This window comes from Jiella flava, from assembly GCF_017349315.1.
In the GTDB taxonomy this organism is placed as follows: Bacteria; Pseudomonadota; Alphaproteobacteria; order Rhizobiales; family Rhizobiaceae; genus Jiella; species Jiella flava.
Map to the genome: position 1 here is coordinate 1 of NZ_JAFMPP010000005.1, position 56044 is coordinate 56044.

Here is a 56044-nt window from a genome sequence, read left to right on the forward strand (position 1 = left end):
TTCGCAGCAGAGGGAAACCGGGCAAGGTCGCCCTTGTCGCCGTCATCCGCAAGATGATCATCATCCTCAACGCCAGAATGCGCGACTACGCCGCTGCCGGGCTTGACCCCTAACACCGTTGCTTTTTCACCCAGGCCGCGATGGTCGAGTCAGGGGTGCTGGTGCTGCTCGACATCGACTATTTCAAGCGTGTCAACGACACCTATGGGCACCCCATCGGCGATGCCTGTCTGCAGGCGGTGGCGCAGCGACTGCAGGAGCTGGTGCGCAAGGGCGAAATCGTGGCGCGTTTCGGCGGCGAGGAGTTCGCGCTGATCCTCGTCGAGGGAGGAATCGAGGCCGCCCGCCTGTTCGGCGAGCGATTGGCGGAAGGCATCTGCTTTAAAGTTTATGAAATCGGCGGCGGTCAGTTCTCTGAGGTCGTCGTGACACTGTCTGGCGGTGCTGCGATTTTGCATCCAAAGTCGGATCTGCGCGACCTGCTCTCGCGGGCCGATAAGGCGCTCTACGAAGCCAAGCAAGGCGGACGCGCTCGCCTTTATTTCGTCGGTCGCAAGGAGCCGCTGTTCATTGGAACGCGCACGTCGACGCTGATATCCCGCGTCGACGCCGCACTCGTTCCGGACCGGTAATCCATTTCAGAACGGGCTCTCGCCGGTGACGACAAGCGGCGCGAGACGGCTGCGCATGTCGTCCGGCAGCGGCGTCGCCTTGCGGGTTTCCTCGTCGATCAGGACGATCACCGTCTCGGCGCGGGCGCAAAATTGCCCGTTCTGGAAGATGCCCTGGCGCATTTGCAGCGAGCTTCGGCCGATGACGGCCAGGCCCGTGCCGATCTCGACCTCGCCCGGCCAGGTCACCTCGCGGCGAAAGTCGATGGCGATGTGGGCGACGACGAAGGCCGTCCCGGCCGGCCGCGGGGCCTCGCCGCTATGCAGCATCTCCACGCGTCCCGTCTCGAAGAAGGTCGAAAACACGGCATTGTTGACATGGCCCTGGCGATCGGTGTCGCCGTAGCGCAGCTTGTCGCGGGTCCGGAAGGTGAAGTCGTTCAGGGCAGGCTCGCTCACGATCGTCCTCTCGCGGTCCAAGGCAGGCCGCATGGCGCGTGTCTGTCAGGAGAGCGGGTAGAGGCGGGAAACGCTTTCGTCAACGCGTCAGAGTCCCTATATAAAAGCTGTCATTTCGGTCGATTCGTCGCTTTCGGCGACCGGCCCGCGATCAAGGACCATCATGTCAGAACCCCTCGAGACAATCCCCGCAGCCGCTGCCGAATACGGCGCAGATTCGATCAAGGTTCTCAAGGGATTGGACGCGGTCCGCAAGCGGCCCGGCATGTATATCGGCGATACCGACGACGGCTCCGGCCTGCATCACATGGTCTATGAGGTGGTGGACAACGCCATCGACGAAGCGCTGGCCGGCCATGCGACGCACGTCACCGTCACGTTGAACGCCGACGGCTCCTGCACTGTGACCGATAACGGCCGCGGCATTCCGACCGACGTGCATTCAGGTGAGGGAGTCTCGGCGGCTGAGGTCATCATGACCCAGCTGCATGCCGGCGGCAAGTTTGACCAGAACTCTTATAAGGTCTCCGGCGGCCTGCACGGCGTCGGCGTCTCGGTGGTGAACGCGCTGTCGAGCTGGCTGAAGATGAAGATCCGTCGCAAAGGTCAGATCCACGAAATGGCTTTCACCCACGGCGTACCCGATTCGCCGCTGGCGGTGACGGGCGACGCCGGCGATGAGACGGGCACGGCGATCTCCTTCATGCCCTCCTTCGAGACGTTCAAGGGTGTGACAAGCTTCGACTATGCGACGCTGGAGCATCGGCTGCGCGAACTCGCCTTCCTCAATTCCGGTGTGCGCATCATCCTCACCGACAAGCGACCGGCCGACGAGAAGCGGATCGAACTGTTCTACGAGGGCGGGCTCGAGGCCTTCGCCCGCTACATCGACCGGGCGCGCAAGCCGTTGATTTCCGATCCGATCGCCCTGGCCGGGGAGAAGGACGGCATCACGGTCGAAGCGGCGCTGTGGTGGAACGACAGCTACAACGAGACCGTCCTCTGCTTCACCAACAACATTCCCCAGCGCGATGGTGGCACGCATCTCACCGGCTTTCGCGGCGCCTTGACGCGCCAGGTGACGGGCTATGCAGACGCCTCCGGCGCGATGAAGAAGGAGAAGGTGACGCTGACGGCGGACGATTGCCGCGAGGGGCTGACCTGCGTCCTTTCGGTCAAGGTGCCGGATCCGAAATTCTCATCCCAGACCAAGGACAAGCTGGTCTCCTCCGAGGTGCGGCCGGTGGTGGAAGGGCTCGTCAATGAGGCACTCTCCACCTGGCTCGAAGAGCATCCGCAGGAAGCCAGGGTGCTTGTCGCCAAGGTGATTGAGGCGGCCTCGGCCCGCGAGGCGGCCCGCAAGGCGCGCGACCTGACCCGCCGCAAGGGTGCTCTCGACATCACCTCGCTGCCCGGCAAGCTCGCCGACTGCCAGGAGCGCGATCCGGCCAAATCCGAGATCTTCATCGTCGAGGGTGACTCGGCCGGCGGCTCGGCCAAAGGCGCGCGCTCGCGGCAGAATCAGGCGATCCTGCCGCTTCGAGGCAAGATCCTCAATGTCGAGCGCGCACGGTTCGACCGGATGCTCGGCTCGGACCAGATCGGCACGCTGATCACCGCGCTCGGCACGTCGATCGGCAAGGACGAGTTCAACGCCGACAAGCTGCGCTACCACAAGATCATCATCATGACGGACGCCGATGTCGATGGCGCCCATATCCGCACCCTGCTTCTGACGTTCTTCTTCCGCCAAATGTCGGAGCTGATCGAACGCGGCCACGTCTTCATCGCCCAGCCGCCGCTCTACAAGGTGACGCGCGGCAAGCAGAGCCAGTATCTCAAGGACGAGAAGGCGCTCGAAAACTATCTGATCGAGGGCGGCCTCGACGATGCGTCGCTGACGCTGCCGAATGGCGAGGTGCGCGTCGGCCGCGATCTTCGGGCCGTCGTCGACGATGCGCTGGCGGTGCGCCAAGTGCTGTCGGGCCTGCATTCGCGCTACGATCGCTCGGTCGTCGAGCAGGCGGCGATCCTCGGCGCGCTGTCGCCGGAGGTTGCCGACCATCCCCAGAACGGGCCGGACACGGCGCGGCGGATCGCCGAGCGGCTCGACCTCATCGCCGAAGAGACCGAGCGCGGCTGGGCCGGCGAGGCGGCCGATGGCGGCTATCGTTTCGCCCGTACCGTGCGCGGTGTCACCGAGCTGCGCATTCTCGACGCGGCGCTTTTGAACTCCGGCGACGCGCTGCAGCTGATGCGCCAGGCGCCGCGGCTGAAGGACGTCTATGACGGCGGCGTGCCGGTGCTGCGCCGCAAGGAGACCGAGCGGCCGATCTCGGGCCCGCTTGAGCTGTTGATGGCGGTGTTCGAAGTCGGCCGCAAGGGCATCGCCACCCAGCGCTATAAGGGTCTCGGTGAGATGAATCCTGAGCAGCTCTGGGAGACGACGCTCGATCCCGAGGCGCGCACGCTGGTACGGGTCAAGGTTCAGGATGCCACCGATGCCGACCAGCTGTTTTCGAAGCTGATGGGCGACGAGGTCGAGCCGCGGCGCGAATTCATCCAGGACAACGCCCTGCAGGTCGCCAATCTCGACATCTGACGACGCGTGGCTCTTGGTGTGAGGACAAGCCGGGCCGTTGGCTCGCTCCTCTGCGTCAGTGGGGCGGTCCGGCCGGTTCGAGCTGCGGCCGACGCGCTCGCTTCGTGCCGCGCGTCAGCGCGAGAAGCGGTCGCTCCAGGATGAAGTAGGTGATGATCCCGCCGAGCGCGCAGGCGCTGGTGAGGGTGGCGATATAAAGCGCGACAAAAGCACCGTTCACCGGCAGGCCGAGGATCTGCCAGACGATCTGGCAGATCGGAATTGTCAGGATATGCGTCAGATAGATCGAATAGGACGCATTGCCGAGAAGCAGCAGCGGGCGCGAGGCAAAAAGGGGCGCGCCCTTCTTCTCATGCATCGCCGCGCCGAGGACGATTAACGTAGCCGGCAGGCCGGAGAGGATCGGCGAGTGTTCGCCTCGGCTCGCCAAAGCGAGCGCTAGCGCACCGAGGGCAAGCAGCGCCAGCGCTAAGGTTCGGCGAAAGCTCACGGCGGATTGGTAGAGAACCCCGATCAGGACGCCGAAGGCGAATTCGAGGATGATCGGCTGCGTATAGAAGGCGACGACACCTGTCGGCTGCGCGATCAGGCCGGCCAGCACCAGCCCTGTCAGCGCAAGCATCAACATCGTCAGCCGTGCCCACTGCGGCAAAAACAGCGCGGCGGCGAACAGCAGATAGAACGCCATTTCGTAATTCAGCGTCCATCCCACGAACAGCACCGGATTATAGAGATGCAGGGTCGGATGCATCACCGGCAGGAACAGCATCGAGCCGGTGAAATGCAGGGCGTCGAACTGGGTCGCGCGCAAGAGCGAAGGGGCGGTCAGAGCGACGGCCGTCAGTGCCAGGGTGAGCAGCCAGTAGAGCGGGGCGATCCGCTCCACACGCCGCAGGAAAAATCCGCCCGGCGTCTCTGACCGGCGGGCGGTCGTGACCCACATGATGAAGCCGCTGAGAACGAAGAAAATGTCGACGCCGGCCTGGCCGACGCTGAAGGAGGGGAGCACCAAAGCCGCGCCCAGCCGGCCGGGCGAATCGGTGATGTGAAAGGTCACCACCATCATCGCGGCGATCCCACGCAAATATTGGAGATTCACGATCATCGCAGTATCCGGCCTGGTTCGGTGGCTGAACGGCAAGAGCAGGCGCGAATCCTGCAACTCGATGATCTGTAATGCCTGCGGAATATTTGAGGAAAAGTTTATCCCCGAAAGTATATAAGGAATTTAATAAATTTATATTATTGTATTTTTACAAGATTATCGAATCGGCGTGGCGTTGTGGCCGATTATCTCGAAGCAGACGAATGGCGATGATCGCGGTCCGGCGTGTGCAATCTCCCCGTCTCGCTCCGGCCATCGGGGCGCCTGTCTGAGCTGCTGCGGCGAAGGTGGTGTCGACGCGGCGGCCCCCGGCTTCCGTATCGGTATTCTAACCGCGGTCGCGGTTTTTTTACCGGTGCCGGTCAGACTTCGGCCCAAACGCTCCGGGTGAGGACCTCCTGATGAAGATCGCGATCGTCGGCTGCGGCTTTGTCGCCGACTACTATATGCTGACGCTCGCCAATCATCCCGAGCTTGAGCTGATCTGCGCGTTTGATCGCGATCCTGTCGCCAGCCGTCGTTTCGGCGCCTATTTCGGCGTGCGGATGACCGAAAGCTTCGCGGCGCTGCTCGCCGAGCCCGGCCTCGAACTCGTGCTGAACCTCACCAATCCAGGCAGCCACTACGCGATTTCCAAGGCGGCGCTTGCAGCCGGTCATCACGTCTATTCGGAAAAACCCCTCGCGATGACGATCGAGGATGCGGACGATCTTGTCCGTCTTGCCAAGGCGGGCGATCTGATGCTCGCCGCCGCGCCCTGTTCCTATCTCGGCGAGGCGGCCCAGACCCTCGGTGCGGCGATCGCCGACAAGCGCATTGGCGATGTCCGGCTGGTCTATGCCGAGATGGAAGACGGCATGGTGTTTCGCGAGCCTTATGCCGACTGGACCAGCCCGTCCGGCGCGCCTTGGCCGGCCCGCGACGAATTTGCCGTCGGCGCGACGCTGGAGCACGCCGGGTACTATCTCAGCTGGCTGTGCGCCTATTTCGGCCCGGTGGTGGAGATGACGGCTTTCGCCCATCGCTGCTTCGACGACAAGGGCACCGGCCAGCCGCCCGACGCGCTCGCCAACGACCTGTCGATCGCCTGTCTGACCTTTGCCGGCGGCGTCGTCGCCCGCCTCAGCTGCGGTCTCGCCGCGCCGAAGGATCGCTCGCTGCACGTCATCGGGACGGAGGGCATTCTGTCCTTAAGCGAAGCCTGGGACTATGCCTCGCCAATCTATCAGCGCGATCCGATGGGCCATTGGCAATCGCGGCTGCCGATCTTCGGCAAGGTGCTGCGCCGGCTGGAGCGCGGCAAGCCGGGACGGCACTGGTTCGGCCGCCGGCTGGCGATGCCGAAGGTCGACGCGCGGGTGCCGAAAACATCGTCGAAGATGGATTTTTCCCGCGGTCCCGCAGCGATCGCCAAAGCGACCGCCGCCGGCAGTCCCCTTGCATATGGCGCCGACTTCGCGCGCCACATCACCGAAGTCGCCCTCGTCGCCCAAAACGCCGATCGTTACGCGATGCCCTATCGGCCCCGCACGACATTCGCGGTGGGAGGGTAAGAGAGGATTGATTGAATTGGTTCGATTGGTGATCGGATCTGCAGCGGGCCGATCATTCGGTTGCAGACCAGCGTTTCAGTCATGACAGCGGCCGGCCGCGATTTCGAGCCGCTGCTCGGCGCTTTTGCCGAAGGGCCCTCGAACGGATTTTGTCGCGCTCTCTGCCAGCGGCGTTCTGGATCCTCAAGACGGAGCCCGAGGATCCAGTCGATTGCGTCGACGTCGCAGAAAAAAGCCTCAAGCGGCCAACGGCTGTCAAAGAGGGGCGCGCCGTGATTGCAGCACTCGCCATCACAGCCGCTGTCCCATCACCCAAACACCACCGTCCGTGCGCCATTCAGCATCACCCGGCCTTCCAGATGCAGCTTGACGGCGCGGGCAAGCACCCGGCTTTCGATGTCGCGGCCGGTGGCGACGAGATCGTCGGGCGAGAGCGCGTGGGAAACGCGTTCGGTCTCCTGTTCGATGATCGGGCCTTCGTCGAGGTCGGCGGTCACGTAGTGGGCGGTCGCGCCGATCAGCTTGACGCCCCGCTTATGGGCCTGGTGATAGGGCTTGGCGCCCTTGAAGCTCGGCAGGAAGGAGTGGTGGATGTTGATCACCTTGCCCGACAGTCGCGTCGACAGATTGTCTGAGAGGATCTGCATATAGCGGGCGAGCACCACGAGGTCGCAGTCGCTCTCGCGCACCAGCGTGATCAGCTTATCCTCCTGCTCGGCCTTGGTCTCTTGGGTCACCGGCCAGTGATAGAAGGGGATGTCGTTGCGCTCGGCGGTCGGCCGGCTGGCTTCGTGGTTGGAGACGATCGCCACCACCTCGGCGTTCAGCCAGCCGGTGCGGATCTGGTAGAGCAAGTGTAGCAAGGCGTGGTCGAAACTTGAGACCATCGCGATGATCTTCGGCCGGCGGGCCGCGTCGGCGATCTTCAGATGCATGCCGAAGCGAGCGACCAGCGGGGCGAGCTGCCGCTCCAGGCTGTCGCGCGCCGTCTTTGTCTGAAACTCAGCGGCGATGCGCAGGAAGAAGCGGCCGGTGTCGCGATCCCAGAATTGCGCGCTCTCGGCGATGTTGGCGCCGGCCTCGAAGAGTTCCGTCGTCAGCCCGGCGACGATGCCCGGCCGGTCTTCGCAGGAGAGCGTGATGATATGGGTCTTGGACATAAAGGGCCCTTTTGCCGGTCGTGGGGTTCCGCGTGTTGGCGTGTGCCGGCGCGATCGTTGCGACGTTGAAACGCTTGATTGCCAGAAGCCCCTTCGCCTTTCCAGCGCCGAGCGTCGAAAACGGCCTCGGTCTCGCCGTCACGGGTCGGCTGCGCGGGGGAAAACCCTTGTCGTCCGTCTGCTTCTTCGTCAAGCCTGCTTCCCATTGTCATAATCGCGTGGTAGCAGCCCTTGCCATTCCTTTTGACGCGCCGCGACAGCGCCGCGAGCCTTGACCGGAGGCATGGCATGGCCGAGATCATCGAAACCCCGACCGGCGCGACCGCGCTGACCTTCGACGACGTGCTCCTGCAGCCCGGACATTCTGAGGTCATGCCCGGCCAAACGAATATCCGGACCAAGATCACCAAGTCGCTGGAACTCAATCTGCCGATCCTGTCGGCGGCGATGGACACGGTGACCGAGTCGCGGCTCGCCATCGCCATGGCCCAGGCCGGCGGCATCGGCGTTATCCACCGCAACCTCTCGCCATCCGAACAGGCCGAGGAAGTGCGGCAGGTGAAGAAGTTCGAGAGCGGCATGGTGGTCAACCCGGTCACCATCGGACCGGACGCCACCTTGGGCGACGCGCGCTCGCTGATGGCCTCCCATAAGATCTCCGGTATTCCGGTGGTCGAAAATGGCGGCCTCGGCGGCCAGACTCGCGGCCGGCTGGTCGGCATTCTCACCAATCGCGACGTGCGTTTCGCCGATGACGACCGTCAGCCGATCTCCGAACTGATGACCTGCACCGGCCTTGTCACCGTGCGCGAGTCGGTGGCCCAGGAAGAGGCCAAGCGGCTGCTGCATCAGCACCGCATCGAAAAGCTGGTGGTGGTCGATGCCGAGGAGCAGTGCATCGGGCTGATCACCGTCAAGGACATCGAGAAGTCCCAGCTCAACCCCAATGCGGCGAAGGATGGCCAGGGCCGGCTGCTCGCGGCGGCGGCGACCAGTGTCGGCGACGACGGCTTCGAGCGGGCCGAGCGGCTGATCGACGCCGGCGTCGACCTCCTGGTCATCGACACCGCTCACGGCCACTCCCAGCGCGTGCTCGACGCGGTCGCCCGCGCCCGGCGGATTTCCAACAATGTCCAGATCATCGCCGGCAATGTGGCGACGGCCGAGGGCACCAAAGCGCTGATCGATGTCGGCGCCGACGGCGTCAAGGTCGGCATCGGCCCGGGTTCGATCTGCACCACCCGTGTCGTCGCCGGTGTCGGCATGCCGCAACTGTCTGCGATCATGAGCGCCTTCGAGGCGGCTGATCAGGCCGGCATTCCGATCATCGCCGATGGCGGCATCAAATTTTCCGGCGATATCGCCAAGGCGCTGGCCGCCGGCGCGGCGGCGGCGATGGTCGGCTCACTGCTGGCCGGAACCGAGGAGAGTCCCGGCGAGATCTATCTGCATCAGGGCCGCTCCTACAAAGCCTATCGCGGCATGGGCTCGGTCGGCGCGATGGCGCGCGGCTCGGCCGATCGCTACTTCCAGGCCGAGGTGCGCGATACGTTGAAGCTGGTGCCCGAGGGCATCGAGGGCCAGGTCGCCTATAAGGGTCAGGTCGCGGCGGTGCTGCATCAACTGGCCGGCGGGCTGCGCGCAGCAATGGGCTATGTCGGCGCGGTCGATCTCGCCGCGCTGCGCGCCAGGGCCCGCTTTATCCGCATCTCCAATGCCGGCCTGCGCGAGAGCCATCCGCACGACGTGACGATCACCCGCGAGAGCCCCAACTATCCAGGCAATTAGGGCTCTGCCGCAGAGGGGATTAGCGGCGCATCGCCGCGTCGAGAATCGCCAGCGCGGCGATGCTGGCCGAGAGCGGATGCACAGGGCTCTCGGTCAGGCCGGCCTGAAGACACGCGGCGAAATGGTCGGCCTGATATTGCAGGCCGCTGCCGCGATAGGGCGTCGGGATCGGCTTGGCCTTCAGGGACGAAACCATGCGGCGATAATTGGCAAGCCGTAAGAACCGCGCCTTGCCGGTCACCGCTGGCGCCGCGGCGCCAGCGGTGCGGGCGTCAAGCGCTGCGCCCGCGAAATGGCGTTTCAGCATCAAGGCCGGCGGACAGAAGAACGGGCCGACCGCCGCCAACCTGCCATGTTCGCCAGAGACCGTCGCGCCGTTCGGCCCCTCGGTTTCGAAGCCGCAAGACAATTTGGCCAGAACCGCGCCGTGGCGGGCGATCAGCGCCGCCTGCCGCACGCTGCCGCGATCGTTGCGCTCGACGATCGCCTGGACGTCGCTGGCCGGCCCGAAGAGATGCAACGCGAGCGCCACCGGATAGACGCCGAGATCGAGCAGGGCGCCGCCGCTCTCTGGGTCGAAGAGCGCGGTCTCCGATCGATAGGGCCGGGCATAGGAGAGATTGGCCGACAGGCTCTTGGCGCTGCCGACCGCTCCCGCGGCAAGCTCCGCTTTCAATCTGACAATGCCCGGCGTGAACAGCATCCACATCGCTTCCATGGCGAGGCGGTTGTGCGTGCTGGCGGCCTCTTGGATCGCCGCCGCTTCGTTTGGCGTTACCGCCAGCGGCTTTTCGATCAGCACCGGCTTGCCGGCGGCGAGCGCCGTGACCGCGAGAGCCGCGTGGGCGCGATTGACCGTACCGACATAGATCGCGTCGACATCGGCGCGCGCAAGGATCGCCGGCGTCGTGTCGGCGACAAGCGCCATTCGCCCGTCCGGATCGAGCGCCGCGGCAAAGGCATCGGCCCGCGCCTTGTCGCGCGAGCCGATGGCGGCAAGCCGCCCCTTTTCGGCAAAGGCGAGATCGTTGGCGAACCGCCGGGCGATCTGGCCGGTGCCAAGGATGCCCCAGCGGATGGGCAATGTCGTCATCGGGGCGCTCCGGGTTCGAGGCAGTCGGACGGGAGGGCGAAATCCCCTCCTTTGCCTCTCACCCTACCGCGAGCAACTCGCCGAATGGTTACAGCCGACGTGGCCTGAGATTACTTCGCAGTGCTCGCCGGCGTCAGTTTCAGCAGGCGACCGCCAGGGCCGTCCTCGAGGACGAAGAGGGCGCCGTCCGGGCCCTGTTCGACTTCGCGGACGCGCTGGCCCATGTCGAAGCGCTCAACCTCCGTTGCCGTGCCACCCTGGCCGCCGTCCTCGAAGGCGACATGGACGAGGGCCTGGCTGCGCAGGCCGCCGATCAGGCCGTCGCCCTTCCAGTCGGCGAAGAGATCGCCGTCATAGATGACGAATCCGGCCGGTGCGATCACCGGGGTCCAGGAAATTTCCGGCTTGGTATAGGCGTCGCTGGTCGCATGGTCGGGGATCGGGCTGCCGTCGTAATTTTCGCCATTCGAGACGTTCGGCCAGCCGTAATTGGCGCCCTTTTCAATGCGGTTCAGTTCGTCGCCGCCGCGCGGGCCCATCTCATGCGCCCAGAGCTGGCCGCCGCCGTCAAAAGCGAGGCCGAGCATGTTGCGATGGCCGATCGTCCAGAACTGCCTGGCCATCTCGCCGTCACTCTGGAATGGATTGTCGCTCGGCACGGCGCCGTCGTCATGCAGGCGGACGATCTTGCCGAGATTGCTGTCCATCGCCTGCGCCGGGGTCTTTTTCTGCCGTTCGCCCGAGGTGACGAACATCATGCCGTCGGGGCCAAAGGCGATGCGGTGGGAGTAATGCCCCATGCCGGAGACCTTCGGCACCTGGCGCCAGATCACCGCGACATTTTCCAGCCGCGGGCGCTCGCCGTCGTCAACGGCCAGGCGGGCGCGTGCGACGGCCGCCCCCTGGCCGCCTTCGCCCTCTTCGGCAAAGGTCAGATAGACGAGACGGTTCTCCGCAAAGTTCGGATGCAGCACCACGTCGCCGAGGCCGCCCTGGCCGCCATAGGCGACGGCCGGGGTGCCGGCGACCGGGGTCTTCTCCTGACCGTCGGCCGCGACATGCAGGAGCGTGCCGGACTTTTCCGTCACCAGCATCGAGCCGTCTGGAAGGAAGGTCATTGCCCAGGGCTCGTTGAATTCGGCGACGGGCGCAACCGCGATCGTCGTCCCCTTCGAGCTTTCGACCGTCGTTTCAGCCTCGGCGGGCAGGGCGAAGGCGAGGGCACTCAAGAGGGGGGCGGCGGCGAGCGATGACATGCGAAACATGGATGGTTCTCCCAAGCGTGGTGCAATGCGATGGCAAGCCTGTCTTGAGATCAGGCTCACCGGCATGCCGGTTGGTGACGATATGGGCGTTCTGGCTGCGGTTGAGAGACCCGCAACGCTCAAACCGGCTTCACCCTGTCGTGACCGGCCATGGCCGGCATTCCTGTCTCGCCTGTCCGTCCGAGGCTCTGGCTGAGCCTGGCAGTATCGTGGAACAGCAATACCTCCAGTGACCGGGTCGTGCCGCGCAATTCGGCGATCCGCCGTTCGCCGCCCACCGCTTCGCCGATTTCCGCCAGCGCCGCCATCTCGGCCGAGACGGCCAGCGCGGCCTCATGGGTCTTGGCGAAATCCTGCAGCCGCGACGCGGTGTTGATCGTCCGACCGAGGGCGGTTCGGGTAAGGCGGGGAGTGGTGCCGCCGCCGATCTGGCCGAAGATCGCCGGGCCGCCATGGACGCCGATTGCAACCCGCAGCGGGCTTTCCCACTCCCGAGCGTTTTCGGCGTTCATCGCCTCGACGGTCTGCAGGATGGCGCAGGCGGCCTGAAGGGCGTCGCGAGCCGAGTCCTCGATCTTGCCGGGCTTGGAAAACAGCGCCATCACGCCGTCGCCCATGAACTTGTCGATCTCGCCGCCATGGGCCTCGATCTGCCGCGCCACGCGGTCGAAATAGGCATTGAGCAGATGGACGACGTCATAGGGCAGCCATCGTTCGGAGATGCCGGTGAAGCCGCGCAGATCGGCAAAAAGTGCCACGACCTCGCGCTCGACGCCGAAGCGGTAGGGATCATCGGCGGGGGCGGTGGCGTAGATCTCGCCGGCACCGACCAGGCGGCGTACCACAATGTCTCGGCTCGGGCGGTACTGGCAGGCGAGGCGAACGTTCGGTGGCGCCTTGATCTTGGCCAGCAACTGTCGTTCTGCGACATTCGGGGGATCGGCGGCCGCGTCGTGTCCTTTGAGCACCAGGACGCGGCAGGTGGAGCACCGCGCCCGGCCGTTGCAGGCCGATGCATGCGGGATTTCCGCGGCGCGGCTGGCATCGAGGACGGTGCCGCCCCTGCGCGCCACAACCGCCTGCTTGCCGCCGTCACCAGCCTCATAGACGATGACCAGCCGCCGCCGGCCGCGTCTGAGCAGCGGGCGTGCGACATGGAACAGCGCCAGCATCGCCAGGCCGGCGAGGACGACATTGCGGGTGGTGTTGGCTGCGGCGAGAATCTCTGGCGGAATGCCGGGCGCGCCGCCGGCTGCGACGACGGCCCGCCCGCCGGTGATGAAACCGGTAAAGGCGAAGATCACCATTGCCGTCGCCAAAGCGGCAAAGCCGGTGACGGACTTGGCGTAGAAGGGCTTGGCCCGCAGCCATTGGTGGATGCCGATGCAGCCATGCATCCAGACCAAAGCGAGCAGCACGGTCTGCAGCAGGATCCCGCCCGGCCAGAGCTGTGACAAAAGCTGCCGGTAGCCGACCCGCACGCCCCAGAACGCTTCCGCCCCGCGGGTGTCGACAATGTGCGGCAGCAACAGGATCGGGATGGCGAGACCGGTGATCGCCTGGACGATCTGGGCGATGGGCAGGCGCCAGTTATAGCGGGTGACGATGGCGTTCAGACCCAGCACGACATGTACCAGTAGAGCACCATAAAGCAGCACCGTGCCGACAGGATTGTCCCAGACCAGGATTTTGAGTCGGGCGCCCGCCCCGAGTGCGTCGAGCGAGATGTTGCCAAGCGCGTGATTGATGAGATGGGTTGCCGAATAGGCGAAGAGAATGACGCCGGAGACGAGCCGCCAGCGCAATGGATTGCGCAGCGGGGCGGGAATTTTTCGCCGCAACGCGCGGCGGATGGTGCCGGGGGATCGGCGCTGACTGATGAACGGGCCCATCGCGATTCTTTCCGCCCCAATGCTTGCCGCCGCAAGGTTTTGCCTTTGACGGGAGGCCCCATCTTCCCGTGGGTCACAAACCCAGCCCACCCGATCGGCGGCCTGTGCATGTCGATTCCGCAGCGCAGCTTCCTGCCGATCGCCCGGCATCGGTCGAAAGGGAAGGAAAGGAACGGCGCGGACGTTCCCTATGCTCCCAGCGGACTTGCCTTGTCCATCGATCGACAGAGGATTTCGGCGAACGCTGCGTAATCATTCCGGCGAACGGCGGTCGGGCGGAAGGTCAGCACCAGGCGCCGCGAGGGGGCTGGGGCAGTCATCCGCATAATCGCGATTCCGTCGCCCTTGGCCTCGTCGGCAACGGCCATGTCGGGGATCAGTGTTGCGCCGAGTCCGCCGGCGACCATGCGAAGAATTGTCGTCAGGCTCGTCGCTCCGAGCCTCGCCAATTCGTGATCACCGGCGATGCGGCAGATGTCGAGCGCCTGTGTCCGCAGACAGTGCCCTTCCTCAAGGAGAATCATGCGTTGGCGCGAGAGTTCGTGCAGCGGCACGGGATCGGGCAGCGTCGCTGCGAGATTAGCCGGGACCGCGAGGTGGAAGGGATCGTCGAACAGCGTGATCGTCTCGACATCCGGCGCTTCCAGCGGCTCGGCCAACACCGCGCAATCGATTTCGCCGTTCTTCAGATCCTCGATCAAGCGTTCGGTGATGCTTTCACGCACCTGGCATTCGAGACCGGGAACCTCGGCGGCCAGGACCGGCAGCAGCCGTGGCAGGAGATAGGGGGCGACAGTCGCGATCATGCCGACCCGCAGGCGGCTGCCAAGGACACTGGCCTTGCGGTCGGCGAGACTTTCCAGATCGCGCACTTCGGTCAGGATCCGCCGCACCCGGTCGGCGACAAGCTCGCCGTCGGCAGTGAGAAACACGCCGGCCGGCCCGCGGGTGAACAGCGCGGTGCCCATCAGATCTTCGAGTTGCGCAATCTGACCGGAGAGCGCCGGCTGACTGATGTTCAGGCGCCTCGCCGCGCGACCAAAATGATGTGTCTCGGCAAGGGTCTGAAAATAGCGGATCTGTCGGAGTGTGAGCATCGCGATAAGTTATGCTGATCGTGTGGCGGAAGAAATACGATTGGAGATGATTGCGCCATTCCTACATAACGTTTTGGAAGAATTCCAAGGCCCGTGCATCAACACGGGCTGCCATTCGAAGACGAGGGAGGCCTTTCATGGCTGATCGCAACACTCTTCGCACCTCCGCCGGTGCCCCCTGGCCGAATAACCAGGATTCGCTGACCGCGGGCGAACGCGGCCCGCTGCTCTTGCAGGATTATCAGCTGATCGAGAAGCTCGCGCATCAAAACCGCGAGCGCATTCCAGAGCGAACGGTTCACGCCAAGGGCTGGGGTGCTCATGGCAAGCTGGTGATCACCGAAGACATCTCAAAATACACCAAGGCCAAGTGCTTGCAGAAGGGTGTCGAGACGCCGATGCTGGCGCGCTTTTCGACGGTCGCCGGCGAACAGGGCGCGGCCGATCACGAGCGGGACGTGCGCGGTTTCGCGCTGAAGTTCTACACCGAGGACGGCAACTGGGACATGGTCGGCAACAACACGCCGGTCTTCTTCGTCCGCGATCCGTACAAGTTCCCGGACTTCATCCATACTCAGAAGCGTCATCCCAAGACCAACATGCGCTCGCCGACCGCCATGTTCGACTTCTGGTCGCTGTCGCCCGAGGCGCTGCATCAGGTGACGATCCTGATGTCCGACCGCGGCCTGCCGCAGTCACCGATGCACATGAACGGCTATGGTTCCCATACCTACTCGCTGTGGACCGATGCCGGCGAGCGATATTGGGTCAAGTTCCACTACAAGACCCAGCAGGGCCACGACTTCTTCACCAATGATGAAGCCGAACAGATCATCGGCAAGACCCGCGAGGGCTACCAGGAGCGGCTGTTCAACGCGATCGAGGACGGGCAGTATCCGCGTTGGAAGTTCCAGATCCAGGTGATGGCCGAGACTGACGCCGAGACCTGCGACTTCAATCCGTTCGATCTCACCAAGGTCTGGCCGCATGACCAGTTCCCGATGATCGACGTTGGCTATTTCGAGCTGAACCGGAACCCGGACAACTACTTCGCCGAGATCGAGAACGCCGCCTTCTCGCCGTCGAACATCGTGCCGGGCATCTCGTTCTCGCCGGACAGAATGCTGCAGGCTCGCGTCTTTTCCTACGCCGACGCCCATCGCTACCGGCTCGGCACCCACTACGAGACGATCCCGGTGAACCGCCCGGTCATGGAGGTCCATAACTACCACAAGGACGGCACGATGAACGTGTTCGGCGGCGTGCGCACCGGCAACGAGAACGCCTATTACGAGCCGAATTCCTATGGCGATCAGGGCGCGGCCCTCGAAGACCGCTCAGCTCAAGAGCCGCCGCTGAAGATCTCCGGCGATGCCGCCCGCTATGATCACACCCGGTATGACGACTACGCCCAGGTTCGCGCGCTCGTCACCAAGGTGATGAATGAGGAGCAGCGCCAGCGCCTCTACAAGAATATGGGTGGCGCCATGGCCGGCATCCCCTCCGAGATCGCCGAGCGTTGGTTTGGCCATCTCAAGCAGGTCGACCCGGCTTACGAGGCGGGCGTGCGGGCGGCATGGAATGACGCGAACGCCTCGGCCGAGTATCAGGCCAACTCCCACCCGGTGACCGGCAACACGCCGCAGCAGACCGAAGGCAACGCCGCCGGTGACCGCCCGCAGGCGGCCGAATGACCGTCGGAACGCTCGGTCGAGCGGCCGACCAAGCGTTGGGCGTTTTCGCGAGATGAAATGACAAAGGGCCGGAGCGTCACGCTCCGGCCCTTTGTGCGTGTGCTCTTTGCGGCACCGTTACAGTATCGACGCGACAATCGGAATCGATTTTCGGGCCGATGCTGTAGAACGCCCTGCGACCGATCGGACAGGCCCTCCCAGGGCTGCATGGCTGCGATGCGAGCGCCCCGATTGCTGCGGCGCACAAGACGTCTTACGTCAGCACCGCAAGCAGGAGAGATGCCATGAAATTCACCACGAAACTCCGCTCGATCCTTGGTGGCGAGAGCCGCGAGTCCCGCGAACGCAACTATCTCGAACAATCGGTCTCTTTGATCGATCTTGAGCGGCGGCAGCGCGAGATCGATCGCGGCTTGTTCTCCGCAATGGGTCGATTCCCGTTCTGATCGATCCGGGTCGGCCCTCGGAAATTACTTCGTTCCATACATCCGGTCGCCGGCATCACCGAGGCCGGGAACGATGTAGCCCTTTTCGTTCAATTGGTTATCGATCGCGGCGGTGAACACCGGGACGTCCGGATGACTTGAACAGAAGCGTTCGAGGCCCTCCGGCGCCGCGAGCAGGCACAAGAAGCGAATGTTGCGCGCACCGCGCTCCTTCAGCTTGTCGATTGCGGCGATGGCCGAGTTGGCCGTCGCCAGCATTGGATCGACGACGATGATGAGGCGGTCGGCGAGGTTTTCCGGCGCCTTGAAATAATATTCCACCGGCTGCAGCGTGTCGTGATCGCGATACAGGCCGATATGGGCGACGCGCGCTGCCGGAACCAGATCGAGCATACCTTCCAAGAGGCCGTTGCCGGCGCGCAGGATCGAGGCGAAGACCAGCTTCTTCCCCTCGAGCGTCGGCGAGTCGATCGTCGCGAGCGGGGTCTCGATCTGCTTTGTCGTCAAGTCGAGATTGCGCGTGACCTCGTAGCACAACAGCGTCGAAATCTCGCGGAGCAGGCGGCGGAAGCTCGCCGTCGAGGTTTCCTTGTCGCGCATGATCGTCAGCTTGTGCTGCACCAGCGGGTGGTCGATGACGGTAACGCCGTCCATGAGGTCTCGCTTTTTTTGTCGTTCGCGTTGCGTTTGCGGGCGACCGCCGCCGCCCCAGGCTCACGCCTTGACGTCGGGTCTACAGCATCGATCCCCAAACCAAAATCGCTTTTCAAAGGCGGCGCAAGACAAAACGGCGCGGTGGCGCCCGCCGCCTTGGGCATATCCGTGAGCAATCCGCTACGGCCTCGTTGCCGGCGCGCCACCCGCGATCGCCGCGACTTGCAGGCGGTCCAGCAGTTGGCGGCGCACATCCTCTTCGATGAAAGCCGCTTCCAGCGCCGTGCGCGTGAAGGCGAGGCGGTGCGCGGCGTCGAGCCCGATCTTGGCGGCAAGCGCGAATTCGCGGCGAAGATCGGTCTGAAAGAAGGGTGGGTCGTCCGAACCGAGGGTGACCCGGACGCCGGCTTCGAACAGTCGTTTCAACGGGTGTTCGGCGAGGCTGGGAAAGACGCCGAGTGCCAGATTCGAGCCAGGGCAGATTTCAAGGACAATGCCCGCATCAACGATCTGCCGGACGAGATCTTGATCCTCGATCGCGCGAACGCCGTGGCCGATGCGCGAAGGTTTCAGCGCCGCGATGGCGCTGCGCACGCTTTCGGCTCCGCATAATTCGCCGGCATGGGCGGTAAGCCCGAGCCCGGCGTCGCGGGCAATGTCGAAGGCGCGGATAAAGTCGCGCGGGTCTCCCTGCCGCTCGTCGCCGGCCAATCCGAATCCGGTGATAAGGGGGACAGTCGCTTCGGCGGCAAACCGGGCGGCCGCTTCGACGGCTTCAGCACCGAGATGGCGGACACCGACGACGATCATGCGGGCTTCGATGCCGGTCTCTGCGCGCGCCCGGGCGATGCCGTCCGCAATCCCCGCGGCATAGCGTTCGGGCGCGATGCCGCTTGCGGTCGCATGATCGGGGGAGATGAAGAGTTCCGCATAAAGCGCGCCGTCGGCGGCGATGCCGGTGAGATAGGCATGGGCGAGATCGGCATAATCAGCTTCGGTTCGAAATACCGTCGATGCAAGATCATAGGCGGTGATGAAGCTGGAAAAATCGTGCCAGACATACGCGCCGTTGCGCAAGATCGCCGAGACGTCGACCCCGTATCGGCTGGCGAGCTCTTGAACGAGCGCGGGCGGAGCGGCGCCCTCGATATGGCAATGCAGCTCGGCGAGGGGAAAGCGTGGCGGCGTTTCCGAGTTTGATGAAACCCTCAAAGGAAGCTTCTGCCGTGTTCGCCGGGGGAAAGACCGAGATGGGCGGCGACACTCTCTCCGATATCGGCAAAACTCTCGCGCCGGCCGATCGGTTTCGGCTCGACATCGGGGCCGAAGGCGAGCACCGGAACGACCTCGCGGGTATGGTCGGTGCCGGCAAAGGTCGGATCGCAGCCATGGTCGGCGGTGGCGATCGCGAGGTCACCGCGGCGCATTCGCTGCTCCAGTTCCGGCAGGCGGGCATCGAAGGCTTCCAGGGCGGCGGCGTAGCCGACGACGTTTCGACGATGGCCATAGATCATGTCGAAGTCGATAAAATTGGCGAAGATCAAATCGCCGTCCTTGGCGCCGTCGAGAGCTTCGAGCATGCGATCGAACAGCGCCATATTCCCATCGCCCTTCAGCGATTGCGAGATGCCGCGATGGGCGAAGATGTCGGCGATCTTGCCGATGGCATGGACGCTGCGGCCGCTTGCTACGGCGCGTTCAAGCAAGGTCGGCTGGGGGGGAGGAACGGAATAGTCGCGCCGATTGGCCGTCCGAGTGAAGCTTTCGGCACTTTCGCCAATGAAGGGTCGAGCGATCACCCGGCCGATATTCAGCGGATCGAGATGGCGGCGGGCGATGGCGCAAAGGGCGAACAGCCGATCGAGGCCGAAACGCTCTTCATGCGCGGCGATCTGTAGAACGCTGTCGGACGAGGTGTAGAAGATCGGCTTGCCGGTCGCGATACTGGCTTCGCCGAGTTCGCGGATGATCTCGGTGCCCGAGGCATGCTTGTCACCGAGGATTCCAGGAAGGTCGGCTTCGTCGACGATCTGCCGGATCAACTCGGCCGGGAAAGCGGGAATCGTTTGGGGAAAATAGCCCCAGTCGAAGAGCACCGGCACGCCGGCGATCTCCCAGTGGCCGGACGGCGTGTCCTTGCCATGGGAGATTTCCATCGCTGAGCCCCAGATGGCCTGCGGGCGCAGCACCGACCCGCCGCGCCCCGCGGCGGCAAACAGGCCGAGCCGTTCGAGATTGGGAAGGGCAAGCGGACCCCGGCGCAATCCCGGCTTGTCGGCTTCGCCCGCTTGGCAGGCCGCCGCGATGTGGCCGAAGGTATCGGCCCCCTCGTCGCCGAATGCCGCGGCATCCGGCGCGGCGCCGATCCCGAAGGAATCGAGGACCATGATGATCGCCCGCGCCATGTCGCTCCTTTCGTCCGCGTCGACGCAAGAGAGCGCACCGACATCCTTGCGGTCAATATGTGGGAATGCGCCTGTCGATCGACAGACCGCGAGCGCCGGTCAGCAGCCGCTGCAGGTCACGTGGTCGGAGAGGCGCGGAGTGATATAGCTGGTCTCGCCCATGACGATCGGGCCGACTAGGCCAAAACCGCTGAAGGTCTCGTAGGAGTAATAGGCTTCCGCGACGATGAAATAGGTTGACGTTCGGCCGGCGAAGGCGCTGGGCAGGGTGTAGACGTCGCCGGCATGAAGCTCGGTGGTTCCGACCAAGGTGTTGCGCGAGCGCGTCCAGTCCACCGTCGCCTTGCCGTTCGCGTCGATCTTCACCTGCGTGACACGCAGGAAGATCTTCGATGCGTCATAGGGCTGCATCAAGGAGGCGGTGACGTTGAGCAGGCCGTTCAGTTCGGATGGGGTGACCGCCGTGACCTGACCGACAAGGTCGCCGATGGTGCTGGCCGCATTGTGGATCTTGCGATTGATCGACAGTGCGATGGTGGTATCGGAGCCCGCCATATAGAGAAGCGCGATGAAGGGGACGACCAGGGCGAATTCGACCGCGGCGGCACCGCGACGATCGCGGGCAAGGCAAAGCAGGCGCGCGGCGGCGCTTTCAACGGCGAAAAGGACCGTTTCGCAGAGCCGTGCCATCAATAGGGCTCCGTGATGAAGGCAGCGCTGCCGACGATGATGAAGCTGTGATCCTTGGTGTCGGTGATCAGATCGCGCAGGAAATCGATGTCGATTGGCCATTTGTAATAGGCCTTGAGCGCGGTGATTTTTCCGCCGGACGGCGTCGAATAGGAAAAGCCGCTGGAATCGATGTCGCCATCCTTCATCGGCACACTCGTCGGCACGTCTCCGAACGACGTATAGGTCTTCAGATCGATCTGAAGCTTCGAGCAGTCGAACAGGAAATTGACCTCGTCGCAAAGCTTTTGCTTGAATGCCGCTTCGTTCATCTCCGCCTCGGTGATCTGGCCGGTGCGGACCTCGCGGCCGATTTTCGCGACGGCGCGATCCATCACCAGCTCTGCCATGAAGGTCGTCGCGGTCTCGAGCAGGATGAGCATCAGAACGAAGAAGGGAAAGGCAAGAATGGCGAATTCGATCGTCGTTACGCCATGTCTGTCGCGCAGAAAGGGCAGGATGCCCCGGCGCTTCGGCCTGGAAGAGGCGGCGCTCGTCGGTCCAGCGTCTGCGTGCATCGGCAGCCCTTGTACGGCATCGAGATCAAAGCCGGAGAGTATCACAGCTGGGCCTTAGAAAACCGTTACGTTTGACATCCAAAATGGGCGTGTTCGACAGATCGCAACAGTTGCGTGGCGAACCGCCGCGCGATCCATGCGATGCTTCTGCGACGGCGATGTGACAGACATTCGCCGCGCCTGTCGCCTGCCGGCCCCGGGGGCCTCAGTTTTTGGCGGCTTGTTCGGCGATGTTTTGGCGCTGGGTCTGCTGCTGGATCGCCACGCCGAAGTTTTCCATATCGTCGCCCACAGTGGCCGTCGGCACGCACTCGGGCGTGCAGGCATAGGTCGCGCGGCTCGCCTGGCGGTAAACCCGCACCGTATCCTTTTCGAAGGTACCGACCGAGACCCTCTCGTCGACGATTGGATTGCCCTTTTGATCGAGAATGACGATGTTGGTGATGCCGCTTGCCTTGCCGGTCATCACAAGGCGGTTGCTGGACAGAACCTGCACGTCGACAATCGACGGATTGCCGACGATGACCGTGTTGGCCGGCCGATCGAGTTGGATCACCTTGGCCTGATCCATGTCGACCATGATCATCCGCTCATCGGCCTTTGCTGCGCCCAGGCCGACCGAAATCAGGATCGCGGCGCAGAAAAAGGAAGAGATCAGACGGCAGGGCAACATTGCGCGAATCCGGATCCGTGGAGAATGGCGTTCGAGTTGTTCGCCAATGTCACCCATTAGGTTGAATGAAGGGTTAACCAGAATCCGGCATCATCCTGTGAAGCCGCAGCATTGATCGCAATTGCAGATTTTGCATGCATTTGATGCTTGGATTTTGATCGAAGTACCTTAGAAGTTGGTGAGGGGGATCTATGTTTCTGCGCCTTTTTTGATCAGATTTTCATTATCTTACGCTTAGGAGCGTGTAAATTAAATAAAAATCAACCAAGCTTCTTAATTGCATTGCAATATGACGGCGCTAAATTGGGTAGACCCGAGCGATGGTACAGTCGACGGGAGCGCTATCTGGAATCCAAGGAGTCCTCATGTCCAAGCTTATCGCTCGATTCGCCAAGAACGAGTCCGGTGCCACCGCCATCGAGTACGGCCTGATCGCCGGCATTATGGCAGTCGCTTTGATCGCTGCTTTTGCGGTTCTTTCGCCGCAGCTGCTGAAGACGTTCACTGACATCGCGAACAAGATGAAGGTTACGAGCTAACGTCTTAGTGGCCGCATCTTCGGGTGCGGCGCTCCAGCATCGGCCCGACAATCGGAATCGATTTTCGGCAACGCACGATGCGTTGATCCAAAGGCTTAGAGCGACCTTTCTGCGTCCGACAGGACGCAGGGCGCTCGAATGTCTGCTTACGTTGCGGGTGACGGTCTTGCGACCGCCGCCCGCGTCGTGTTGATAATTTAGGCAGAATTGCGCCAGTCGACAGAATTGCCCAAGCCGGATTGCGGCAGAATGTTAGGACTTTTGATCCATCTTTGTCGGGACGGTCTTTGGGGCCAACCACGACGGCCATGATCGGGAGGCTTTCATGATGGTGACCACCGCGCTGCTCCTGACGGTTTTTCCTTTCGCCATGATTTTCAGTGCGATGACCGATCTTCTGGAAATGAAGATCGAGAATTGGGCGATGGTTGTTCTTGCCTTGGCTTTCCTGCCGGCAGCTTTTCTGGTCGGCCTGTCCTGGCAGGTTTTGGGGTTGCATATTCTTGTCGGCTTCATGTGTCTTTCGGCAACATTCGGGATGTTTGCTGCCGGCTGGATGGGCGGCGGCGACGCAAAGTTGATTGCCGCAACCGCCCTCTGGTTCGGCCCTAGCATGATGGTCGTCGAATATCTGTTGATGGGCGCGCTGTTTGGCGGTGTGCTGACCCTGCTCATCCTGACGCTGCGCGGCAAACTGCTTCCCGCTACGGGGTTTGCCTTCGTCGATCGATTGATGGAGCAAAAGACCGGCATTCCTTACGGTGTGGCGCTCGGCGTCGCTGGTTTGTACGTCTACTCCCACAGCTTCTGGATGACGGCTGCGGTCGGTTGACTTGCTTGACGCCGCGGATGGGGGATTGCTGTAATGGCAATTATCGGCGGCTCATCAGGCGGATGGCCTCGCCGACGATCCCGCGGCGGAACAACAGCACGCAGAGAACGAAAATGACGCCGATGATCACCGTCACCGGGACATTGGACGTCGCAAAATAGTTCTGCATCGTCACCACCAGAGCCGCGCCGACCGAGGGACCGAAGATCGTGCCCATTCCGCCGAGCAGCGTCATCAGCACCACTTCGCCGGACATCTGCCAGGCCACGTCGGTGAGAGTGGCGATCTGCAGGACGATCGCCTTCATCGCGCCGGCAAGCCCTGCGATCGTCGCGGACATCACGAAGGCCGCGAGCTTGTAGCGCTCGACCCGGTAGCCGAGCGAGATCGCCCGGTTCTCGTTTTCGCGAATCGCCTGCAGCACGTGGCCGAAGGGCGAGTGGACGATCCGCCAGACGGCGAAGAAGCCAAGGAGGAAGATCGCCAGCACGAAATAATAGATGTTGAGCGGCTGGTTGAGGTCGATCAGCCCGAGAAGATGGCCGCGTGGCACGTTCTGGATGCCGTCTTCGCCGTGGGTGAAGGGTGCCTGCAGGAAAATGAAAAAGACCATTTGTGACAGGGCAAGGGTAACCATGGCGAAATAGATGCCCTGGCGGCGAATCGCGAGAAGGCCGATCAACAGCCCCATCACGCCGGCTCCGGCCGCGGCCAGAAGGATCGCCGAAAGCGGCTCGAAGCCCCAGACCTTGACGGCATGGGCGGCGAAATAGGCCGCGCCGCCGAAGAACGCCGCATGGCCGAAGGACAACAGCCCGACATAGCCGAGCAGCAGGTTGAAGGCGGTGGCAAACAGCGCGAAGCACAGCACCGTCATGATGAAAACGGGATAGACGAAGAACGGTGCGGCACACAGTCCGGCGACGGCGATAAGCGCGATGACGACACCGATGGCGGACCGGCTGCGCTGACGGGCGTGGGGATGGGCCGTCGCCGGCCGCTCGCCGCTCGCCGTCACGCCGGATCCTGAGAGACTTGTCATCGTCAAACCTCCTTGCCGAACAGGCCGGCCGGGCGAAGCATCAGCACCACGGCCATGATGACGAAGACGACGATATTCGAGGCTTCGGGATAGAAGACTTTGGTGAGGCCCTCGAGAATACCGAGCACATAGCCGGTGATGATGGCCCCGCCGATCGAGCCCATGCCGCCGATGACGACGACGGCAAAGACGATGATGATCAGATTCGAGCCCATCAGCGGCGAGACCTGGTAAACCGGCGCGGCGAGTACGCCGGCGAGGCCGGCAAGCCCCGCGCCGAGAGCGTAGGTGAGGGTGAGGAGCAGTGGCACGTTGACGCCGAAGGCCTGGACGAGCTGCGGATTTTCGGTCGCCGCCCGCAGATAGGCGCCAAGCCGGGTTTTCTCGATCAGCAGCCAGACGGCGAGGCAGATGACGATCGAGGCGACAACGACAAAGCCGCGATAGTTCGGCAGGAACATGAAGCCGAGATTGGTGCCGCCGGCAAGAATCTGCGGGCCCGAATAGGGCTGTCCGGCCGCGCCGAAATACCAGCGGAAGCTGCCTTCGAGAATCAGCGCCAGACCGAAGGTGAAGAGCAGGCCGTAGAGATGGTCGAGATCGTAAAGCCGCGACAGCATGGTGCGCTCGATGAGAGCCGAGATCGCGGCGACGATCAGCGGCGCGATCACCAGCGCCGGCCAGAAGCCGATGCCGGTATAGGCCAGCAGCAGATAGGCGGCGAAGGCGCCGAGCATGTACTGCGCGCCATGGGCGAAGTTGATGACGCGCAAGAGCCCGAAGATCACCGCCAAACCGAGCGAGAGAAGCGCGTAGAACGAGCCGTTGATGAATCCGATCAGCAACTGGCCGAGGAGTGCGGGGAGCGGAATGCCGAAGATCATCGTCATCGTGCCGGCTCCTCAAACGCCCACGACGTCGTGGAGGCGGTCCATCTTGGCATGGAGTTCGCTGGTCGGGAAGCTTTCCAGGATGTGCCCGTCCTCCATCAGATAGAAGCGATCGGCGACCTTGCGGGCGAAGCGGAAATTCTGTTCGACGAGCAACAGCGTCATGCCCTTCTTCTTCAGCTCGATCAGCACGTCGCCGATCCGCTGGATAATCACCGGCGCCAGGCCCTCGGTCGGCTCGTCGAGCAGGATGATCTTGACGCCGGTCCTGAGGATTCGCGCGATCGCCAGCATCTGCTGTTCGCCGCCCGACAATTTCGTGCCCGGCGAATTGCGCCGCTCGGCGAGATTGGGAAACAGCGAGTAGATCTCCTCGACGCTCATGCCGCCCGCGGCGACGCGCGGCGGCAGCATCAGGTTTTCCGCGACCGACAGCGAGGCGAAGATGCCGCGCTCTTCCGGCACGTAGCCGATGCCGGCATGGGCGGTGCGATGCACCGGCACTTTCGACATGTCCTTGCCGGCGATGCGGATCTCCCCTTCGCGCCGCGGCAGAAGGTTCATGATCGCACGCAAGGTCGAGGTCTTGCCGGCGCCGTTACGGCCGATCAGGGTGATCGTCTCACCCTCCATCAGGTCGAGCGAGACACCGTGCAGCACATGGCTTTCGCCGTACCAGCCATTGAGATCGCGCAGTTTGAGAAGCGGCTCGGCGCCGGTCGTCCTACTCATCCTCGCTCCCCATATAGGCTTCGCGTACCCGGGCATCGCTGCTGACGCTGGCATAGTCGCCTTCGGCGAGGATTTCGCCGCGCGCGAGCACCGTCACCTGGTCGCAAAGATCGGCGACGACGTTGAGATTGTGTTCGACCATCACCACGGTGCGGCCCTTGGCAATGCGCCGGATGAGGTCGGAGATGCGGCCGATGTCCTCGACGCCCATGCCCGCCATCGGTTCGTCGAACAGGAGAACCGGCGGGTCGAGCGCCAAGGTCGTCGCGATCTCGAGGGCGCGCTTGCGGCCATAGGGCAGCTCCGCGGCGTCGTGACCGGCAAAGGCGGTGAGGCCGACCGCCTCGATCAGTTGATGGGCCTCGTCGTTCAGCCGGTCGAGCATGCGGTTGGAGCGCCAGAACTGGGTGCCGAGATGGGCCTTGCGCTGCAGTGCCACCCGCACATTGTCGAGGACGGTCAGATGCGGAAAGACGGCGGAGATCTGGAATGAACGCACCAGGCCCATGCGGGCGACGTCGGCGGGTCTGACGCCGGTGATGTCGCGGCCTTGGAAGACGATGGTTCCCGCCGTCGGCGTCAGGAACTTGGTCAACAGATTGAAGACGGTGGTCTTGCCGGCGCCGTTCGGCCCGATCAAGGCGTGGATCGTGCCCTCGTGAATGTCGAGATCGACCTTGTTCACGGCTTTGAAGCCGAAGAACTCTTTGGTCAGTCCCTTGGCGGATAAGATGGCGTCGGCAGCCGCGTTCATAGACTGGTGTGCCTTCTTGGGTTCGGCGGCAGATTAGACTGCCGCCGGGCGAGCGGGGATCGGAAAGCTTTCTGCCTGACCATGCCGGCGCCGCCAGGACGGGGCGCCGGCTCGGTGTCCGGGCATCACTTGCCGAACGCGGACACGTCGCAGCCGGAGTCCTTCACGGACAGGAAGGCGTCCTTGCCGGGCACGGTGGCGACTTCGTTGTAATAGTCCCACTTGCCCTTCATCTCGTCCGGCTTCTTCACCTGGAAGAGATACATGTCGTAGACCATGCGGCCGTTGGCCTGCACATGGCCATTCTTGGCGAAGAGATCGTGCACCGGCATCTCGTGCAGCTGCTTGGCGACCGCCTTGGTCTCGTCGGTCCCGGCGGCCTTCACCGCCTTCAGATATTGCAGCACCGCCGAATACGTCCCGGCCTGGATCATGTTCGGCATGCGGCCGGTCCGCTCCATGAAGCGCTTGCCGAATTCGCGGTTCTTGTCGTTCTGGTCCCAGTACCAGCCTTCGGTCAGGTTCAGGCCCTGGGCCGCTTCGGCGCCCAGGCCATGCACTTCGGCGAGGGTGAAGAGCAGGGCGGCGAGCTTCTGTCCGCCCTGGACGATGCCGAATTCGGAGGCCTGCTTGATGGCGTTGGCCGTATCGAGGCCAGCATTGGCGAGGCCGATGACCTTGGCGCCGGACGACTGGGCCTGCAGCAGGAACGAGGAAAAGTCGGTGGTCGCCAGCGGGTGGCGAACCTCGCCAAGCACCTTGCCGCCATTGGCCTTGACGAAGTCCGCCGTCTGCTGTTCGAGCGAATAGCCAAAGGCGTAGTCGGCGGTCAGGAAGAACCAGCTGTCGCCGCCCGCCTTGACCAGCGCACCGCCGGTGCCGACCGCGAGCGCATGGGTGTCATAGGCCCAGTGGAAGCCGTAGGGACTGCACTGCTTGCCGGTCAACTCCGTCGTCGCCGCGCCGGTGACGATGTCGATTTTGCCCTTTTCCTTCGATAGACCCTGCACCGCCAGCGCGACGGACGAGGTCGTCAGCTCCATGATCGCATCGACCTGTTTGGTGTCGTACCACTCGCGGGCTATGTTGACGGCGATGTCGGGCTTGTTCTGATGGTCGGCGTCGATGATCTCGATCGGCTTGTCGAGCACCTTGCCGCCGAAATCCTCGACGGCCATCTTGGCGGCTTCGACCGACCACTTGCCGCCGAAGTCGGCATAGACGCCGGACTGGTCGTTCAGGATGCCGATCTTGACGACGCCATCTGACACCTCTTGGGCAACTGCCGCTGCCGGGGCCATCACGCCGGCAACGAGGATCGCCGCAAGCACGGTCTTATCGATGCGCATGGATATTCCTCCCAATTGTAAAGCCGAAGAACCGTTTGCTCCCAAGTTCTCCAGATTACCTTGAATGAAGGCCAGCGCCCCCGGGTCTGTCAACAGTACCAGTGGCGTTCGGTCCGGATAATCGGGAGTTTTCCAACTTTAGTCTGAGGAGGCGTCGGTGTGCTGCCGAATGATCTTTGCCGGCAGCGCGTTCGTCTGGCGCGATCGGGCAGCTTTTCTGGCAATTCGAGCATCGGCCCGAAGATCGGAATCGATTTTCGGCAAAGCACGATGCTCGAATCAATGAGTGAGAGCGCCCTGCGCATGGTCGGGCGCAGGGCGCTCTAAGATGCGACGACGTGGGTGTCGCTGCCGGTCTTTGCGGCGCTTTGAGACTTGACCCGTCGCGGATTGCTCTGCAGTCCGTTGGCTTTTGTGATCCATCGGTCGTCGCCGGCGAGCCAGCGCGACAGCCGCGCGACGACAATGTGCCGATTGAGATCGTAGCGGGGGTCGCCGCTGCGGCGAAACCGGATCTGGCGCCGCAACTCGCCGGCCACCCGGTGGCTCGCGTGGCGGCGCTCGTCAGGATCGAGGCGGCTCGGATCGTCGGCCTTTGCCGCCGCCACGAGGCTCGGCCCGGCTGCGCCGAAGCGCCGCAGCGCGGCTTGCAGCTCCAGGCGCTCGGTCAGGATGCGGTCGGCGCGACGGCGCTCTTCCATTTCGCGGCGGATCTTCGCCGTGAACGCGGCCAGGAGCGGCGGGAGATCGATTTGGTTCGACATGACGAATTCCGTTTCGCAAACACCTGCGAACCATTCGCCGACCCATGCCGGGTGGGGATAACTTCCTTGCCGAGGCGGGGTCGTCAGTCGCAAAAATCGAGTGGATGGAGACGATTCATTCGATCATCCCCTTGCAATCGAGGCCAAAATAGGAACATATTCATATATCAATTTGAGTTCCTTACAAAGCGATGACAGATAAGGAGTCAGGCGCGATGTCATTTGAGCTTTCCGACCCCGCCCGAAATGCGGTTGAGAGCCGGTTGCGTATGCCGTCGGCGCTCCGCGGCGGCCCGGGGGCGAGGCGGGCCCGGCCGCCCGCCAATTTGGAGCCTGAGGCAGAGCCCTTTATGGCTGGCGGGCTGATCGCCGGCCTCCGACGCGACATGGCCGGCGAAGCCTGCGGCTTGGTGCAGGAGGTCGTCAGCATCGTTTTCGACGTGCCGCTTGCAGAGATCCGGCGGGCCAATCGCTGCCAGAGCCGGATCTGCGACGCGCGCCATGTCGCAATGTATCTTGCCAACACCACCTTCGGCATTTCGCTGTCACGTGTTGCTCGCGCCTTCGGTCGTGAGCGCACCACGGTCGCTCATGCGGTGCGCCGGGTGGAGGACAAACGCGACGACCAAAGTTTCGATGCGCGGCTGGAGCGGCTCGAGGCGCTCTTGGCCGCGATCGGCCGCGCAATCGAGGTTGGCCGAACCGGCCGCGCCGCGGTCGGAGGCGGTCGCTGATGGCGCAGGTGGATTTTAACGCTGAGGAAACGCCGCTCACCCGGTTGGCGACACGCCGCGGCGCGGGGGGCGAGCCGTTCCTGTCGACCGCCGAGGCGATGGCGGGTGAGAAGATCCGGGTGGATTTCACCCGTGGCCAGATGGCGCCGGCGATCGGCCAGCGCTGGGACGGCATGCCACGCGCGCCGCGTCGGGGTGCGCTCGCCCATGAGCTTTCGGACACCGCGATCGATGCGCGCAGGCGGGTAGCGCAAGCCTGTGACGCGATCGGCCCGGAACTGTCGGGTCTGGTTCTCGACGTCTGTTGCTTTTTGAAAGGGCTGGAGACGGTCGAGAAGGAGCGGCGCTGGCCGGCCCGCTCGGCCAAGCTCCTGCTAAAAACCGGTCTGGCGATGCTGGCGCGCCATTACGGTTTCGACGGCGCGGTCTCGTCGCAGAAGGAGCGGCGCATGCGCCATTGGCGGGCGCCAGACACGGCGAAGGCATGAGGAGGGCGTCGATGTCAGGCCGCGGCGGCTCGGGCGTCGGTCTTGATCCGGGCCACCATCGAGCGCAGGCCGTTGGAGCGCTGCGGCGTCAGATGCTCCTGCAAGCCGAGTTGCGCGAACAGCGCCTCGGCGTCGGTGGCTTCGATCTCAGCCGGGGTGCGACCGGAAAACAGGGCCAAGGCGACGGCGACGAGACCTTTGACGATATGGGCGTCGGAATCGCCGCGAAAGCTCAGATGCGGAGGATGGGCGCCGTCACTCTCGCTGACCAGCCAGACCTGGCTGACGCAGCCGCGCACCTTGGTGGCCTCGCTCATCTCCTCAGGGGCGAGCGGCGGCAGTGCTCGGCCGAGCTCGATCAGATAGCGATAACGGTCCTCCCAATCGTCGAGAAGCTCGAAATCCGAGGTGATCTCGTCGATGCTCTGCATGGCCGCTCCCAAGGGACGAGGTTGGATTTTTGTTGCGCGACAAGGCCATGAGGGTCTGGCCCCTTTCGTCTCGCCGGCGTCGGGCAGGGGCCCGTGCGCCGCTCCGTTCGTCTCATATAGAGGGCTTGGCCTGCACTGTCAGTAGCGCGGAGCAGGCTGCGGGATCGGGATGTTGCTGGCGAAGCGCCGCTCCACCCGCGTCTCGGCATGGCGGGCATTCGGCAGCGGCCGGCCTGCGGCGGTGGGCAGGTTGTGGATTCGGGCCGCGGTCGGCGAGAGGCGCTCGGCCGCAAGCATCGTCGACGGCGCGCCTGGATTGGAGGGAAGGGCAATGGCCGGGATCGCCGCCGTCGTCATCGTGTCGGGATGCAGCTTGGCAATCCGCTGCTCGGGCTTGGTCTCCACTGCCGCGGCCGCGGCCGGGGCCGGCGAAGCCGCCGGCACGGCCGGGTTGGCCTCGCGCCGGCGGTTCATGGCGTCGTCGGCGAAATTATAGGCAAGCGCCATGCCGTCCTTGATCCGGTCGCCGGCAAAGCGGGCGACGTCCCTGCCGGCCGCGCAGGCCGAGGGGGCGCGAGCGCAGAAGTTCGACAGATCGGAAACCGCCGCCTGGGCGCCGTAGAGCAGCGCGAAGAGATTGACCGGATGATCGTCCTCGCCTCGACCGCCCGGCACGAACATGGCGATCAGGCCGAGAAAGAACGCACATTTGATGACGAAGCGGATCATCGCCTCTTACCCCGTTGGAATGTTCGCTGCCGCTTGCCGGTCTTGGCGCCGGGGGCGGTCTCGATGCAGCCATCATGCCAGGGGGATCGAAAGGGCACGTTGAAACTACGATGAAAATTTTAGCGAAATCCGATTGATTCGTCGTGATCGCAGCGTGGTGGCAACCCAGCGCGGCGGATCGGCCGAGGGTCACCATTCGTTAACCATAAAACCACCGTTTGACCCGTTCGAGCCCGTCGTTTTCTGGGGACTGCAAGCTTCAGGCAGGCCTTCCGGCAGGTTGTTTTATGGCTTCTTTAATGCGCGGGCGGCATGATCGGTTCCGTCGGTTGGAAGCGCCACGTATGACGCGGGTGACAAGGCCGGCCGATCCGGAATTTGCCAAGGTGAGACCAAGAATGCGGCAAGCGTCGAAGCGACCCAAGGACACGATCTGGCGTGTTCCAACGGCCGCAGTCCGCTTCCTGAAGCTGCGGCTCGACGAGTACGTGGCCCCGTCGGTCGCACCGGTGAGCGAGCGTCGCTTCCAGGCGGGCTTGCTACGCGTTCTTCTGCTGTCTTCGTTTCTCGTCGCTCTGTGCTTCCCGGTGCTTCTTGCCACCACGACCGGCTCCCCTTTGACCGCGCTGCCGCTCATCCTCGCGGCCCTCGCTTTGTCCTCGGCTGCCTGGCTGTCGCTGTCTGGCCGCGCCGATATGGTGCTCATGCTGTGGGGAACGATGGCGGCGGCTTTGTTCGGCTGGGCCGCGCTTCGCGGGGCCGTGACGCCAGAATTGTCGCTTTGCGTTCTGGCGATCCTGCCGATCGAAGCCTTGATCGCCAAGCGGGCGCGGTTAGCGGCCGGACTGTCGGTCGCCGCAGTCGGTTTCGGGGCGGTGGTGATCGCCGCGATGGCCAGGGCTGCCGTGGTCCCGCTTTCGGACTTGATGCTCTGCCTGATCGTCGCGCTCTACGGCATTCGCCTTGCCGGCCAAGCCGCACGGGCGGGCGCTGAGCGCTTAAAGCAAGGAGCGGTCCAGCCGCTCGATCCGCGCTTCGCCCGGCGTCAGGCGGCGGAAGAATTTCGCGCGGTGATCTTCGAAATCTCTCAGCGCGGCCGGATCGACCACGCGTCGAGCGCGGCGCGCGCGCTCCTGGCGGCCACTGCGTCGGGCCCCTCCGGCGGCACACTGACCGGTCGCTTGTTCGGCGAAATTTGCCACGTCGCCGATCGTCTCGCGGTGATGCAGGCGATCGATGTGGCCCGCGCCGGCGGCGTGCCGGCGACGATCGAGGCGCGCCTCGCCGCGGCTGACGGCGGCTTCAAGCGCTTTGGTCTGGAATTTGCCCATCAAGGCTCGAAGGATGACTTCGAGGATTACGACGTCTTCGTCTTCGCGCGCGAGATCGTCGTTCCGGACGCGCCGGACGAGACGGCGATCCGCGCCGACCTCGAAGCGGCGCGGGAGGCATCGGCCGCCAAGAGCCGGTTCCTGGCCACCGTCAGCCACGAGCTGCGCACGCCGCTGAACGCGATCATCGGCTTTTCCGACGTGCTCGATCAGGAGTATTTCGGCCGCTTCGAAAGCGACAAGCAGAAGGAATATGTCGGACTGATCCGCCATTCCGGCAAGCACCTTCTGTCGCTGGTGAACACGCTGCTCGACGTCTCCAAGATCGAGGCCGGCCGCTACGATCTCGAGCTGGAAATCTTCGATCTGTCGACATTGATGGTCGAGATCGGCGACCTGATGCGCGAGGAGGCGCGGCGCAAAGACCTCCGCATCGATGTCAGGGCCGCGCCTGGCCTCGATCTCGTCGCCGACCGCCGCGCCTGCCATCAAATCCTGCTGAATCTCGTCGCCAATGCGGTGAAGTTCACCGATGCCGGGGTCGTCACGATCGAAAGCCGGCTCCACAATGGTCTGTGCGAATTGCTGGTCAGCGATACCGGAATCGGCATTGCCGAAGCCGATCTCGAGCGTCTCGGCATGCCGTTTGTCCAGCTCTCTTCGGGCGTCTCGCGCCGTTATGAAGGCACCGGCCTTGGCCTGTCTCTGGTCAAAGGTCTGGCTGAACTCCACGGCGGCAGAATGACGGTCGAAAGCCAGCCTGGCATCGGCACGATGGTCACCATCGCCCTGCCGGTCGCTGGACCTGCGATTGCCGCCGGCCCATCCGCTTCCATCCCAGAAAACATCGTCGCGTTGAGTGATGCCCGCAGCAAAACGAACTCCCAAGCGCAAACCCGCGAAGAACGCCGCTCGGCGTGAATCCGGTCTGCTCGCAGGTGTGGCGGCGCTCGCGGTGCGAGGCGCCCATAGCTTTGCGCGCCTCGTCGCGAGCCGCCCCGCGACGTCCGTCGGCAGTGCGGCCTTCATCGTGCTGTTCGCCGCCGTTTCGGTCAACGGTCTCTATGAGCAGCATGGGCGTCATCCCAATCCGATGCTGATCACCCGCACCGCGGCCCTCAAAACTGTGCGGGCGCCGGCGCCGAGCGATCGTCCCGAGCCGGAATCGCCAGCGGCCGCATCGGCTTCGCAAACGGCCAAGGCGCCTGTCGCGGCGCCGCTGCGCCAATCCGCGCAGAGGGACAAAGCCGACAAGATTCCGGCGCCGGCGCCGCGCCCGCTGGAAACGCCCGATCCCGAGCAGACCGCCTCGATCGAGGCGGTGCAGGGAGGGCGGGTCGTCCCGGCGCCGCGCCCGCCGGTCGACCCTGCCGAGCAGGCCGTCGATCATCGTCTGGCCGCCCTCAGCCCGATCGAGCGGGTCAAGCGGATCCAGGCGGCGTTGACCGCCGCTCAGGTCGCGCAACTCGAGCCCGACGGCATTGTCGGCGAGAAGACCCGCACCGCGATCCGCACCTTCCAGGCGCTCGAGGGCATGGATGTGAATGGCGAACCGAACTTGCAGTTGCTGAGGCGCATGGCGCGGATCGGCCTCGTGCACTGATCCCGGCGATGCCGGCGGCGACATTGCCGTAAAGGCTTGCCGCCGGATGGCTTTCGCTTTTCAGGGCGATGCTCTACTGCGGCTCTCATGCGGATCACCAGCGAACTCTTCGTTGCCCAATTGTCGCGCCGGCTCTTTGCTGCGGGCGAATTCGCGGCTGTGCTGAGGCGGGGGGCGGACGCCGCAGGGGCGATTTTCGTCATCGCCCGGCCGCGTAGCGGCGCAGTGCGTCTGTTCGGGCCGGCGGTGCAGAGCCTGTCCAGCGAGAGCGCCTCGCGTCTCTTTATGGAAGAATCGGCGGGCGACGACGCGGCGATTGATCAGCGGTTTGAGCGCGAGGCCCGTTTCGACCCTGATTTCTGGGTGATCGAGATCGAGACCGATCGGCCTGAAGACTTCATTGACATCGTCGACGGCTGACCGCGGCATCATCGGCCCAGACCGGCTATCGGCTCTGTGATCGCAGGGCGCCCGCACCGCCTGCGACCGTGGCGTGGGAGAGACGGATACGGGCTGGATCGTCGCAAAACCCGGCGAAAGCCGCGGACGTTCGGAGGCTCGCTGGTCCATGACGCTTGGGGGCGGCAAGTTCCACGATAGTTTCAAATGATGAAATCGCCAGACCGCCGGAGCAAGTGACGACAGGAACCGAAGCCCGTGTACGAGCGCGCCGTCAAACGTCTGGAAGACCCCGAATTGATCAGTGCCCTCGTCACAGCGCTTTTGAAAGCCGGATATGACCGCGATACGATCGAGAACGCGCTGATCCGTCAGGCGCCGGTGGATCTCGATGTTCTGGCCGATTGCTACGAGCGGCTGGCTGCTGCCGGTGCGGCGTTGCACGAGGCCGCCGGCGAGCCGCCGGTGATCCGCAGCAGTCGCGCGGCCTGACGATCACCCCGCGGATCACACCGCTCCGCGCCTTTGCCTGATTCGACCACATCTAGCGCGCCGTGCGCTCAATAGGACGCGCACAGGACGCGCACTCTGATTGAGTCGACGCATCGTGCTTTCCAAGAATCGATTCCGATTTTCGGGCCGATGCTCAGAGCGATGCGCCATCCGACGCATCGCTTTTGTTCGCCAGGGGACGGCCGCTTAACTGGCGCGGCTTTCACCGGCGTCCTCGATCGCGTCCTTCAGCACCGGCGTCGCCATGCCGGCCATCACCGCGTGAATGTCGACGCTGCCGACCGTCTTGCCGCTCTTGTCGGTGACCTCGGCCCGATCGACACCTTCTTCGGTCATACGTCGCGCCACCTCTTCGAGCACGGTGTTTTCGGGCACCGAGATCGCCTCACTGGACGGGTTCGCAGTTGCCGCCGGCTGCGTGCTGTCCATGATCGTGCCGGCCTCGATCACCCGTCCGCGATTGACCTCTCGTACGAAGGACGAGATGTAATCGTCGGCTGGGTCGAGGACGATCTCTTGGCCGGTGCCCTGCTGGACGATCTCGCCGTCGCGCAAGATTGCGATCCGGTCGCCGAGGCGTAGCGCCTCGTCGAGATCGTGGGTGATGAAGACGATGGTCTTCGACAGCTCCTTTTGAAGATCGAGCAGCACCGATTGCATGTCGGTGCGGATCAGCGGATCGAGGGCCGAAAAGGCCTCGTCCATGAGCAGGATGTCGGCGTCCGTCGCCAGCGCCCGGGCAAGGCCGACGCGCTGCTGCATGCCGCCGGAGAGTTGGGCCGGATAGTTGTCCTCGTAGCCGGCAAGGCCCACCCGCTCGATCCAGCGTGAGGCACCCTGGCGCTGCTCGGCCTTGGACTTGCCCATCACATGCAGGCCATAGGCGACATTGTCGACCACCGTCTTGTGCGGCAGCAGGGCGAAGCGCTGGAAGACCATGGAGATTTTGTGCCGGCGAAAATCCCGCAGCTGGCGCTCTGACATTTTGAGGACGTCCTCGCCCTCGACGATGACTTCGCCGGCGGAGGGTTCGATCAGCCGGTTGAGATGGCGGATCAGCGTCGACTTGCCGGAGCCCGACAGGCCCATCACCACCTGAATGCCGCCGGCCGGCATGTCGATGTTGATGTCCTTCAGGCCGAGCACATGGCCATGCTCGGCGAGAAGATCGCTTTTCGACAGGCCTTGTTTGACCTTCTCGACCATCGCCCGGTCGTTGCCGCCGAAGATCTTGTAGAGGTGGCGGATCTGGATTGCGGTCTCAGCCATGGGAAGCCTCCCGGTGGCGCTGCAGCCGTTTGCCATAGGCCTGGCTGGTTCGGTCGAAGATGATGGCGATGGCAACGATCGCCATACCGTTGAGGACACCTTGGGTGAAGTACTGGTTGGTGATCGCCTGCAGCACCGGCTGTCCCAATCCGCGCACGCCGATCAGCGAGGCGACGACGACCATCGCGAGGGCCATCATGATGGTCTGGTTGATGCCGGCCATGATGGTTGGCAGCGACAGCGGCAGCTGCACTTCGATCAGCTTCTGCCAGCCGGAGGAGCCGAAGGCGTTGGCGGCTTCGAGCACCTCCTTGTCGACCAGGCGAATGCCGAGATTGGTCAGCCGGATGATCGGCGGCATGGCATAGATGACGACGACGATGAGGCCCGGAATGATGCCGATGCCGAGCAGCATGACGATCGGGATGAGATAGACGAAGGAGGGCATGGTCTGCATCACGTCGAGGATCGGATTGATCGCGGCCTGCAGCTTGTCGGAGCGCGACATGGCGATGCCGATCGGCATGCCGATCAGGATCGACAAAAAGGTACAGACGGTGATGATCGACAAGGTGCTCATCGTGTCCTCCCACATGCCGAACATGCCGATCAGAACGAGCGCGACGAGGGTGCCGATGGTGATCTTGATCGAACGGCTGGCGAACCAGACGATGGCGACGATGACGGCCAACACGATCCACCAGGGTGTATGAATCAGAAGGTTTTCAAACCAGAGCAGGAAATCCAGCAGCGGGCGGAAGAAGCTTTCGATCGAATCTCCCCAGGCGCGGGAGAAGGCGCGGTAATGCTGGTCGATGTTGCGCGACAAAAGCCGTAGATCGCGACCGGCGATTTGAGGAAATTCGAGCATCCAGCTCGGGAGGCCTTTGAACACGGATTCCAAATGTCAGGTTTCCTTGTTTTTGCGGAGCTTGTCTGCTCCGTCCGGATTGTTGGTGACGCTGCGCGAGGCGCGATCGGTCGCAAAAAGACCCCGGACGATCTGCACCGTCCGGGGCCAAGTCAGGTTTATGGCAAAAGAGTCGACGTTGGGGTCGCAGTCCCGGCCTCAGCCAGATCGCGGCGCCGACCGCCATTGTTCGCGGAAGGCATGACCTCCTGCGGCAATCCGTGCAAGACTGGCCGTTTCGCCAAGCCCGTCACCTCAAAGCGCGCCCTTGATCTTCTTGGCGGCCTCCGGCGAGACCCACTTGGTCCAAATGTCGGCGTTGTTCTCCAGGAAATGATAGGCGGTGTCCTCGCCGGTCGCCTGATTGTCTTCCTTCCAGGCCAGAAGCTTGTTGACCGTCTCATTGTGCCAGGAGCGGGTGTCGAAATATTCCTTCACGCCATTCGTCATCTTTTCGATCTTCGGCGTGACGATCGTGTAGACCTCGGACTTGGTCCAGGCATTCTTCTTCGGATCCGCGCAGTCGGCGACGGTGGTGCAGCTCTGCCATTCCTTGGCGTCGTATTTCACGCCGAAGTCGAGCTTGACCATCGGATATTTGCCGAGAATGGCGGTCGGCGCCCAGTAATAGCCGAACCACGGCTCCTTCTTCTCGTAAGCGTTGGCGATCGAGCCGTCGAGGCCGGCGGCCGAGCCGGTATCGACCAGGACGAAGCCCTTTTCGCCGGCCTTATAAGCCTTGAAGAGATTGGCCGAGGTGATCTGGCAGCCCCAGCCCGCAGGGCAGTTGTAGAAGGCTCCCTTGGACGGATCTTCCTTCGAGGGGAACAATTCCGGATGGCTGAAGGCGTCCTCGACGGTTTTGATCTCGGGATGCGCCTCGGCCATGTATTTCGGAATCCAGAAGCCTTCCTCGCCGCCGTCCTTGAGGACCTCGGAGGCGAAGAACACACGCTTCTCGTCGGCGGCCTTGTCGATCTGCTCGCGGAACTGATTGACCCACATCTCCGGCGCAACGTCGGGTTCCTGCTTTTCCGTCATCGACGAGAAGGTCGGCATCGTATCGCCGGGAACCAGCGTGACGTCGCAGCCGTAACCCTCCTTGAGGACGATCTTGTCGATATTGGCCATGACCTCGGCCGAAGCCCAGTTCATGTTCGAAATCGTGACGTTGCAGCTGTCCTGCGCCTGAGCGGCCGGTGCCAGGCCAAGCAACGCGGTTGCGATGACAGACGATGCCAGGAAATGTTTCATGGGTTCTCCCTGAGATAACGACCAAGACGAGAATTGCAGGAATTACCGTAAAGATCGTCGAGAAGATGCATGGATGATTACGAGATCATTCATCGCTGATTTGCCCGGCCGATCAATCGCCGTGGCGTGACGGTGACAAGGCTAGACTTTGTGGCGCCGCATGCCAACCGGCCACATTCAGAAATTCTTCAAAAAATTCGGATTTTCTGACGCATGCGCTGTTTTGCCCGATCTGGACTGGGCAGTGCGCCGCAGATCAAGATGGTTGCAAATCGGCGGCGCACCGTCATACTGCACTGCACAATACTCTTGGATGGGCACGACTGATCGAATCCCACAGGGAGACTGCGCGTGCACAATGACAACTCGCTTCAGGTTTTGGCGCTGGATGCTGCAAAGTCAGCCCGCGACCGGGCATCGACTCCGGAGGCGGCGCCATCGACGCTCGATGCGGTCATGACCATGCTTTACGAGGTGCCTCTGGTCCTGGCGCTCCGCATTCCCAAGCTGATGAGCGAGACCGGGACGTTTTCGCCGCTTGAGCGGACCGAAACCCGTCAGGCGATCGTTGAAAAATCCGGGGCTGCGTTCGAGGGCGCGGTAGCCGCTCAGGTCGCTGCGATCGCGGCTCTTTTGACCTTGCAGGCGGAAACCATGAGCGGGCGTTTGATGCCCTGGCATGTCTTCGGCGCGGTCGATGCGGTCGTTGCCGCGGGGCTGGCGCCGAGCGTCGAGCGTCTCCGGGCCAATGACGATCGCCTTTCTCGCGAGCGTTGAGACCGCTGGGGCAAGATGGTTTGAGGCTTTCGGTCAGGCACCGCTTTCGTGTGTCGGGCGCGGGCATTTCGGATCGAACGTCATCCCACGGACTATTTCTGCCGTGGTAAAGAGAACGGTAACAGACTTCGGATAAACCTTGTTTCGACACCGGATGTCGCCGGCCTCGAAGAAGGTCTTGCGTGTCGAGGCGCTACATCCGGTGTTCGTTCTGACTATTGTTGTTGCGTTTACGTGTTTCGTTGCAGAGCGAGGGCGATAGGCTTCGATTCTTTCTTTCGATTTGAAAGGCTTGATTCGCGCGCTGTAGTCATTTTCGCTTTTTTAAAGGCCGTTCTGGAGCCGAATCTTAGCGCGCCGTGGTTTGATCGGACGCATCAGGCATGAGGCTGTCGCGAGCCTTCTGGCCACAAAGCGACAGACCCTGCACGCGCTTTGCATGTCGACCGCCCGGCTTGTCATCGCCCAGCCAAGGCCGGCGCAATTTGCCGGACAAAATCGCACCGAGATGCAACGGTGCGGCGCGAATCGATCCAGATCGCCCATTATGCGCTGTTCAAACTGAACGCTATCGTCTAGTTCGAATCGTGAAGCATCAATTGGAGGCCTGTCTGCAGGGTCTCGAGTGGCACGATGCGACGTCTCACGGAGCGGGCGCGGCCTGCGTGGGATGTGGGGCAAGGCGGCGCGCGAAGGCGGCAACGCTTTCGATCGGAGGGTTCATGACGCGATCTGACCGGGCTGCGGCGCAAGCCGCGCCGGCCCGACCCGCGCGCGCCAAGGGCGGCCGACCGACGCGCGAGGAGGCAGCGCGCCGGCATCAGGCGATTCTCGACACCGCGACCCGATTGTTTCTCGACAAGGGCTTTGAGGGGACTTCGCTCGAGACTGTCGCCGATCTCGCGGGCGTCAGCAAGGCGACGGTCTACGCTCAATATACCGACAAACGCAGCTTGTTCAGTGAAGTCCTGCGGCAGCGGATCGCCGCGTGGTTGGAGCCTTTGTCGCAATTTGCCGAAGCCGAATCCGAAGATTCGGGCTGCCGCAAAAGCCTTGCCGACAAGCTCGACGACGTCAGTCGCTACATGATCGACAACCTCCGCACGCCCGAAACGATCTCCCTCCAGCGCAGCCTGATCGCGACGGCGCCGGACTTTCCCGAATTGGCAGAGCTTGCCGAAAAGGAAGGCTGGCGACGTGCGGTCCGGGCGGTGGCGACGCTGCTCGAGCAGCACGCGGCGCGCGGTGAGATCAGGGTGGCCGATCCCGAGCAGGCGGCCGATCTGTTTCTGTCGATGATCACGGCGCCCTACACCAGCTTGCCGCTGCTGCCGGCGCCGGATGTCGATGGAGAGGTCGAGCGCCGGCGCCGCGCCGCCCTTGTGCTGTTTCTCGCTGCCATTCGCCAGCACCGGGACGAGCCACGGCGCGATTGGCGATCCGCGCCAGCGTCTGCCGCGCCTTCAGCTCCATCGTCGCGTTGACATGGTCGCCGCGCGTTGCCGGGAGGCCGCCGGGCTGGAGCCCAGTGCCCGTAGGGGTCAGCGCGCCGTGCATCCGACAGGACGCACAAAGGACGCGCACTCTGATTGAGCCGATGCGTGAGCCGCTGATGATGGCGACGCTTGTGCCGAAGCGCTCGAGCATCGCCAGATCATGCTCCGGCCCATTTTGCGGGCCGACCCTCAAAGGCTGCCCGCAAAGCCGCGTTCGCGGTGCGGCTTGACGCGCCATTCCCCTGGCCTGTCTAGCCGGAGCCGTTCGGCCCAGGCGGCCAGAGCCCGAAGGCCACGGATCAGAGCCCGGTCATCTCCGCCGTGATGTCGACCGGCCTTTCTTCCTTGAGGGAGAGATTGGCCGCTTCGGCAAGGGCGAGCGCGTTGACGCCGTCCTGGACGCTCGCCGGTACCGGCTTGCCGTCGATCACCGCGTCGGCAAAGGCTGCCCACTCGATCTGATAGGCCCGCATGTAGCGCTCCAGGAAGAAGTGCATCGGCTTGGCCGTGGCAATGCCCTCGGCGGTCCATTTGGCGAGCTTGTTCTCGGTTTCGTTGCGCACCTCCAGCATGCCCTTCGAGCCGAGCAGCTCGAGCCGCTGATCGTAGCCGTAGGCGGCGCGGCGCGAGTTGCGGATGGTGGCGATGCGGCCATCCGCATAGCACAGCGTGACGACGGCGGTGTCGACGTCGCCGGCCTCTCCAATCGCCGGATCGACCAGGCAGGAGCCGGTGGCGATTAGGCTCTTCGGCAGGCCGAAGAAGAAGCTGCAAAGGTCGAGATCATGGATCATCATGTCCCGATAAAGACCGCCGGAGACCTTGACGTAGGACAGCGGCGGCGGGCCGGGATCGAAGGAGGTGATGGCGAGCAGCTCGCCCTTGCCGATCTCGCCGGCGTCGAGGGCCTGTTTGACGGCGGCAAAGTTTGGATCGAAGCGGCGGTTGAAACCCATCATCACCGGCTTGGCCGATCCGCTGGCGATGGCGCGGACTTTCAGGGCCCGCTCCAGCGAAAGATCGATGGGCTTTTCGCAGAAGATCGCCTTGCCGGCCGCAACGCCCTGTTCGATCAGCTCGGCGTGGGTGTTGGTGGAAGAGGCGATCAGGATCGCGTCGATCGCCGGATCGGCGAGGATCTCCTCCGGCGAGCGCACGGCGATGCCGTGGTCCTTGGCGAGCGCCTCGGCCGCCTCGGCGACGACGTCGGTGACGCAGGTCAGTTCGCTGCGCGGGTCGGCGCGGATCGAAGCGGCGTGGACCTTGCCGATGCGGCCGGCGCCGAAGAGTGCAACTTTCATGTCTTTCCTCCTTATCCTGGTCTGGCGGACGGGTGTGATGATGTCAGAGTTCAACGCGGCGGCCTTCGCGGGCCGAAACGTCAATGGCGTGGATCACGGCTTCGAAGGCGAGGGCGTCGGAGAAGCTCGGATAGGCCGGTGTGCCGGCCGCGATCGCCCGCACAAAGTTTGCGGCCTCGATGGTCTTCAAGTCGCCGAAGCCGAGCTGATGGCCGGGCGCGGGGCAAAAGGCGCCGTAGGGCGGATGTTCAGGGCCGGTGAGGATGGTGCGAAAGCCCTGCTGGCCGCGCGGTCCATCGTTGAGATAGAGTTGCAGCTCGTTCATCCTCTCCTGCGAAAAGGCGATCATGCCCTTGGTGCCGTGCACCTCGACGTCGAGCTTATTCTTACGGCCCCAGGCCGAGCGCGAGGAGACCAGCGTGCCCTGCGCGCCGTTGACAAATCGCAGGATCGCCGAGGCGGCATCCTCGTTCTCGACCTCGCCCCGGCCGTCACTGCCATCGGCTAGCGGCCGCGTCGCATGGATGATCTGGGTGTCGGCGATCAGGCTTTTGACCGGTCCCATCAGCCCGCAGGCCAGGGACACCAGATGGCAGCCGAGATCGCCGAGCGTGCCGAGGCCGGCATCGGCGCGCCTCGCCCGCCAAGTCCAGGCGAGATCGGGATCAGCCTGATAGTCCTCGTCGACGGCGCCGCGAAAATGCACCGGCCGGCCGATGACGCCGTCGCAAATCAGCCGCGTGGCGTGGGTGAAGGCCGGATTGTGGATGTAATTGTAGCCGACGATGGTGTGAACGCCCTTCGCCGTGGCGGCGCGTTCCATCGCCTCGGCCTCGGCGAGCCCCAGCGCCATCGGCTTTTCGCAATGCACATGCTTGCCGGCGGCGATCGCCGCAAGCGCCATCTCCTGATGCAGAGCGTTCGGCGTGGTGATCGCGACGATGTCGACGCCCGGATCTGCAACCAAGGCCCGCCAGTCGTCGGTGGCGCGAGAAAAACCGAACTGTCGGGCCATCGCCGCGGCGCGATCGGCGGGTGTATCGCAAAGACAGGCCAGGCGGATCTCCGGCAGGTCGCCGAACACCGCGCCGGCCGCGCGATAGGCCAGGGCATGAGCCTTGCCCATGAATCCGGTGCCGATAAGGCCGAGACCGACCGACATCTATCCTCCCAAATTTGGAATATCTATTCCATCCCTGGGATGCGCCTGTATAGTGGTTCTGTCAAGATGGGGAATGCGATGGCGTCGATGGTGAATGTTCAGGCGGGCGCGCCGGGCAGTGTGTCGGAATTGCTCGATCGGCTCGACGGTCTCGGCGGATCATTGCCGAAGCGGCTCGGCCAATGTGCCGAATTTTTGCGCCACAACATCCATCTCGTCGCCGTCTCCACCGTGGCGGATTTGGCCGCCGGCGCCGGGGTGCAGCCGTCAGCCTTCATGCGCTTTTGCCAAGCGCTCGGCTTTTCCGGTTTTTCCGAGATGCAGGCCCTGTTTCGGGCCGAATATACCCAGTTTCGCCCCGATTATGAGGAGCGCCTGTCACAGCTGCGCGAGCGTGGTTCGCAGGGGCCGGAGTGGCTTGCTGCAAGTTTCGCCGAGGCTGGGCACAAGTCCCTGGTTTCGTTAATGAATAGCCTGGACGGCGAGCGGCTTCGCCGCGCCGCGGCGGTGCTGACGGAGGCGGGGACGATCCATCTTGTCGGGCTGCGCCGGGCCTTCGCCATCGTCAGCTATATGGGCTACCTGCTCGACAAGATGCGGGTGCCGACGGTCATTCATCGCACGGCCGGCCAGATCGAGAGCGACCACGCGATGCGCCCTGGCGACGCGCTGTTTGCCGTCAGTTTCGCGCCGTTTTCCCAGGAGACGCTCGAACTCGCGGCGCGGGCGGGTGCGCGCGGCATTCCGGTCGTGGCGCTCAGCGACACGGCGGATTGTCCGATGCGCGACTGTGCCCGCGAGCTGTTGGTCGCCCGCGAAGTCGATGTCGGCGCCTTCCGGGTGCCGACAGCCGCGCTGACGCTTGCTACCGCCCTGGCGGTCGCCATCGGCGGCAGTCGTGAAAACAGCGATTGACATTCCGGGTCAGAGCAAGAAAAATAGAATAAATCTTCTAAAATGGCTCGGGAGGGTCCGGGAAGATCGCAAGGGTTCGGCCGTTCGTCGCCGGACGCGGCGGTTTCGGTTGCAAAGCGCATCGGATCATCCGAGTGATCGGATCATCGGCGGGAGGAGAGTGCATGAGCATCCTGAGGACATTCGCGGCCGCAGCTGTCGCCCGGACTGTCGCGGCCGTTGGTGATCGTTTCATCGTCCTCAATCGTGACACGATCCTCGGCGCTGCCACGCGTGGCGACATCATCGGCAACAAGCGGCGAGACATGTTGGCCGAAGGACGGGGGATGGCTGAACTCAAGGGCTCGCTCGGAGGCACTGTTTGATGACCAAGGATCTCGACCTCATCACCATCGGCCGATCCTCCGTCGACCTTTACGGCGGGCAGGTCGGCGGGCGGCTCGAGGACATGCGCAGCTTCGACAAATATGTCGGCGGCTCACCCACCAATATGGCGACCGGGACGGCGCGGCTCGGGCTGAAATCGGCGTTGATCACCCGGGTCGGCGACGAGCATATGGGCCGCTTTCTGATCGAGGAACTCGCCCGCGAGGGGGTCGACACCACCGGTGTCGTCACCGATCCGGAGCGGCTCACCGCCTTGGTGCTGCTCGGCATTCGCGACGACACCCAATTCCCGCTGATCTTCTATCGCGAGAACTGCGCCGATATGGCGTTGTGCGAGGACGATATCGACGAGGCCTTCATCGCCCGGGCTCGGGCCGTGGTTGCGACCGGCACCCATCTGAGCCATCCGCAGACCGAGGCCGCCGTCCTCAAGGCGATCCGCCTGGCGCGAAGCCACGGCGCACGCACCGCGCTCGACATCGACTATCGGCCGAATCTCTGGGGACTTGCCGGCCATGGCGCTGGCGAGGAGCGCTTCATCGCGTCTGCCAAGGTGACGGAAAAGCTGCAGTCGACGCTGCCCTTGTTCGATCTCATCGTCGGCACCGAGGAGGAGTTTCACATCGCCGGAGGCACCACCGATACCGTTGCGGCGCTGAAGGCGGTGCGCCAGGTTTCGGCCGCGACGCTCATCTGCAAACGCGGGGCGGCGGGCGCCGTCGCCTTCCCTGGCGATATTCCGGACCGCCTCGACGACGGTGAGGCCGGGCCGGGCTTTCCGATCGAGGTGTTCAACGTGCTTGGCGCCGGTGACGGCTTCATGTCCGGCCTCTTGAAAGGTTGGCTTGACGGCGAAAGCTGGCCGCGCGCGCTGGAATACGCCAATGCCTGCGGCGCCTTCGCCGTGTCGCGTCATGGCTGCACGCCGTCCTATCCGTCGCTCGCCGAACTGCAATTCTTCCTGAAGCGCGGCATCCAGGACAAAGCGCTGCGCAAGGATGCCGAGCTGGAGCAGATCCACTGGTCGACCAACCGCAAGGGCGACTGGCAGACCATGCGGGTCTTCGCCTTCGATCATCGGATGCAGCTCGAAGACCTTGACGGCGCGACGCCGGACAAGATCGGCGTCTTCAAGCAGCTGTGTCTCGATGCGGTCTTGGCGGTGCAGGGCGGGCGTTCCGGTTACGGCCTGCTTTGCGACGGCCGGCTCGGCCGTCAGGCGCTCTACCGTGCCGCGGGCCGGGGATTGTGGATCGGCCGGCCGGTCGAATGGCCGGGCTCGCGGCCGCTGCAATTTGAGCCGGAGATCGGCGCCGATTGCGGCGGATTGGCCGAATGGCCGGCCGAGCATGTGGTGAAATGCCTGTGTTTCTGTCATCCGGACGATGCGCCGGCGCTTTGGGCCGAGCAGGAACGTTCGGTGCGCCGGCTGTTCGAGTCCTGTCGGCGCAATCGTGTGGAATTTCTGCTTGAAGTCATTGCCTCGAAGGCGGGGCCCGTCGATGACGACACCACGGCCAAGGTGATCCGCCGCTTCTACGATCTCGGGATCTATCCGGATTGGTGGAAGCTGGAGCCGATGGTCAGCGAAGCGGCCTGGGAGAAGGCGTGCGCGGCGATCGCCGAAAACGATCCAAATGTGCGCGGCATCGTGCTGCTCGGCCTCGACGCGCCGGAAGAGGCCTTGAGGGAAAGCTTTGCGGCGGCGGCGCGCTTCCCCTTGGTGAAGGGATTTGCCGTCGGGCGTACGATCTTCGGTGCGGCGGCGAAGGCCTATATGACCGGCGATCTGACGCCAGAGGCGGCGGTCGCACAGATGGCGGAACGATACGGCCGCCTCTGCGCGCTATGGGACACCGCCCGCAGCGGCGCCGCAGACGGTGCGGCTCAAAATCGGGCCGGGGAGACGGCAGTATGATGACGATCAGACTCACCGCCGCACAGGCGATGGTGAAATATCTGGCCAACCAGATGACCGAGGACGGCATGCCCTTCCTCGCCGGGGTCTGGGCGATCTTCGGCCACGGCAATGTCGCCGGCATCGGCGAGGCGCTGCATGCCGAGCGCGAGGCGATCACCACTTATCGCGGCCACAACGAGCAGACGATGGCCCATGCGGCGATTGCCTTCGCCAAACAGTCCGGCCGGCGTCGGGCGATGGCGGTGACCTCGTCGATCGGCCCCGGCGCGACCAATATGGTGACGGCGGCGGCGCTCGCTCATGTCAATCGCCTGCCGCTGCTGCTCATTCCGGGCGACGTCTTTGCCGGTCGCGGGCCCGATCCGGTGTTGCAGCAGATCGAAGCCTTCACCGATGGCACGGTCTCGGCGAATGACTGCTTTCGGCCGGTCACCCGCTATTTCGACCGCATCACGCGGCCGGAACAGCTGTTGACGGCGTTGCCGCGGGCCTTCCGGGTGATGACGGATCCGGCCGATTGCGGGCCGGTCTGCCTTGCCTTTTGCCAAGACGTTCAGGCCGAGGCCTATGATTATCCGGTGAGCTTCTTTGCGCCAAACGTCTGGCGCAGCCGCCGACCGCATCCCGATCCGGTCGAGCTTGCGGCGGTCGTCCATCTCCTCAAGGCAGCCAAGAAGCCGGTGATCGTCGCGGGCGGCGGCGTTCATTATTCCGGTGCGACGGCGGCACTCGAGGCGTTCGCCAGCAAGCACGCGATCCCGGTTGTCGAAAGCCAAGCCGGCAAGTCGGCGCTGGCCTGGGATCACGCCATGAATTTCGGCCCCGTCGGTGTCACCGGGGCGTCGTCGGCCAATATCGTCGCCGCCGAGGCCGATCTTGTGCTCGGCGTCGGCACGAGGTTTCAGGATTTTACCACCGGCTCGTGGAACCTCTTCCAAAACCCCGACCGCAAGCTCGTCTCGCTGAATGTCGCGGCCTATGACGCCATGAAGCACGGCGCCGAGCCGCTCTGCTGCGATGCCTTAGTCGGCCTCGAAATGCTCTCTCAGGTGCTCGGCGATCATCGTTTCAAGGCGCCGGCCGCCGCGTTGAAAGCCGAGTGGTTCGCGGCCGTCGATCCGTTGACCGCGGCGCCGGCGGGCAACGAATTGCCGAGCGACCAGCAGGTCATCGGCGCGGTGCAGCGGGCGAGCGGCCGGGATACGGTGGTGATGTGCGCGGCCGGCACCATGCCGGGCGAATTGCACAAGCTCTGGAAGGCGCCGCGCGCCGGCGCTTATCATATGGAATACGGCTATTCCTGCATGGGCTACGAGATCGCCGGTGCCCTCGGTATCAAGATGGCGGACCCCGATCGCGACGTTGTCTGCATGATCGGTGACGGGTCCTACATGATGGCGAATTCGGAACTCGCCACCGCCGTCATGCTCGGCCAGAAGATCACCGTCGTTTTGACCGACAATCGCGGTTATGGTTGCATCAATCGCCTGCAGATGGCTTGCGGTGGCGCGGAGTTCAACAATCTCCTCGACCACACCGAACACGTGAACGCCGCCCATATCGACTTTGCCGCCCATGCCGCCGCGATGGGTACGGCAGCGGTCCATGTCGCCTCGATCGCCGAATTGGAGGCGGCGCTGGAGCGGGCGAGGGCGGCGACGGGACCGTTCGTTGTCGTCATCGACACCGACCCTTATCCGTCGACCGAGCCAGGCGGACATTGGTGGGACGTCGCGGTGCCGGAAGTCTCGACGCGGGACGAAGTGCTGGCTGCCCGCAAAGCCTATGACGACCAGCTCAAGCTTCGGGCGGGCGGCTGATCCGCCCGGCGCCTTATTGCATCCCATCGTTTTCAAAGCTTTGGACGAACCATCCATGATCCGCTTCGGCACCAATCCTATCGCCTGGGCCAATGACGACGACCAGTCTCTCGGCGCTGACATTCCGACCGCACGCATTCTCGATGAAGCCGGGCGGCAGATCGGCTTTGACGGCATCGAGAATGGTCATCGCTGGCCGCAGGACGATCCCGCTGCGCTGAAGGCGCTGCTTTCCTCCTACGGCCTGGCCTTCATCTCGGGTTGGCACTCGCTCAATCTGCTCGCCCACTCGGTGGAAGCCGAAAAGGCCGCGATCGATCCCCATCTCGACAAGCTCCAGTACAACGACTGCAAGGTCTGCATCGTCTGCGAGACGTCGAATTCCGTGCAGGGGCTGGATGTTCCCTTGTCGGAGCGGCCGGTGCTGTCGGCCGGCGCGATGCAAGCGTTTGGCGAAAAGGTCGAGGCGATCGCCGCGCACTGCGCGTCCCGTGGGATCGACCTTGTCTATCACCACCACATGGGAACGGTGGTGCAAAGCCCGCAGGATATCGACGCCTTCATGGCGGCGACGGGGCCGGCCACCAAGCTGCTCTTCGACGCCGGCCACTGCTTTTTCGGCGGCGGCGATCCGGCCGCGGTGCTTGGCCGCCACATCGGCCGGGTGAAGCATTTCCACGCCAAGAACGTTCGCCCCGCGGTGCGTGCCAAGGTGGAGGGCGAGGGCCTCTCCTTCATGGACGGGGTGCGGGCCAGCGTCTTCACCGTGCCGGGCGATCAGGACGGGGCCGTGGATTTCGGCCCGCTGCTCAAGATCCTTGCCGATCATGCCTATGATGGCTGGATCGTCATCGAGGCGGAGCAGGACCCGGCGGTTCGCAATCCGCTACTCTACCAGACTCTTGGGCTGGCGACGCTGCGGCGTCTCGCCCGCGAAACCGGACTGACCAAAGGATGATGTGATGCCGCATCTGTTGCGCAAGCCTACCGGCACCAGCGGGAAGATCCACGCGATCACTCCCGAGACCGCCAAGGGGCCGCTGTCGCCCGACTGGGCTTATGTCGGCTTTTCGCTGTATCGGCTGGCGCCGGGTGAGAGCGCTCGGGAAGCGACGGGCGATCGTGAGGTCATCCTCGTCCTCGTCGAAGGCAAGGCGAGGCTGAGCGCTGGCGGCGAGGATTTCGGCGAGATGGGCGAGCGCCTGGACGTCTTCGAAAAGACGCCGCCCCACTGCCTGTATGTGCCGAATGACAGCGACTGGTCGGCCACCGCGACGACGGCCTGTACCTTGGCGGTCTGCACCGCGCCAGGCGCCGGCGGCCATCCTGCGGCGCGGATCGGGCCAACGGGCATTACGCTGACCGATCGCGGCAAGGGCACCAATCTGCGCCATATCAACGCCATCGCCATGGAAGAGCGGGACGTCGCCGACGCTCTTCTCGTCACCGAGGTCTTCACCCCCGCCGGCCATTGGTCATCCTATCCGCCGCACCGGCACGATGAAGACGCGTTTCCGGCGATGACCTATCTCGAAGAGACATATTACCATCGGCTCAACCCGGCGCAGGGTTACGGTCATCAGCGGGTCTTCACCGAAGACGGCAGCCTCGACGAGACGATGAGCGTGTCCAATCATGACGTCGTGCTGGTGCCGAAGGGCCATCACCCCTGCGCTGCGCCCTATGGTTATGAGATGTATTATCTCAACGTGATGGCCGGGCCGATGCGCAAATGGCGCTTCCAGAATCACCCCGATCACGACTGGATCGCCAAGCGCGATGCTGGCTGAGACCGCCATACGACAGCGACCGATGGGATAGGAACGCCGGGCGATGGATCATCGCCCGGCGTTTTGCGCTGCGATGGGGCGCGATCTGTGGCGGGTGGAGGCGAATGTTGCGGAGGAAGGGTGTTAAAGTATCGGCCCGAAAATCGGAATCGATTTTCGGCACAGCACGATGCGTCGATTCAAAGGGTCAGAGCGACCTTTCTGCGTCCGATCGGACGCAGGGCGCTCTAAGGCGAGCGCGCTGCAAAAAATGGCGTCATTCGAGGTCGTTTTAAGCAGGACGAAGACCCGGCATGGCGATAGGCGGCGTTGAAGCGGAGATGACCCATGCAAAAGAATAGGGTCCTGTGTGTTTCGGCATCTCAGTGCCTATCCCTTTTTTTAAAATACCTATCCATCGACCCCCTTCCGATCCTTGCCTTTCTCTCCTCATGATGCAGTCATCGATGGGAAGGAACCCTCATATGACCCGCCAATCGCGCGTCCACGTTCGTGTCGTATCGCCAATCACCACCCGCGGATTTCGGGACGTCGGCGTTTTGAAGACGCTTGAATATGACGGCCTGACGGTCAGCGGATCGCAGATCGACGTCGGTCCGGGGTCGATTGAATCGGAATTTGAGATCGCCCTGTCCGCGCCGGACACGATTGCCCGCATCATCGAAGCCGAGCGCGAGGGGGTCGATGCGGTTGTCATCGACTGCATGGCCGACCCGGCGCTGCGCGCGGCCAGGGAGGCGGTTCGCATTCCGGTTCTTGGCCCCTGCCAGGCGGGGATGCATGTCGCCGCGATGCTCGGCCACCGCTTCTCGGTGCTGACCGTGATGCGGCGTCTGCGGGCGCAGTTCGAGAACGCCGCCGCCCTCTACGGTGTCACCAGCCGCCTTGCCTCGGTGCGTCATCTCGAGATCCCGGTTCTGGAACTTGAAAGCGACATGGCCGCGACCCTCGACGTTCTGGCGCGGGAAGCGCGCATCGCGATCGAGGCGGATGGCGCCGAGGCTGTCGTGTTCGGTTGCACCGGCCTGCTTGGCTGCGCCTCGGCGCTTCGCGAGCGGCTGCTCGCGGAGGGTTTTGACATTCCGGTGATCGATCCGATCCCCAACGCGATCAACATTGCCGCCGCCCTGGTCCGTGGCGGATTGTCCCACAGCGCGCTCAGCTATCCCAAGCCGCCGCGCAAGAACCTGCCAGGCTATGATCGGCTGAACGACTTGCTGTTCCCGGGCAACTGAGGGGGCGCGCGAGGATGGCCGCAGCGATGAGCAAATCTGACGCCCTGGTGCTTGATCCGGCCCGGTCGATTGGCCGAAGGCCGGTCCGGCGCCCGATGCCGAAGCTCTGGCTCTTGGTGTTGCCGGCGAGCCTGTTCTTCCTCATCTTCTTCATTTTGCCCGTCGCCTCGCTGCTCGGCATGTCGTTCAACAAGACGATACCGGGCGTGCTTGGCTTCAGCAGCGCCCTGACCCTCGACAACTACGTTCGGATTTTCACGCGCTCACTCTATTTCGACGCGATCTTCCGCTCGGTCGGGATCGGTGTCCTCGTCTCGCTTGTCTGCCTGTTGCTCGGCTATCCGCTGGCTTACGTCATCGCCCGCACCAAGGTGCCGGCGCGCGTGACGGTGCTGACCATTCTCGTCCTGTCCTCAATGCAGCTCGACATGGTGATCCGGCTGTACGGCCTGATGGTTCTGCTTGGCGACAACGGTCTGATCAATCAGATGCTTTTGGCGTCTGGGCTTGTCTCCGCACCGTTGCACTTGATGTATAACACCTTTGGCGTCGTCGTCGGCCTCGTCCAGGTGACGCTGCCCTTCATGATCATGTCGCTGATCGGGGTGATCCGGCAGATCCCGCCGTCTTTCGAGGAAGCTGCCCGCTCGCTCGGCGCTTCGCGGGCGGCGGCGTTCCGGCATGTTGCGCTGCCCTTGTCGATGCCGGGGATCCTGTCGGGATCGCTTCTGGTCTTCGCCATGTCGATCTCCTCTTATGTGGTGCCGGCGCTGATGGGCGGCTGGAAGGTGTTGGTCCTGCCGATCCACGTCTATCAGCAGATCGCCGAGGCCGGGCGCTGGCAGTTCGGCGCCGCTATCGCCGCGGTCTTGTTCCTGACAAGTCTGCTCGCGGTCATCGTCTACGACCGGGCCGCCGCCTATATCGCCGGAGGACGCAGCTGATGCGTGATAGCAACGACGCGATCGCCTGGCCCTTCTATGTCGGCTCCGCGCTTGCGCTGATCGTCCTCGTCGTGCCGGTGCTGATCGTCATCCTCACCGGGCTGAATGCCGGCGACTACATGACGTTCCCGCCGCAGGGCCTGTCGCTGCGCTGGATCAAGTCTTTCCTAACCTCGCCGACCTTCGTGCCGGCCTATCTGTTTTCCTTTGGCCTTGCCGCCGCCACCATGGCGATCGCGACGGTCATCGGCACCATGGCGGCAATTTGGATCCAGCGGCGCGGCGGGCGGTTGGCGAAGATCTTGCGGGGGCTGTTCATCCTGCCGCTGGTGCTGCCGGGCGTGGTCATCGGCCTGGCGCTCTACGTCTTCTTGATCAGCACCGGTCTGCCGCTGGCGCGCACCTTCTACGGTCTCCTGGTCGGCCATGTGATCGTCACGACGCCGCTGGTGATCGCCACGGTGACGGCTGCTCTCGTCGATTTCGACCGTTCGCTGGAAGATGCGGCGCGCTCGCTCGGGGCAACGGCGTGGCAGGCCTTCTTTCGCATCACCCTGCCGCTGATTTCCGGTGGCATCGGCGCCGGAGCGCTGTTCGCCTTCATCGTCTCCTTCGGCCAGTTCGAAGTGTCGCTGTTCTTGTCGACGCCGGATCTGCAGCCGCTGCCGATCGCGATCTACACGTCGCTGCGCTACCGATTTGAGCCGACGGCCGCCGCCGCGGGCATCTTCGCCATCGCGCTCGTCGTCACCTCCACTGTCATTTCCGCCCGTCTCGTCAATTTCCGCCGGCTGTTCGGCGGGCGCTGACCAGAGCCTTCATCAATCCGATCGACCAGAAACAGGAACACCGACATGACAGACCGCAAGGATCGCATGCCCTTCGTCGCCAATCGCCGGCAGATCCTCAAGGCCAGCGCTGGCCTTGGTTTGGCCGCCACCGGCGTCAGCCTGTTCAACATCAATCACGCCTTTTCCAAGGACGTGAGCTATGATGGTCAGCCCTTCGATGCCGGTGGTGCGACCATCACCATCGCGGAATGGGGCGGTTTCTGGCAGGAGACCATGCGCAAACACCTGCTCGACAAGTTCGAGAAGGATTTCAACTGCAAGGTCCAGTACGACAGTTCCTTCCCCTGGTTCCCGAAATTCGTGGCCTCCGGGCCGAAGAACCCGCCTTACGCGGTCACCAACTGGAATCTGCCGGAAATGTTCAAGACGGCGAAAGCCGGCGATTATTTCATGCCGCAGGACGAGCTGATCGCCAACGTGCCCAACGCCAAGGGGCTGTGGCCCTTCGCCAAGCAGAACAGCATCGGTTTGACCTGGGCCTTCTCACGCTATTGCTACGTCTATCGCACCGACACGGGCCTTCAGCCCCCGGCCTCTTTCCAGGATTTCTGGGACAAGCGCTATGCCGGCAAGCGCGGCACCTATGTCACCACCAACACGCTGCAGATGGTCTTCTTCCTCACCGCCTGCGGTGCCTATGGCAAGGACTTTTACGACTACGACGCCGGTTACGACGCGATGAAGAAGGCGATGCCGATGAAGGTCTCGGACTTCACCGGCAACATGCAGGCGCTGGTCGAGCGCGGCGAGGTCGAGATCGCGGTTCAGAACGATGGCGAGGTCTATCTGCAGAAGACCAAGGGGATCCCGGTTGACGTCTATCTGTGGGACAATCCGCGCCCGGCGCTGACCCAGACCAAGACCGTCAGCCGCTATCTCGATCCGGTGCAGAAGAAGCTGGCGCTGGCGCTGGTCGACCGCACCATGGATCCGGCCTTCCAGACCGCGGTCGGCGAGGTGTTCTTCTATCGCCCGACGGCGCGCGACGCGAAGTTGCCGAAGGGGCTTATCGATCAGGGTGTGAAGAACGACGCCGATGCGCTGAAGGATCTATGGATCCCGGATTGGAACCGCTATCTCGAGGATGAGGACGACATCGTCGAGACCGTCAACGGCATCTTTGCTTCTTGATGGAAACGGGCGGCGACGTGGCCGCCCATCCGGCAATGCGCGGGCGGCGTCTGGTCGCCGCCCCGACCTCTCAGCCCTCTTGCGGCAAGGTGCTTCGATGACAGAGATCCGCCTCGACACGCTGACCAAGCGCTACGGAACCAGCACCGCCGTCGACGGCATCGACCTGACGATCGGCGAGGGAGAATTCTTCTCGCTCCTCGGGCCGTCCGGCTGCGGCAAATCGACGACGTTGCGGATGATCGCCGGCTTCGTGACGCCGAGCGCAGGGCGGATTCTGCTTGGCGACGACGACGTCACCGCACTGCCGCCGGAAGCGCGCGACATCGGCATCGTCTTCCAGAACTACGCGATTTTCCCGCATATGAACGTCGCGGCGAATATCGCCTTCGGCTTGAAGATGCGGAAGGTCGGCAAGGCCGAGATCGACAAGCGGGTGCGCGAGGTGCTCGCTCAGGTCGGCCTCGAAGGCTATGAGAACCGCTATTCGAGGGAGCTTTCGGGCGGTGAGCAGCAGCGTGTCGCGCTCGCCCGCGTTCTAGTCACCCGGCCGCGCATCCTGCTGCTCGATGAGCCGCTGTCGGCCCTCGACAAGAACATGCGCGAGGAAATGAAGTTCTGGATCAAGGATCTGCAGAAGAGCCTCGGCATCACCACCGTCTACGTGACCCACGACCAGGACGAAGCCCTGACGATGTCGGACCGGATCGGCGTGATGGAGCGCTCGCGGCTGGTCCAGGTCGGCACGCCAGAGGAAATTTACGAGCGGCCGGCGACGCTGTTCGTCACGGGCTTTATCGGCCATTCCAATCTGATCGACGTGACGGCGCGCCCGGAGACGGAAGGGCATTGCCGTGTCCACTTCGCCGGCGCCGATTTCAGCGCCCGGGTACGCGGCGCGCTCGACAAGGAAACGCCGGCGCAGCTCGCGGTGCGGCCCGAAAACGTCATTGTCGATGCTGAGACTTTGCCGGACGGCGTCGTCGCCTTTCCGGCGAAGGTCGTGTCGGAGACCTATCAGGGGCCGATCGTGCGCTATCGGATCGATATTCAGGGCACCACGATCACCGCCGAGCGGCAGAACCAGGCGCATCGGCCGCGGCTCGCCGTCGGCGACGCGGTTCTCGCTGGCTGGGACCCGGCGCGTTGCGAAACATTGCTGCGCTGATCGGGCGCGCATCACAACCACACGAACGAAATGCTGGAGGATCCCATGCGGATCGGGATTGACGTAGGGGGCACCAATACGGATGCCGCTTTGATGGACGGCATGCGTGTTGTCGCCTCGTGCAAGTCGCCGACGACCGGAGACGTCTCGTCCGGCATTGTCGCCGCGCTGAAAAAGGTGCTCGGCGACAGCCAGGTCGAGCCGGCGCAGATCGAAGCGGTGATGATTGGCACCACGCATTTCACCAATGCGGTGGTCGAGCGGCGGCGTCTTCTTGAGGTCGCCGCCGTGCGGCTCGGCCTGCCGGCGACCCGCGCTTTGCCGCCGATGACCGATTGGCCCGACGATCTCGCCGATACGCTCGGCCGGCACCGCTACATGGTGCGTGGCGGCCACGAGTTCGACGGCCGCGAGATTTCGCCGCTCGACGAAGCCGAAATTCTGCGCATTGCCGGCGAGATGAAGGCCAAGGGGTTGAAGAGCGCGGCCATCACTTCGGTGTTCTCGCCGGTCATGCCGGGGATGGAAGAGCGGGCGGCGGAGATCCTGCGCAACGAGATCCCGGACATCGCCCTGTCGCTCAGCCATGAGATCGGCCGTGTCGGCTTCTTGGAGCGCGAAAACGCCTCGATCATGAACGCCTGCCTGGCGGAGCTTTCCAAACGAGTCATCGCCTCCTTCCGGCAGGCGCTGCGCGACATGAACATCACCGCACCGTTCTATATCAGCCAGAACGATGGAACGCTGATGACGCCGGACCATGTTGAGCGCTATCCGGTCCTCACCTTCGCCTCCGGCCCGACCAATTCGATGCGCGGCGCGGCGCTGCTTGCCGGTGA

Annotated in this window: 54 protein-coding genes and 1 pseudogene (1 of these 55 cut by a window edge); 29 read left to right on the forward strand and 26 right to left on the reverse strand. The window is 63.8% G+C overall.

Annotation, left to right across the window (positions count from 1 at the left end; genetic code table 11):
* Positions 1–113: pseudogene (locus J1C48_RS07295) on the forward strand (IS110 family transposase); the annotation flags it as partial.
* Between the two features lie 27 nt (positions 114–140).
* Positions 141–632 (forward strand): GGDEF domain-containing protein, encoded by a 492-nt coding sequence (locus J1C48_RS07300; RefSeq protein ID WP_207257173.1) that lies wholly within the window; start codon positions 141–143, stop codon positions 630–632.
* A gap of 6 nt (positions 633–638) precedes the next feature.
* Here J1C48_RS07300 and J1C48_RS07305 read toward each other — a convergent pair whose 3' ends face one another.
* Positions 639–1070 carry an acyl-CoA thioesterase gene (locus tag J1C48_RS07305; RefSeq protein WP_231081714.1) on the reverse strand — a complete coding sequence of 144 codons (432 nt, stop codon included), beginning with the start codon at positions 1068–1070 and terminating at the stop codon, positions 639–641.
* 163 nt (positions 1071–1233) lie between these two features.
* Between J1C48_RS07305 and gyrB the strand changes: the two genes are divergently transcribed.
* Positions 1234–3672 (forward strand): DNA topoisomerase (ATP-hydrolyzing) subunit B, encoded by a 2439-nt coding sequence (gene gyrB, locus J1C48_RS07310; protein WP_207257175.1) that lies wholly within the window; start codon positions 1234–1236, stop codon positions 3670–3672.
* A gap of 55 nt (positions 3673–3727) precedes the next feature.
* Here the strand turns inward: gyrB and J1C48_RS07315 are convergent, their stop codons facing one another.
* Positions 3728–4777, reverse strand: coding sequence for an acyltransferase family protein (locus tag J1C48_RS07315; protein WP_207257176.1), 1050 nt, complete (start codon positions 4775–4777; stop codon positions 3728–3730).
* A gap of 401 nt (positions 4778–5178) precedes the next feature.
* On the opposite strand from J1C48_RS07315, the gene J1C48_RS07320 reads away from it, so the two are divergent.
* Positions 5179–6330 carry a Gfo/Idh/MocA family protein gene (locus J1C48_RS07320; protein ID WP_207257177.1) on the forward strand — a complete coding sequence of 384 codons (1152 nt, stop codon included), beginning with the start codon at positions 5179–5181 and terminating at the stop codon, positions 6328–6330.
* Positions 6331–6638: 308 nt separating this feature from the next.
* On the opposite strand, the gene purU is transcribed toward J1C48_RS07320, so the two are convergent.
* Positions 6639–7490 (reverse strand): formyltetrahydrofolate deformylase, encoded by an 852-nt coding sequence (gene purU / locus J1C48_RS07325; RefSeq protein WP_207257178.1) that lies wholly within the window; start codon positions 7488–7490, stop codon positions 6639–6641.
* Between the two features lie 288 nt (positions 7491–7778).
* Between purU and guaB the strand changes: the two genes are divergently transcribed.
* On the forward strand, positions 7779–9278 hold the full coding sequence (guaB, locus tag J1C48_RS07330; RefSeq protein WP_207257179.1) for an IMP dehydrogenase: 1500 nt from the start codon (positions 7779–7781) through the stop codon (positions 9276–9278).
* A gap of 19 nt (positions 9279–9297) precedes the next feature.
* On the opposite strand, the gene J1C48_RS07335 is transcribed toward guaB, so the two are convergent.
* The 4 genes from J1C48_RS07335 to J1C48_RS07350 form a co-directional block, all read right to left on the reverse strand.
* Positions 9298–10371 carry a Gfo/Idh/MocA family protein gene (locus tag J1C48_RS07335; protein ID WP_207257180.1) on the reverse strand — a complete coding sequence of 358 codons (1074 nt, stop codon included), beginning with the start codon at positions 10369–10371 and terminating at the stop codon, positions 9298–9300.
* Between the two features lie 110 nt (positions 10372–10481).
* A complete protein-coding gene (locus tag J1C48_RS07340; RefSeq protein ID WP_207257181.1) occupies positions 10482–11636 on the reverse strand; it encodes a PQQ-dependent sugar dehydrogenase in 1155 nt (384 codons plus the stop codon).
* A gap of 119 nt (positions 11637–11755) precedes the next feature.
* On the reverse strand, positions 11756–13528 hold the full coding sequence (locus J1C48_RS07345) for an adenylate/guanylate cyclase domain-containing protein (RefSeq protein ID WP_207257182.1): 1773 nt from the start codon (positions 13526–13528) through the stop codon (positions 11756–11758).
* A 188-nt stretch (positions 13529–13716) separates the two neighbouring features.
* Positions 13717–14625: a LysR substrate-binding domain-containing protein gene (locus J1C48_RS07350; RefSeq protein ID WP_207257183.1), complete on the reverse strand. Its 909-nt coding sequence runs from the start codon at positions 14623–14625 to the stop codon at positions 13717–13719.
* 137 nt (positions 14626–14762) lie between these two features.
* Here J1C48_RS07350 and J1C48_RS07355 point away from each other — a divergent pair, with 137 nt between their 5' ends.
* Complete coding sequence (locus tag J1C48_RS07355) at positions 14763–16319, forward strand: catalase (protein ID WP_207257184.1); 1557 nt, start codon at positions 14763–14765, stop codon at positions 16317–16319.
* A gap of 284 nt (positions 16320–16603) precedes the next feature.
* On the forward strand, positions 16604–16765 hold the full coding sequence (locus tag J1C48_RS07360; protein ID WP_207257185.1) for a DUF3563 family protein: 162 nt from the start codon (positions 16604–16606) through the stop codon (positions 16763–16765).
* A gap of 24 nt (positions 16766–16789) precedes the next feature.
* On the opposite strand, the gene upp is transcribed toward J1C48_RS07360, so the two are convergent.
* The 6 genes from upp to J1C48_RS07390 all read right to left on the reverse strand — a co-directional run bounded on the left by upp (position 16790) and on the right by J1C48_RS07390 (position 21657).
* Positions 16790–17419 carry a uracil phosphoribosyltransferase gene (gene upp / locus J1C48_RS07365; RefSeq protein ID WP_207257186.1) on the reverse strand — a complete coding sequence of 210 codons (630 nt, stop codon included), beginning with the start codon at positions 17417–17419 and terminating at the stop codon, positions 16790–16792.
* 180 nt (positions 17420–17599) lie between these two features.
* On the reverse strand, positions 17600–18631 hold the full coding sequence (locus tag J1C48_RS07370) for an adenosine deaminase (protein ID WP_207257187.1): 1032 nt from the start codon (positions 18629–18631) through the stop codon (positions 17600–17602).
* Entirely contained in the window at positions 18628–19824 is a 1197-nt protein-coding gene (locus tag J1C48_RS07375) for a phosphopentomutase (protein ID WP_207257188.1), read from the reverse strand. The genes J1C48_RS07370 and J1C48_RS07375 overlap by 4 nt, the downstream gene beginning before the upstream one ends.
* A gap of 99 nt (positions 19825–19923) precedes the next feature.
* Positions 19924–20514 (reverse strand): TadE/TadG family type IV pilus assembly protein, encoded by a 591-nt coding sequence (locus J1C48_RS07380; RefSeq protein ID WP_207257189.1) that lies wholly within the window; start codon positions 20512–20514, stop codon positions 19924–19926.
* The gene (locus tag J1C48_RS07385) at positions 20514–21071 is read right to left on the reverse strand and encodes a TadE/TadG family type IV pilus assembly protein (RefSeq protein WP_207257190.1); all 558 of its coding nucleotides are present in this window, start codon (positions 21069–21071) and stop codon (positions 20514–20516) included. Before J1C48_RS07385 ends, J1C48_RS07380 begins: the two co-directional genes overlap by 1 nt.
* 205 nt (positions 21072–21276) lie before the next feature.
* Positions 21277–21657, reverse strand: coding sequence for a pilus assembly protein N-terminal domain-containing protein (locus tag J1C48_RS07390; RefSeq protein WP_231081715.1), 381 nt, complete (start codon positions 21655–21657; stop codon positions 21277–21279).
* A 452-nt stretch (positions 21658–22109) separates the two neighbouring features.
* Between J1C48_RS07390 and J1C48_RS07395 the strand changes: the two genes are divergently transcribed.
* Together J1C48_RS07395 and J1C48_RS07400 are read left to right on the forward strand one after the other, a co-directional pair.
* Complete coding sequence (locus J1C48_RS07395) at positions 22110–22283, forward strand: Flp family type IVb pilin (protein WP_207257192.1); 174 nt, start codon at positions 22110–22112, stop codon at positions 22281–22283.
* Positions 22284–22608: 325 nt separating this feature from the next.
* Positions 22609–23115, forward strand: a complete 507-nt coding sequence (locus J1C48_RS07400; protein ID WP_231081716.1) for an A24 family peptidase — start codon at positions 22609–22611, stop codon at positions 23113–23115.
* 40 nt (positions 23116–23155) lie between these two features.
* Here J1C48_RS07400 and J1C48_RS07405 read toward each other — a convergent pair whose 3' ends face one another.
* The 6 genes from J1C48_RS07405 to J1C48_RS07430 all read right to left on the reverse strand — a co-directional run bounded on the left by J1C48_RS07405 (position 23156) and on the right by J1C48_RS07430 (position 28646).
* On the reverse strand, positions 23156–24157 hold the full coding sequence (locus tag J1C48_RS07405) for a branched-chain amino acid ABC transporter permease (protein WP_207257193.1): 1002 nt from the start codon (positions 24155–24157) through the stop codon (positions 23156–23158).
* A 2-nt stretch (positions 24158–24159) separates the two neighbouring features.
* Positions 24160–25047: a branched-chain amino acid ABC transporter permease gene (locus J1C48_RS07410; RefSeq protein ID WP_207257194.1), complete on the reverse strand. Its 888-nt coding sequence runs from the start codon at positions 25045–25047 to the stop codon at positions 24160–24162.
* Positions 25048–25059: 12 nt separating this feature from the next.
* A complete protein-coding gene (locus tag J1C48_RS07415) occupies positions 25060–25779 on the reverse strand; it encodes an ABC transporter ATP-binding protein (protein ID WP_207257195.1) in 720 nt (239 codons plus the stop codon).
* On the reverse strand, positions 25772–26533 hold the full coding sequence (locus J1C48_RS07420) for an ABC transporter ATP-binding protein (protein WP_207257196.1): 762 nt from the start codon (positions 26531–26533) through the stop codon (positions 25772–25774). Before J1C48_RS07420 ends, J1C48_RS07415 begins: the two co-directional genes overlap by 8 nt.
* 125 nt (positions 26534–26658) lie before the next feature.
* On the reverse strand, positions 26659–27882 hold the full coding sequence (locus J1C48_RS07425) for an ABC transporter substrate-binding protein (protein WP_210345345.1): 1224 nt from the start codon (positions 27880–27882) through the stop codon (positions 26659–26661).
* A gap of 323 nt (positions 27883–28205) precedes the next feature.
* The gene (locus tag J1C48_RS07430; RefSeq protein ID WP_207257197.1) at positions 28206–28646 is read right to left on the reverse strand and encodes a hypothetical protein; all 441 of its coding nucleotides are present in this window, start codon (positions 28644–28646) and stop codon (positions 28206–28208) included.
* 350 nt (positions 28647–28996) lie between these two features.
* On the opposite strand from J1C48_RS07430, the gene J1C48_RS07435 reads away from it, so the two are divergent.
* Together J1C48_RS07435 and J1C48_RS07440 are read left to right on the forward strand one after the other, a co-directional pair.
* Positions 28997–29380, forward strand: a complete 384-nt coding sequence (locus J1C48_RS07435; RefSeq protein WP_207257198.1) for a helix-turn-helix domain-containing protein — start codon at positions 28997–28999, stop codon at positions 29378–29380.
* Entirely contained in the window at positions 29380–29868 is a 489-nt protein-coding gene (locus J1C48_RS07440; protein WP_207257199.1) for a DUF6456 domain-containing protein, read from the forward strand. The genes J1C48_RS07435 and J1C48_RS07440 overlap by 1 nt, the downstream gene beginning before the upstream one ends.
* Positions 29869–29882: 14 nt before the next feature.
* Here the strand turns inward: J1C48_RS07440 and J1C48_RS07445 are convergent, their stop codons facing one another.
* Both J1C48_RS07445 and J1C48_RS07450 read right to left on the reverse strand, forming a co-directional pair.
* Positions 29883–30299, reverse strand: a complete 417-nt coding sequence (locus tag J1C48_RS07445) for a SufE family protein (RefSeq protein ID WP_207257200.1) — start codon at positions 30297–30299, stop codon at positions 29883–29885.
* A 138-nt stretch (positions 30300–30437) separates the two neighbouring features.
* Positions 30438–31028, reverse strand: a complete 591-nt coding sequence (locus J1C48_RS07450) for a DUF5330 domain-containing protein (RefSeq protein WP_207257201.1) — start codon at positions 31026–31028, stop codon at positions 30438–30440.
* A 398-nt stretch (positions 31029–31426) separates the two neighbouring features.
* Between J1C48_RS07450 and J1C48_RS07455 the strand changes: the two genes are divergently transcribed.
* The 4 genes from J1C48_RS07455 (at position 31427) to J1C48_RS07470 (ending at position 34853) form a co-directional block, all read left to right on the forward strand.
* Positions 31427–33280: a sensor histidine kinase gene (locus tag J1C48_RS07455; RefSeq protein ID WP_207257202.1), complete on the forward strand. Its 1854-nt coding sequence runs from the start codon at positions 31427–31429 to the stop codon at positions 33278–33280.
* A 34-nt stretch (positions 33281–33314) separates the two neighbouring features.
* Complete coding sequence (locus J1C48_RS07460) at positions 33315–33962, forward strand: peptidoglycan-binding protein (RefSeq protein ID WP_207257203.1); 648 nt, start codon at positions 33315–33317, stop codon at positions 33960–33962.
* A gap of 87 nt (positions 33963–34049) precedes the next feature.
* Positions 34050–34382, forward strand: coding sequence for a DUF1491 family protein (locus J1C48_RS07465; RefSeq protein ID WP_207257204.1), 333 nt, complete (start codon positions 34050–34052; stop codon positions 34380–34382).
* Between the two features lie 237 nt (positions 34383–34619).
* Positions 34620–34853: a hypothetical protein gene (locus J1C48_RS07470; protein ID WP_207257205.1), complete on the forward strand. Its 234-nt coding sequence runs from the start codon at positions 34620–34622 to the stop codon at positions 34851–34853.
* 207 nt (positions 34854–35060) lie between these two features.
* On the opposite strand, the gene J1C48_RS07475 is transcribed toward J1C48_RS07470, so the two are convergent.
* The 3 genes from J1C48_RS07475 to J1C48_RS07485 all read right to left on the reverse strand — a co-directional run bounded on the left by J1C48_RS07475 (position 35061) and on the right by J1C48_RS07485 (position 38307).
* A complete protein-coding gene (locus J1C48_RS07475) occupies positions 35061–36143 on the reverse strand; it encodes a quaternary amine ABC transporter ATP-binding protein (RefSeq protein ID WP_207257206.1) in 1083 nt (360 codons plus the stop codon).
* Positions 36136–37014 (reverse strand): ABC transporter permease, encoded by an 879-nt coding sequence (locus J1C48_RS07480; RefSeq protein ID WP_207257207.1) that lies wholly within the window; start codon positions 37012–37014, stop codon positions 36136–36138. The genes J1C48_RS07475 and J1C48_RS07480 overlap by 8 nt, the downstream gene beginning before the upstream one ends.
* A gap of 294 nt (positions 37015–37308) precedes the next feature.
* Entirely contained in the window at positions 37309–38307 is a 999-nt protein-coding gene (locus J1C48_RS07485; RefSeq protein ID WP_207257208.1) for an ABC transporter substrate-binding protein, read from the reverse strand.
* A 351-nt stretch (positions 38308–38658) separates the two neighbouring features.
* Between J1C48_RS07485 and J1C48_RS07490 the strand changes: the two genes are divergently transcribed.
* Together J1C48_RS07490 and J1C48_RS07495 are read left to right on the forward strand one after the other, a co-directional pair.
* Positions 38659–39084 (forward strand): hypothetical protein, encoded by a 426-nt coding sequence (locus J1C48_RS07490; protein ID WP_207257209.1) that lies wholly within the window; start codon positions 38659–38661, stop codon positions 39082–39084.
* Positions 39085–39806: 722 nt separating this feature from the next.
* Positions 39807–40568 (forward strand): TetR/AcrR family transcriptional regulator, encoded by a 762-nt coding sequence (locus J1C48_RS07495; RefSeq protein ID WP_207257210.1) that lies wholly within the window; start codon positions 39807–39809, stop codon positions 40566–40568.
* A 311-nt stretch (positions 40569–40879) separates the two neighbouring features.
* Here J1C48_RS07495 and iolG read toward each other — a convergent pair whose 3' ends face one another.
* Together iolG and J1C48_RS07505 are read right to left on the reverse strand one after the other, a co-directional pair.
* Complete coding sequence (gene iolG, locus J1C48_RS07500; protein ID WP_207257211.1) at positions 40880–41881, reverse strand: inositol 2-dehydrogenase; 1002 nt, start codon at positions 41879–41881, stop codon at positions 40880–40882.
* A 43-nt stretch (positions 41882–41924) separates the two neighbouring features.
* On the reverse strand, positions 41925–43043 hold the full coding sequence (locus J1C48_RS07505; protein ID WP_207257212.1) for a Gfo/Idh/MocA family protein: 1119 nt from the start codon (positions 43041–43043) through the stop codon (positions 41925–41927).
* A gap of 78 nt (positions 43044–43121) precedes the next feature.
* Between J1C48_RS07505 and J1C48_RS07510 the strand changes: the two genes are divergently transcribed.
* The 12 genes from J1C48_RS07510 to J1C48_RS07565 form a co-directional block, all read left to right on the forward strand.
* A complete protein-coding gene (locus J1C48_RS07510) occupies positions 43122–43958 on the forward strand; it encodes a MurR/RpiR family transcriptional regulator (protein ID WP_231081717.1) in 837 nt (278 codons plus the stop codon).
* Between the two features lie 164 nt (positions 43959–44122).
* Positions 44123–44323 carry a hypothetical protein gene (locus J1C48_RS07515; RefSeq protein ID WP_207257213.1) on the forward strand — a complete coding sequence of 67 codons (201 nt, stop codon included), beginning with the start codon at positions 44123–44125 and terminating at the stop codon, positions 44321–44323.
* Positions 44323–46263 carry a bifunctional 5-dehydro-2-deoxygluconokinase/5-dehydro-2-deoxyphosphogluconate aldolase gene (locus tag J1C48_RS07520; protein ID WP_207257214.1) on the forward strand — a complete coding sequence of 647 codons (1941 nt, stop codon included), beginning with the start codon at positions 44323–44325 and terminating at the stop codon, positions 46261–46263. The genes J1C48_RS07515 and J1C48_RS07520 overlap by 1 nt, the downstream gene beginning before the upstream one ends.
* Positions 46260–48086: a 3D-(3,5/4)-trihydroxycyclohexane-1,2-dione acylhydrolase (decyclizing) gene (gene iolD, locus J1C48_RS07525; protein ID WP_207257215.1), complete on the forward strand. Its 1827-nt coding sequence runs from the start codon at positions 46260–46262 to the stop codon at positions 48084–48086. The genes J1C48_RS07520 and iolD overlap by 4 nt, the downstream gene beginning before the upstream one ends.
* A gap of 55 nt (positions 48087–48141) precedes the next feature.
* Positions 48142–49044 carry a myo-inosose-2 dehydratase gene (gene iolE / locus J1C48_RS07530; protein WP_207257216.1) on the forward strand — a complete coding sequence of 301 codons (903 nt, stop codon included), beginning with the start codon at positions 48142–48144 and terminating at the stop codon, positions 49042–49044.
* A 4-nt stretch (positions 49045–49048) separates the two neighbouring features.
* On the forward strand, positions 49049–49876 hold the full coding sequence (gene iolB, locus J1C48_RS07535; RefSeq protein ID WP_207257217.1) for a 5-deoxy-glucuronate isomerase: 828 nt from the start codon (positions 49049–49051) through the stop codon (positions 49874–49876).
* A gap of 464 nt (positions 49877–50340) precedes the next feature.
* The gene (locus J1C48_RS07540) at positions 50341–51111 is read left to right on the forward strand and encodes an aspartate/glutamate racemase family protein (protein ID WP_207257218.1); all 771 of its coding nucleotides are present in this window, start codon (positions 50341–50343) and stop codon (positions 51109–51111) included.
* Between the two features lie 26 nt (positions 51112–51137).
* Positions 51138–52055 carry an ABC transporter permease gene (locus J1C48_RS07545; protein WP_207257219.1) on the forward strand — a complete coding sequence of 306 codons (918 nt, stop codon included), beginning with the start codon at positions 51138–51140 and terminating at the stop codon, positions 52053–52055.
* The gene (locus J1C48_RS07550) at positions 52055–52864 is read left to right on the forward strand and encodes an ABC transporter permease (protein WP_207257220.1); all 810 of its coding nucleotides are present in this window, start codon (positions 52055–52057) and stop codon (positions 52862–52864) included. Before J1C48_RS07545 ends, J1C48_RS07550 begins: the two co-directional genes overlap by 1 nt.
* Positions 52865–52909: 45 nt before the next feature.
* A complete protein-coding gene (locus J1C48_RS07555) occupies positions 52910–54037 on the forward strand; it encodes a type 2 periplasmic-binding domain-containing protein (protein WP_231081718.1) in 1128 nt (375 codons plus the stop codon).
* Positions 54038–54134: 97 nt separating this feature from the next.
* Positions 54135–55205, forward strand: coding sequence for an ABC transporter ATP-binding protein (locus J1C48_RS07560; protein WP_207257221.1), 1071 nt, complete (start codon positions 54135–54137; stop codon positions 55203–55205).
* A 45-nt stretch (positions 55206–55250) separates the two neighbouring features.
* Positions 55251–56044: the 5' portion of a hydantoinase/oxoprolinase N-terminal domain-containing protein gene (locus J1C48_RS07565; RefSeq protein WP_207257222.1), read on the forward strand. 748 nt of this gene lie beyond the right edge of the window; 794 of the gene's 1542 nt are visible here — the first part of the coding sequence; the start codon lies at positions 55251–55253; its stop codon lies off the right edge, out of view.

Excerpts from the sequence above, each read along its gene's own strand:
- J1C48_RS07415 (WP_207257195.1), bottom strand. The coding sequence starts at position 25,779 with ATGAGTAGGACGACCGGCGCCGAGCCGCTTCTCAAACTGCGCGATCTC.
- J1C48_RS07475 (WP_207257206.1), bottom strand. The coding sequence starts at position 36,143 with ATGGCTGAGACCGCAATCCAGATCCGCCACCTCTACAAGATCTTCGGC.
- J1C48_RS07540 (WP_207257218.1), top strand. The coding sequence starts at position 50,341 with ATGACCCGCCAATCGCGCGTCCACGTTCGTGTCGTATCGCCAATCACC.
- J1C48_RS07545 (WP_207257219.1), top strand. The coding sequence starts at position 51,138 with ATGAGCAAATCTGACGCCCTGGTGCTTGATCCGGCCCGGTCGATTGGC.
- J1C48_RS07435 (WP_207257198.1), top strand. The coding sequence starts at position 28,997 with ATGGCTGGCGGGCTGATCGCCGGCCTCCGACGCGACATGGCCGGCGAA.
- J1C48_RS07515 (WP_207257213.1), top strand. The coding sequence starts at position 44,123 with ATGAGCATCCTGAGGACATTCGCGGCCGCAGCTGTCGCCCGGACTGTC.
- J1C48_RS07345 (WP_207257182.1), bottom strand. The coding sequence starts at position 13,528 with ATGGGCCCGTTCATCAGTCAGCGCCGATCCCCCGGCACCATCCGCCGC.
- guaB (WP_207257179.1), top strand. The coding sequence starts at position 7,779 with ATGGCCGAGATCATCGAAACCCCGACCGGCGCGACCGCGCTGACCTTC.
- J1C48_RS07315 (WP_207257176.1), bottom strand. The coding sequence starts at position 4,777 with ATGATCGTGAATCTCCAATATTTGCGTGGGATCGCCGCGATGATGGTG.
- J1C48_RS07480 (WP_207257207.1), bottom strand. The coding sequence starts at position 37,014 with ATGCTCGAATTTCCTCAAATCGCCGGTCGCGATCTACGGCTTTTGTCG.
- upp (WP_207257186.1), bottom strand. The coding sequence starts at position 17,419 with ATGGACGGCGTTACCGTCATCGACCACCCGCTGGTGCAGCACAAGCTG.
- J1C48_RS07410 (WP_207257194.1), bottom strand. The coding sequence starts at position 25,047 with ATGACGATGATCTTCGGCATTCCGCTCCCCGCACTCCTCGGCCAGTTG.
- purU (WP_207257178.1), bottom strand. The coding sequence starts at position 7,490 with ATGTCCAAGACCCATATCATCACGCTCTCCTGCGAAGACCGGCCGGGC.
- J1C48_RS07485 (WP_207257208.1), bottom strand. The coding sequence starts at position 38,307 with ATGAAACATTTCCTGGCATCGTCTGTCATCGCAACCGCGTTGCTTGGC.
- J1C48_RS07420 (WP_207257196.1), bottom strand. The coding sequence starts at position 26,533 with ATGAACGCGGCTGCCGACGCCATCTTATCCGCCAAGGGACTGACCAAA.
- J1C48_RS07450 (WP_207257201.1), bottom strand. The coding sequence starts at position 31,028 with ATGATCCGCTTCGTCATCAAATGTGCGTTCTTTCTCGGCCTGATCGCC.
- J1C48_RS07405 (WP_207257193.1), bottom strand. The coding sequence starts at position 24,157 with ATGACAAGTCTCTCAGGATCCGGCGTGACGGCGAGCGGCGAGCGGCCG.
- J1C48_RS07520 (WP_207257214.1), top strand. The coding sequence starts at position 44,323 with ATGACCAAGGATCTCGACCTCATCACCATCGGCCGATCCTCCGTCGAC.
- J1C48_RS07430 (WP_207257197.1), bottom strand. The coding sequence starts at position 28,646 with ATGTCGAACCAAATCGATCTCCCGCCGCTCCTGGCCGCGTTCACGGCG.
- J1C48_RS07455 (WP_207257202.1), top strand. The coding sequence starts at position 31,427 with ATGCGGCAAGCGTCGAAGCGACCCAAGGACACGATCTGGCGTGTTCCA.
- J1C48_RS07335 (WP_207257180.1), bottom strand. The coding sequence starts at position 10,371 with ATGACGACATTGCCCATCCGCTGGGGCATCCTTGGCACCGGCCAGATC.
- J1C48_RS07340 (WP_207257181.1), bottom strand. The coding sequence starts at position 11,636 with ATGTTTCGCATGTCATCGCTCGCCGCCGCCCCCCTCTTGAGTGCCCTC.
- J1C48_RS07495 (WP_207257210.1), top strand. The coding sequence starts at position 39,807 with ATGACGCGATCTGACCGGGCTGCGGCGCAAGCCGCGCCGGCCCGACCC.
- J1C48_RS07390 (WP_231081715.1), bottom strand. The coding sequence starts at position 21,657 with ATGATCATGGTCGACATGGATCAGGCCAAGGTGATCCAACTCGATCGG.
- J1C48_RS07425 (WP_210345345.1), bottom strand. The coding sequence starts at position 27,882 with ATGCGCATCGATAAGACCGTGCTTGCGGCGATCCTCGTTGCCGGCGTG.
- J1C48_RS07440 (WP_207257199.1), top strand. The coding sequence starts at position 29,380 with ATGGCGCAGGTGGATTTTAACGCTGAGGAAACGCCGCTCACCCGGTTG.
- J1C48_RS07380 (WP_207257189.1), bottom strand. The coding sequence starts at position 20,514 with ATGGCACGGCTCTGCGAAACGGTCCTTTTCGCCGTTGAAAGCGCCGCC.
- J1C48_RS07465 (WP_207257204.1), top strand. The coding sequence starts at position 34,050 with ATGCGGATCACCAGCGAACTCTTCGTTGCCCAATTGTCGCGCCGGCTC.
- gyrB (WP_207257175.1), top strand. The coding sequence starts at position 1,234 with ATGTCAGAACCCCTCGAGACAATCCCCGCAGCCGCTGCCGAATACGGC.
- J1C48_RS07385 (WP_207257190.1), bottom strand. The coding sequence starts at position 21,071 with ATGCACGCAGACGCTGGACCGACGAGCGCCGCCTCTTCCAGGCCGAAG.
- iolB (WP_207257217.1), top strand. The coding sequence starts at position 49,049 with ATGCCGCATCTGTTGCGCAAGCCTACCGGCACCAGCGGGAAGATCCAC.
- J1C48_RS07375 (WP_207257188.1), bottom strand. The coding sequence starts at position 19,824 with ATGGCGCGGGCGATCATCATGGTCCTCGATTCCTTCGGGATCGGCGCC.
- J1C48_RS07395 (WP_207257192.1), top strand. The coding sequence starts at position 22,110 with ATGTCCAAGCTTATCGCTCGATTCGCCAAGAACGAGTCCGGTGCCACC.
- J1C48_RS07400 (WP_231081716.1), top strand. The coding sequence starts at position 22,609 with ATGATGGTGACCACCGCGCTGCTCCTGACGGTTTTTCCTTTCGCCATG.
- iolE (WP_207257216.1), top strand. The coding sequence starts at position 48,142 with ATGATCCGCTTCGGCACCAATCCTATCGCCTGGGCCAATGACGACGAC.
- J1C48_RS07560 (WP_207257221.1), top strand. The coding sequence starts at position 54,135 with ATGACAGAGATCCGCCTCGACACGCTGACCAAGCGCTACGGAACCAGC.
- iolG (WP_207257211.1), bottom strand. The coding sequence starts at position 41,881 with ATGAAAGTTGCACTCTTCGGCGCCGGCCGCATCGGCAAGGTCCACGCC.
- J1C48_RS07320 (WP_207257177.1), top strand. The coding sequence starts at position 5,179 with ATGAAGATCGCGATCGTCGGCTGCGGCTTTGTCGCCGACTACTATATG.
- J1C48_RS07550 (WP_207257220.1), top strand. The coding sequence starts at position 52,055 with ATGCGTGATAGCAACGACGCGATCGCCTGGCCCTTCTATGTCGGCTCC.
- J1C48_RS07360 (WP_207257185.1), top strand. The coding sequence starts at position 16,604 with ATGAAATTCACCACGAAACTCCGCTCGATCCTTGGTGGCGAGAGCCGC.
- J1C48_RS07350 (WP_207257183.1), bottom strand. The coding sequence starts at position 14,625 with ATGCTCACACTCCGACAGATCCGCTATTTTCAGACCCTTGCCGAGACA.
- J1C48_RS07300 (WP_207257173.1), top strand. The coding sequence starts at position 141 with ATGGTCGAGTCAGGGGTGCTGGTGCTGCTCGACATCGACTATTTCAAG.
- J1C48_RS07445 (WP_207257200.1), bottom strand. The coding sequence starts at position 30,299 with ATGCAGAGCATCGACGAGATCACCTCGGATTTCGAGCTTCTCGACGAT.
- J1C48_RS07510 (WP_231081717.1), top strand. The coding sequence starts at position 43,122 with ATGGCGTCGATGGTGAATGTTCAGGCGGGCGCGCCGGGCAGTGTGTCG.
- J1C48_RS07505 (WP_207257212.1), bottom strand. The coding sequence starts at position 43,043 with ATGTCGGTCGGTCTCGGCCTTATCGGCACCGGATTCATGGGCAAGGCT.
- J1C48_RS07355 (WP_207257184.1), top strand. The coding sequence starts at position 14,763 with ATGGCTGATCGCAACACTCTTCGCACCTCCGCCGGTGCCCCCTGGCCG.
- iolD (WP_207257215.1), top strand. The coding sequence starts at position 46,260 with ATGATGACGATCAGACTCACCGCCGCACAGGCGATGGTGAAATATCTG.
- J1C48_RS07555 (WP_231081718.1), top strand. The coding sequence starts at position 52,910 with ATGACAGACCGCAAGGATCGCATGCCCTTCGTCGCCAATCGCCGGCAG.